The sequence below is a fragment of the Bosea beijingensis genome, from assembly GCF_030758975.1.
In the GTDB taxonomy this organism is placed as follows: domain Bacteria; phylum Pseudomonadota; class Alphaproteobacteria; order Rhizobiales; family Beijerinckiaceae; genus Allobosea; species Allobosea beijingensis.
This window is the reverse complement of record NZ_CP132359.1, coordinates 1008842-1063055: the sequence shown is the minus strand read 5'-3', so window position 1 is coordinate 1063055 and position 54214 is coordinate 1008842. Positions and strand designations below refer to the sequence as shown.

The 54214-nt window shown below is 65.3% G+C and carries 57 protein-coding genes, 1 tRNA gene and 1 riboswitch (1 of these 59 only partly in view); of the genes, 38 read left to right on the top strand and 20 right to left on the bottom strand.

The window, feature by feature from the left end; translation table 11 throughout:
- The first annotated feature begins 171 nt into the window (after positions 1 to 171).
- The 22 genes from Q9235_RS05215 (at position 172) to Q9235_RS05110 (ending at position 16835) form a co-directional block, all read left to right on the top strand.
- A complete protein-coding gene (locus tag Q9235_RS05215) occupies positions 172 to 1857 on the top strand; it encodes a site-specific integrase (protein WP_306225758.1) in 1686 nt (561 codons plus the stop codon).
- Positions 1858 to 2039: 182 nt separating this feature from the next.
- Positions 2040 to 2840, top strand: a complete 801-nt coding sequence (locus Q9235_RS05210; RefSeq protein ID WP_306225757.1) for a PilZ domain-containing protein — start codon at positions 2040 to 2042, stop codon at positions 2838 to 2840.
- Positions 2841 to 3257: 417 nt separating this feature from the next.
- Entirely contained in the window at positions 3258 to 4322 is a 1065-nt protein-coding gene (locus Q9235_RS05205; protein WP_422678270.1) for a phage portal protein, read from the top strand.
- Positions 4319 to 4723: a gene transfer agent family protein gene (locus Q9235_RS05200; protein WP_306225754.1), complete on the top strand. Its 405-nt coding sequence runs from the start codon at positions 4319 to 4321 to the stop codon at positions 4721 to 4723. Before Q9235_RS05205 ends, Q9235_RS05200 begins: the two co-directional genes overlap by 4 nt.
- A complete protein-coding gene (locus Q9235_RS05195) occupies positions 4716 to 4994 on the top strand; it encodes a hypothetical protein (protein ID WP_306225752.1) in 279 nt (92 codons plus the stop codon). Before Q9235_RS05200 ends, Q9235_RS05195 begins: the two co-directional genes overlap by 8 nt.
- A complete protein-coding gene (locus tag Q9235_RS05190) occupies positions 4991 to 6538 on the top strand; it encodes a phage major capsid protein (protein ID WP_306225751.1) in 1548 nt (515 codons plus the stop codon). The genes Q9235_RS05195 and Q9235_RS05190 overlap by 4 nt, the downstream gene beginning before the upstream one ends.
- 3 nt (positions 6539 to 6541) lie before the next feature.
- Positions 6542 to 7132 carry a hypothetical protein gene (locus Q9235_RS05185; protein ID WP_306225750.1) on the top strand — a complete coding sequence of 197 codons (591 nt, stop codon included), beginning with the start codon at positions 6542 to 6544 and terminating at the stop codon, positions 7130 to 7132.
- Positions 7129 to 7476 carry an endonuclease gene (locus Q9235_RS05180; RefSeq protein WP_306225748.1) on the top strand — a complete coding sequence of 116 codons (348 nt, stop codon included), beginning with the start codon at positions 7129 to 7131 and terminating at the stop codon, positions 7474 to 7476. The genes Q9235_RS05185 and Q9235_RS05180 overlap by 4 nt, the downstream gene beginning before the upstream one ends.
- The gene (locus tag Q9235_RS05175; protein WP_306225746.1) at positions 7473 to 7928 is read left to right on the top strand and encodes a hypothetical protein; all 456 of its coding nucleotides are present in this window, start codon (positions 7473 to 7475) and stop codon (positions 7926 to 7928) included. The genes Q9235_RS05180 and Q9235_RS05175 overlap by 4 nt, the downstream gene beginning before the upstream one ends.
- Positions 7928 to 8254 (top strand): head-tail connector protein, encoded by a 327-nt coding sequence (locus Q9235_RS05170; RefSeq protein ID WP_306225745.1) that lies wholly within the window; start codon positions 7928 to 7930, stop codon positions 8252 to 8254. The genes Q9235_RS05175 and Q9235_RS05170 overlap by 1 nt, the downstream gene beginning before the upstream one ends.
- A complete protein-coding gene (locus tag Q9235_RS05165) occupies positions 8244 to 8657 on the top strand; it encodes an HK97-gp10 family putative phage morphogenesis protein (protein ID WP_306225744.1) in 414 nt (137 codons plus the stop codon). The genes Q9235_RS05170 and Q9235_RS05165 overlap by 11 nt, the downstream gene beginning before the upstream one ends.
- Positions 8654 to 9067 (top strand): DUF3168 domain-containing protein, encoded by a 414-nt coding sequence (locus Q9235_RS05160; RefSeq protein WP_306225743.1) that lies wholly within the window; start codon positions 8654 to 8656, stop codon positions 9065 to 9067. The genes Q9235_RS05165 and Q9235_RS05160 overlap by 4 nt, the downstream gene beginning before the upstream one ends.
- Positions 9067 to 9387 carry a phage head closure protein gene (locus tag Q9235_RS05155; RefSeq protein WP_306225742.1) on the top strand — a complete coding sequence of 107 codons (321 nt, stop codon included), beginning with the start codon at positions 9067 to 9069 and terminating at the stop codon, positions 9385 to 9387. Before Q9235_RS05160 ends, Q9235_RS05155 begins: the two co-directional genes overlap by 1 nt.
- On the top strand, positions 9384 to 9785 hold the full coding sequence (locus tag Q9235_RS05150; RefSeq protein WP_306225740.1) for a phage terminase small subunit P27 family: 402 nt from the start codon (positions 9384 to 9386) through the stop codon (positions 9783 to 9785). Before Q9235_RS05155 ends, Q9235_RS05150 begins: the two co-directional genes overlap by 4 nt.
- Positions 9782 to 11416, top strand: coding sequence for a terminase large subunit (locus Q9235_RS05145; protein ID WP_306225739.1), 1635 nt, complete (start codon positions 9782 to 9784; stop codon positions 11414 to 11416). Before Q9235_RS05150 ends, Q9235_RS05145 begins: the two co-directional genes overlap by 4 nt.
- 8 nt (positions 11417 to 11424) lie before the next feature.
- Entirely contained in the window at positions 11425 to 13638 is a 2214-nt protein-coding gene (locus Q9235_RS05140; RefSeq protein WP_306225738.1) for a tape measure protein, read from the top strand.
- A complete protein-coding gene (locus Q9235_RS05135) occupies positions 13638 to 13994 on the top strand; it encodes a phage tail protein (protein WP_306225736.1) in 357 nt (118 codons plus the stop codon). The genes Q9235_RS05140 and Q9235_RS05135 overlap by 1 nt, the downstream gene beginning before the upstream one ends.
- Before the next feature lie 535 nt (positions 13995 to 14529).
- The gene (locus tag Q9235_RS05130) at positions 14530 to 14964 is read left to right on the top strand and encodes a hypothetical protein (protein ID WP_306225735.1); all 435 of its coding nucleotides are present in this window, start codon (positions 14530 to 14532) and stop codon (positions 14962 to 14964) included.
- A 65-nt stretch (positions 14965 to 15029) separates the two neighbouring features.
- A complete protein-coding gene (locus Q9235_RS05125) occupies positions 15030 to 15494 on the top strand; it encodes a hypothetical protein (RefSeq protein ID WP_306225734.1) in 465 nt (154 codons plus the stop codon).
- A 282-nt stretch (positions 15495 to 15776) separates the two neighbouring features.
- Positions 15777 to 15986 (top strand): hypothetical protein, encoded by a 210-nt coding sequence (locus Q9235_RS05120; RefSeq protein WP_257732123.1) that lies wholly within the window; start codon positions 15777 to 15779, stop codon positions 15984 to 15986.
- A gap of 178 nt (positions 15987 to 16164) precedes the next feature.
- Positions 16165 to 16575, top strand: a complete 411-nt coding sequence (locus Q9235_RS05115) for a hypothetical protein (RefSeq protein ID WP_306225730.1) — start codon at positions 16165 to 16167, stop codon at positions 16573 to 16575.
- Between the two features lie 65 nt (positions 16576 to 16640).
- Positions 16641 to 16835 carry a hypothetical protein gene (locus Q9235_RS05110; protein WP_306225729.1) on the top strand — a complete coding sequence of 65 codons (195 nt, stop codon included), beginning with the start codon at positions 16641 to 16643 and terminating at the stop codon, positions 16833 to 16835.
- A gap of 59 nt (positions 16836 to 16894) precedes the next feature.
- Here Q9235_RS05110 and Q9235_RS05105 read toward each other — a convergent pair whose 3' ends face one another.
- The 3 genes from Q9235_RS05105 to Q9235_RS05095 form a co-directional block, all read right to left on the bottom strand.
- Positions 16895 to 17185: a hypothetical protein gene (locus tag Q9235_RS05105; protein WP_306225728.1), complete on the bottom strand. Its 291-nt coding sequence runs from the start codon at positions 17183 to 17185 to the stop codon at positions 16895 to 16897.
- Positions 17186 to 17983: 798 nt separating this feature from the next.
- Positions 17984 to 18199 carry a hypothetical protein gene (locus tag Q9235_RS05100; RefSeq protein ID WP_306225726.1) on the bottom strand — a complete coding sequence of 72 codons (216 nt, stop codon included), beginning with the start codon at positions 18197 to 18199 and terminating at the stop codon, positions 17984 to 17986.
- Between the two features lie 147 nt (positions 18200 to 18346).
- Positions 18347 to 18437: transfer RNA gene (locus tag Q9235_RS05095), tRNA-Ser, on the bottom strand.
- 216 nt (positions 18438 to 18653) lie between these two features.
- Positions 18654 to 18754, top strand: a riboswitch (TPP riboswitch).
- A 74-nt stretch (positions 18755 to 18828) separates the two neighbouring features.
- Here Q9235_RS05095 and thiO point away from each other — a divergent pair.
- The 4 genes from thiO to Q9235_RS05075 are packed head-to-tail and all read left to right on the top strand — an operon-like array spanning position 18829 to position 21400.
- Positions 18829 to 19824 carry a glycine oxidase ThiO gene (thiO, locus tag Q9235_RS05090; RefSeq protein WP_306228119.1) on the top strand — a complete coding sequence of 332 codons (996 nt, stop codon included), beginning with the start codon at positions 18829 to 18831 and terminating at the stop codon, positions 19822 to 19824.
- On the top strand, positions 19808 to 20005 hold the full coding sequence (gene thiS, locus Q9235_RS05085) for a sulfur carrier protein ThiS (protein ID WP_306225724.1): 198 nt from the start codon (positions 19808 to 19810) through the stop codon (positions 20003 to 20005). Before thiO ends, thiS begins: the two co-directional genes overlap by 17 nt.
- A gap of 1 nt (position 20006) precedes the next feature.
- Positions 20007 to 20777, top strand: coding sequence for a thiazole synthase (locus tag Q9235_RS05080; RefSeq protein ID WP_306225722.1), 771 nt, complete (start codon positions 20007 to 20009; stop codon positions 20775 to 20777).
- A 14-nt stretch (positions 20778 to 20791) separates the two neighbouring features.
- Positions 20792 to 21400, top strand: a complete 609-nt coding sequence (locus Q9235_RS05075) for a thiamine phosphate synthase (RefSeq protein WP_306225721.1) — start codon at positions 20792 to 20794, stop codon at positions 21398 to 21400.
- Between the two features lie 33 nt (positions 21401 to 21433).
- Here the strand turns inward: Q9235_RS05075 and Q9235_RS05070 are convergent, their stop codons facing one another.
- From Q9235_RS05070 to Q9235_RS05060, 3 genes are all read right to left on the bottom strand, one after another.
- Positions 21434 to 21748, bottom strand: coding sequence for an Rdx family protein (locus Q9235_RS05070; protein WP_306225719.1), 315 nt, complete (start codon positions 21746 to 21748; stop codon positions 21434 to 21436).
- 135 nt (positions 21749 to 21883) lie between these two features.
- The gene (locus tag Q9235_RS05065; protein WP_306225718.1) at positions 21884 to 23377 is read right to left on the bottom strand and encodes a carboxypeptidase M32; all 1494 of its coding nucleotides are present in this window, start codon (positions 23375 to 23377) and stop codon (positions 21884 to 21886) included.
- Positions 23378 to 23479: 102 nt separating this feature from the next.
- Positions 23480 to 24571: an NADH:flavin oxidoreductase/NADH oxidase gene (locus tag Q9235_RS05060; protein WP_306225717.1), complete on the bottom strand. Its 1092-nt coding sequence runs from the start codon at positions 24569 to 24571 to the stop codon at positions 23480 to 23482.
- 172 nt (positions 24572 to 24743) lie between these two features.
- Between Q9235_RS05060 and Q9235_RS05055 the strand changes: the two genes are divergently transcribed.
- From Q9235_RS05055 to Q9235_RS05040, 4 genes are all read left to right on the top strand, one after another.
- Complete coding sequence (locus tag Q9235_RS05055) at positions 24744 to 25535, top strand: enoyl-CoA hydratase/isomerase family protein (protein WP_306225716.1); 792 nt, start codon at positions 24744 to 24746, stop codon at positions 25533 to 25535.
- Between the two features lie 109 nt (positions 25536 to 25644).
- Positions 25645 to 26115 carry a MarR family winged helix-turn-helix transcriptional regulator gene (locus Q9235_RS05050; protein ID WP_306225715.1) on the top strand — a complete coding sequence of 157 codons (471 nt, stop codon included), beginning with the start codon at positions 25645 to 25647 and terminating at the stop codon, positions 26113 to 26115.
- Positions 26116 to 26130: 15 nt separating this feature from the next.
- Entirely contained in the window at positions 26131 to 27324 is a 1194-nt protein-coding gene (locus tag Q9235_RS05045; protein ID WP_306225714.1) for an efflux RND transporter periplasmic adaptor subunit, read from the top strand.
- A complete protein-coding gene (locus Q9235_RS05040) occupies positions 27321 to 30452 on the top strand; it encodes an efflux RND transporter permease subunit (protein ID WP_306225713.1) in 3132 nt (1043 codons plus the stop codon). The genes Q9235_RS05045 and Q9235_RS05040 overlap by 4 nt, the downstream gene beginning before the upstream one ends.
- 143 nt (positions 30453 to 30595) lie before the next feature.
- Here Q9235_RS05040 and Q9235_RS05035 read toward each other — a convergent pair whose 3' ends face one another.
- Entirely contained in the window at positions 30596 to 31834 is a 1239-nt protein-coding gene (locus tag Q9235_RS05035) for an aspartate kinase (protein WP_306225712.1), read from the bottom strand.
- 134 nt (positions 31835 to 31968) lie between these two features.
- On the opposite strand from Q9235_RS05035, the gene ubiG reads away from it, so the two are divergent.
- Positions 31969 to 32730, top strand: coding sequence for a bifunctional 2-polyprenyl-6-hydroxyphenol methylase/3-demethylubiquinol 3-O-methyltransferase UbiG (gene ubiG, locus Q9235_RS05030; protein ID WP_306225711.1), 762 nt, complete (start codon positions 31969 to 31971; stop codon positions 32728 to 32730).
- Here the strand turns inward: ubiG and Q9235_RS05025 are convergent.
- On the bottom strand, positions 32727 to 33170 hold the full coding sequence (locus Q9235_RS05025) for a MarR family winged helix-turn-helix transcriptional regulator (RefSeq protein WP_306225710.1): 444 nt from the start codon (positions 33168 to 33170) through the stop codon (positions 32727 to 32729). The genes ubiG and Q9235_RS05025 overlap by 4 nt on opposite strands.
- Before the next feature lie 86 nt (positions 33171 to 33256).
- Between Q9235_RS05025 and Q9235_RS05020 the strand changes: the two genes are divergently transcribed.
- Complete coding sequence (locus tag Q9235_RS05020; protein WP_306225709.1) at positions 33257 to 34189, top strand: PLP-dependent cysteine synthase family protein; 933 nt, start codon at positions 33257 to 33259, stop codon at positions 34187 to 34189.
- Positions 34190 to 34295: 106 nt separating this feature from the next.
- On the opposite strand, the gene Q9235_RS05015 is transcribed toward Q9235_RS05020, so the two are convergent.
- On the bottom strand, positions 34296 to 34598 hold the full coding sequence (locus Q9235_RS05015) for a hypothetical protein (RefSeq protein WP_306225708.1): 303 nt from the start codon (positions 34596 to 34598) through the stop codon (positions 34296 to 34298).
- A gap of 197 nt (positions 34599 to 34795) precedes the next feature.
- On the opposite strand from Q9235_RS05015, the gene ccrA reads away from it, so the two are divergent.
- A complete protein-coding gene (gene ccrA / locus Q9235_RS05010) occupies positions 34796 to 36067 on the top strand; it encodes a crotonyl-CoA carboxylase/reductase (protein ID WP_306225707.1) in 1272 nt (423 codons plus the stop codon).
- Here ccrA and Q9235_RS05005 read toward each other — a convergent pair.
- Entirely contained in the window at positions 36064 to 37611 is a 1548-nt protein-coding gene (locus Q9235_RS05005) for a methyl-accepting chemotaxis protein (RefSeq protein WP_306225706.1), read from the bottom strand. The genes ccrA and Q9235_RS05005 overlap by 4 nt on opposite strands.
- A 211-nt stretch (positions 37612 to 37822) precedes the next feature.
- Here Q9235_RS05005 and Q9235_RS05000 point away from each other — a divergent pair, with 211 nt between their 5' ends.
- From Q9235_RS05000 to Q9235_RS04990, 3 genes are all read left to right on the top strand, one after another.
- Complete coding sequence (locus Q9235_RS05000; RefSeq protein ID WP_306225705.1) at positions 37823 to 38482, top strand: glutathione S-transferase family protein; 660 nt, start codon at positions 37823 to 37825, stop codon at positions 38480 to 38482.
- Positions 38483 to 38686: 204 nt separating this feature from the next.
- On the top strand, positions 38687 to 39568 hold the full coding sequence (locus Q9235_RS04995; RefSeq protein ID WP_306225704.1) for a DMT family transporter: 882 nt from the start codon (positions 38687 to 38689) through the stop codon (positions 39566 to 39568).
- An 80-nt stretch (positions 39569 to 39648) separates the two neighbouring features.
- A complete protein-coding gene (locus Q9235_RS04990; protein ID WP_306225702.1) occupies positions 39649 to 41325 on the top strand; it encodes an acyl-CoA dehydrogenase family protein in 1677 nt (558 codons plus the stop codon).
- 7 nt (positions 41326 to 41332) lie between these two features.
- Here Q9235_RS04990 and Q9235_RS04985 read toward each other — a convergent pair whose 3' ends face one another.
- The gene (locus Q9235_RS04985) at positions 41333 to 41965 is read right to left on the bottom strand and encodes a hypothetical protein (RefSeq protein ID WP_306225701.1); all 633 of its coding nucleotides are present in this window, start codon (positions 41963 to 41965) and stop codon (positions 41333 to 41335) included.
- 149 nt (positions 41966 to 42114) lie between these two features.
- Between Q9235_RS04985 and Q9235_RS04980 the strand changes: the two genes are divergently transcribed.
- Positions 42115 to 42852 carry an SIMPL domain-containing protein gene (locus tag Q9235_RS04980; RefSeq protein WP_422678349.1) on the top strand — a complete coding sequence of 246 codons (738 nt, stop codon included), beginning with the start codon at positions 42115 to 42117 and terminating at the stop codon, positions 42850 to 42852.
- 9 nt (positions 42853 to 42861) lie between these two features.
- Here Q9235_RS04980 and Q9235_RS04975 read toward each other — a convergent pair whose 3' ends face one another.
- The 4 genes from Q9235_RS04975 to Q9235_RS04960 form a co-directional block, all read right to left on the bottom strand.
- Entirely contained in the window at positions 42862 to 43767 is a 906-nt protein-coding gene (locus Q9235_RS04975) for a hypothetical protein (RefSeq protein WP_306225699.1), read from the bottom strand.
- On the bottom strand, positions 43764 to 44804 hold the full coding sequence (locus tag Q9235_RS04970) for an aspartate carbamoyltransferase (protein ID WP_306225698.1): 1041 nt from the start codon (positions 44802 to 44804) through the stop codon (positions 43764 to 43766). The genes Q9235_RS04975 and Q9235_RS04970 overlap by 4 nt, the downstream gene beginning before the upstream one ends.
- A 50-nt stretch (positions 44805 to 44854) precedes the next feature.
- On the bottom strand, positions 44855 to 46798 hold the full coding sequence (locus Q9235_RS04965; RefSeq protein ID WP_306225696.1) for a putative bifunctional diguanylate cyclase/phosphodiesterase: 1944 nt from the start codon (positions 46796 to 46798) through the stop codon (positions 44855 to 44857).
- A 130-nt stretch (positions 46799 to 46928) separates the two neighbouring features.
- The gene (locus tag Q9235_RS04960) at positions 46929 to 48884 is read right to left on the bottom strand and encodes a bifunctional 2',3'-cyclic-nucleotide 2'-phosphodiesterase/3'-nucleotidase (RefSeq protein ID WP_306225694.1); all 1956 of its coding nucleotides are present in this window, start codon (positions 48882 to 48884) and stop codon (positions 46929 to 46931) included.
- 113 nt (positions 48885 to 48997) lie between these two features.
- On the opposite strand from Q9235_RS04960, the gene Q9235_RS04955 reads away from it, so the two are divergent.
- Entirely contained in the window at positions 48998 to 49624 is a 627-nt protein-coding gene (locus tag Q9235_RS04955; RefSeq protein ID WP_306225693.1) for a glutathione S-transferase family protein, read from the top strand.
- Positions 49625 to 49631: 7 nt separating this feature from the next.
- Here the strand turns inward: Q9235_RS04955 and Q9235_RS04950 are convergent, their stop codons facing one another.
- The 5 genes from Q9235_RS04950 to Q9235_RS04930 form a co-directional block, all read right to left on the bottom strand.
- Positions 49632 to 50486, bottom strand: coding sequence for an HTD2 family dehydratase (locus tag Q9235_RS04950; RefSeq protein WP_306225692.1), 855 nt, complete (start codon positions 50484 to 50486; stop codon positions 49632 to 49634).
- Positions 50483 to 51628, bottom strand: a complete 1146-nt coding sequence (locus Q9235_RS04945) for a CaiB/BaiF CoA transferase family protein (RefSeq protein WP_306225691.1) — start codon at positions 51626 to 51628, stop codon at positions 50483 to 50485. The genes Q9235_RS04950 and Q9235_RS04945 overlap by 4 nt, the downstream gene beginning before the upstream one ends.
- A gap of 209 nt (positions 51629 to 51837) precedes the next feature.
- Positions 51838 to 52962, bottom strand: a complete 1125-nt coding sequence (locus Q9235_RS04940; RefSeq protein ID WP_306225690.1) for a zinc-dependent alcohol dehydrogenase family protein — start codon at positions 52960 to 52962, stop codon at positions 51838 to 51840.
- Positions 52963 to 53039: 77 nt separating this feature from the next.
- Positions 53040 to 53777, bottom strand: a complete 738-nt coding sequence (locus tag Q9235_RS04935) for an ABC transporter ATP-binding protein (protein ID WP_306225689.1) — start codon at positions 53775 to 53777, stop codon at positions 53040 to 53042.
- 11 nt (positions 53778 to 53788) lie between these two features.
- Positions 53789 to 54214: the 3' portion of an ABC transporter ATP-binding protein gene (locus Q9235_RS04930; protein WP_306225688.1), read on the bottom strand. It continues 318 nt past the right edge of the window; only the last 426 of its 744 coding nucleotides appear in the window; its start codon lies off the right edge, out of view; the stop codon is at positions 53789 to 53791.

Here is a 54214-nt window from a genome sequence, read left to right as displayed (position 1 = left end):
TTAGGGGAAAAGTGGCGGAGACGGAGGGAGTGCATTCCAATTGCCGCTAAGTGATTGAATGTTCAAAATAACCCTTGAATTTCAAAGGCTCGACACATATTTCTGCTACACAATTTGCTACACAATTCGAGTTTAGAGCTTCCCGCCATGGCCTCCAAAGTCCGTCATCTCTTGCACCGCAACGGCCGCTATTACGCCCGGCTTCGTGTCCCTGATTTGTTGCGTGAGATCGTGGGTAAGCGGGAGCTTACCAAGGCGCTGGACGCCGACCGGACCATCGCCTTGCGGCTCCTGCCTTCCGCCGTCCACACCATGCAGATTCAGCTAGACGAAGCTCGCGACCGGGCCGTGGCGCTGAGCGTGCCGGTGCCTTCCAAGCGCCGTCCCTTGAGCGTCCACCAGATGGCCGTGGCGCATTACGGCCGGGAGCTTGAGCGCGATGAGATGGCGCGCGGTCGGAATCTGAGCGATCCGGTTATGGAGGCGGCTATCCGGCCGACCTACTATTACGCGCTGAAGAGGGCGGCGCGGGGAGGGGCCGAGGATTGCGAGCTTGCCGCTCTGATCCAGTGGGCCGTTGATGAGTTCGCGAGCGAGGGCAATCCCGTCCCGGCAAATGGCAGCGATGATTGGCGGGCGCTGGCCCGCATGCTCGCTGGCGTGAAGGCCGAGACGATCGAGAACCAGAACCGGCGCGATCGTGGTGAGCCGGACGCCCCGCCAAAGCACCCCATGCTAGTCCCGGCGAGTCAACTGCCGTCCGCGAGCGCTGATCCGCTGCGCGCCCGCATCGTCGGTGCCGATAGCTCCAAGCCCCTGTCGGGAATCCTCCCAGCCATGCTGAAGGAGAAGCAGGCGAAGGACGCGACCGAATACGAGTATGGCGTCGCCGTCCGCATGTTCGAAGAGTTCATGGGCGAGGGGCGGCCGGTCTATCGGATCACCCGCGCGGACGTGCTGGCCTACAAGAACGCGCTGCTCGATACGCCTTCCAACTACAGCAAACGCTTCCCCGAGAAGCCGCTCCCCGAGGCGATCAAGCTCAACGGCGCCCGGAAGACCCCGTTCCCGACGCTGAGCGCCACGACCATCAATGACAAGTGGCTGCCGCGCCTGTCCGCGCTCATGTCGTGGTGCGTCGATAACGAGATCATCCCCGACAACCCGGCGCGGGGCGTGAAGGTCGATACGAAGAAGGGCGCGACCAAGGCGCCGCGCGTGCCGTTCACGTCCGTTGACCTGAAGGCCATCGTCGCCCCGCCGCTCTTCAAGGGCCAGGACTTCGGCGAGAAGCATTGGACGCTGATGATCGCGCTTTACAGCGGCATGCGCGCGTCGGAGATCGCCCAGCTTCGCCTTAAGAGCATCCGCAAGGAACGCGGCGTGCTGGTGTTCGCTATCGAGGAAGAGACGAAGAACCAGCAGTCGGTTCGCCTCACGCCGGTTCATAGCAAGTTGCTGGACCTTGGCCTTGATGCCCGCATCGCGAAGCTGAAGGCCGCCGGCGAAACCCATCTGTTCCCCGAATGGTATGGGGACGGGCAGGCCCGTATCGCCGCGAGCGCTGGCGGTAAGCGCATTCTCAACCAGCCCTATAGCCAGTTCATCCCGCGATGGTTCAACCGGACCTATCTGCCGAAGGTCGGTATCACCGACCCGGCGAAGGTGTTCCATTCCTTCCGGCACACCTTCAAGACGGCGATGTCGGTGGCTGGTGTGCCGCGTGCTGTTAGCGACCAGATCACCGGGCATGACGATGCGTCGTCCGGCGCCGGCTACATCCATGACGCCTCGCTTGACGTGCTGAAGGAAGCCGTGGACCGGGTAGCCTATGAACTGCCGGCTTTGCGTGGGTGATCCTTCGCCGGGAGCGTCGCAAGAATCTGTTAGAGATCGAATGCCGGCATTTGAGCTTCAGCGGGCTCACCGAGTTTGGTAGGACACGGGCTCGCGGCGGCCCTGTTTTGATTCATATCAATAGACTTTGCTTATGTCCTAAGGTAATAGGCCGGCCGGCTTGCCTCGATGAGATTGCTTGTATGCACCCGCCCCAGAGCCAATCGCGGCTACTTTCTCCTCATGAGTTGTTGCAAACAATTGATGAGAATATATCGCAGTCAAGGGGCGGTATCGGTGTCATTTCAATACAAATAGTTGATGTCGAATATTTTTTGCGAAAATTCGGCGCTGTCTGTGTTGAAGAGCTTACGCGTGAGTTCGCAAAGAGACTTATCTTAACGATCTCACAGTCGGGTTATTTTTGTAGAAGACCAGATTCAACTTTCGTAGTTATGTTGAGCGCTCTCACGTCGACAGCCATGCTCGAAATGAAGATCAATCAGATTGCTAATGAAGTAAGTTTTTTGGCGACGGTGAGCGACTTAGAATTCAGGATCGAATGTGTTACTGGTGCCTGCGACCCCAGTATTGTAGAGGACGCTCTATCTGCGGTCGAACGTGCGGATTCATCCTTAAAGCGCGCAATCGCTAGGCAGGTCAGTTACCACATTGATGGCCCCGGCATCGACGGCCTGCCGTTGCGATATTCTTTGGCTCGTCGCCGAAGGCGCCAAAATGAACGCCGGGGTGGTGATCGGAAGCCAGTCCAAACGCGTGCCAAGTGTTTTCTTGAGCACCTAAACGCATCAGTTGAATGCCTAGTCCTTGATGTTTCACGCGGCGGCGCAAGGTTGCGAGTTTCCGATAGCTTGGTGCTCCCCGATGAGTTTGATTTGCTAATGTCCTACGAAGGTGAACGTAAGCGCGTGCGCTTGCGGTGGCGGAGGCAAATGGACATCGGCGTCGAATTTATAAAGCCTAGTGGGATTGCTACAGCTTAGGCTGCCGCGCCGGAATTGAATCTTACTTTCTTCTTCCCGAGTTCCCGAGGCGGCGTTTCTTTGCCTTGGTGCGCAAGATCGGTCGACTTTCCAACTTCCTTCAATGGCCGGTAGGCGAATATTAATCGCAAGCCGGAATATAAGATCATAATCCTATTATCCCTTGACAGTAGGATTTTCAGCTTGCCTCGCGATTCCGCGTGTGGGAGAATCTTCACCGTTGCGTAAGGTGAAGGTTGAGTTGTGTTCCGCGAGTTAGTCGGCAGCGTAAGGAAGTCACTCGGATTTCAGCTCGATCAAAAGGCGATCCCCCTTTCTGATCCTTCGATCTCTGAGCTATTCGGCGCGCTGCCGACTGCCTCCGGTGTCACCGTTACTGCAAACACCGCGCTTCGCGTTCCTGCCGTTCTTCAGGCTGTGCGCTTGATTGCCGAAACGGTCGGCTCTCTTCCTTGCAAGCTCTATCGCGACGCTGACGGCAGCAAGGAGGCTGCGAAGGATCACGCCGGCAACCGGCTGGCCCATAACCGCGTCAACGGCTGGACCAGCGCCGGCCATCTCCGCACCCTGCTTACGACCGACGCCCTGCTTCATGGCGCCGGCTATGCCCATGTCGTCCGCACCAGCGACGGGCGCGCCTACGAGATCAACCGCCTACAGCCCGGCACGGTCCAGCGCCGTTTCGAGGATGACGGCGAGCCCTATTACATCGTCACCGACAAGAACCGCGTGCAGCGCCGCTTGTCTTATCAGGACGTGCTCTATGTCCCGGCCTTCGGCGACACGTCCCCGGTGCAGCTCGGCAAGGAAGCCATCGGCGTTTCCATGCTGTTGGAGCGCCATGCCGCGCAGTTCTTCGGCTCCGGCGCCCGCCCGGCCGCCGTCATCACGAACGACGCGAAGATGGGCGGCGAACAGGGCGCCACGACTCTCGCCAGTATCCGCAGGTCGTTCCGGGAATGGCTCAGCGGCAGCAGCAGCGATCCCCTCATTCTGGATTCCGGTTGGAAGTTCGACCAGCCCGCAATGACCTCGACCGATGCCCAGTTCCTTGAGCATCGCCTTGAGCAGGTTCGCGAGATCGCCCGCATCTTCGGCGTCCCGCCTTCCATGCTGTTCGAACTGAGCCGGGCGACGTGGAGCAACGCGGAGCAGATGGCCGCCAGCTTCCTTCAGCTTTGCCTACGGCCGTGGCTGGACCGCTGGCAGGACGCTTACGCGACCGTGCTGCTCACCGAGGACGAGCAGGACAACCTCTATTTCGAGTTCGTCATTGACGACCTTCAGCGCGCCGATGCGGCGGGCCGGGCGGAAATCTTCGGCAAGCTGGTCGCGATGCGCGCCATGACGCCGAACGAGGTTCGCGGCGCGATGAACCTCCCGGCCATCGAAGGCGGCGACGAGCTTGCCAATCCTTACACGACGACCGGCCCCGCTGCCGGCGCGAACGACAACCCCAACACCGACAAGGAAGCCGCGTGAAGCACGTCGCCTATTTCGGTGACGGCGAAAAGACCTTCGCCCTCACTGACCCCATGACCATTGAACTTGAGCGCATCCTTGGCTTCGGCATCGGCGCCATCATGCAGCGTTTTACGACCCGCGTGTTCAATCTTCGCGACATCGCAGAGACCATCCGGCTCGGCCTGATCGGTGGCGGTGAGGCTCCGCAGGTCGCGAGCGCTTTCATCTCGGCCTATGTCGATAACCGTCCGATCGCCGAGACCCTGCCGATTGCTATCGGCATCCTGACCGCCCGCTACTTCGGCGACGAACCCGAGGACCAGGACGACGCCGAGCCTGACGAGATCGACCACGCAGCCGCGACGGGCAACCTCGCCGCCGCAATTAAGGCCGCTTATGCGGACGTGTCCGATGTCTGAGCGCCTGAATATCACGGCCGCCGAGCACATCGGCTCGGCATGGGCGCCGGCTGCTGAAACCATCCTTCAGCTCGATTCCGCCGATGCGAATGCGAAGGTTCTGGTGCAGGCGCGCGTCAGCGCCGCCGCACCGTGGACCACTATTGGCGCGCTCGCGCAGTTTCCTTCCGACCTCGATAGGTTCGTGCGTCTTCCGCGCTTCCCTGAGCTTCGCCTTGTCGTCGTCCGAAACACCGCTGGCTCAGCCGTAAAGGTCTGGGACAACGAATGAGCGAGCGGCTTGAGATCAAGGCCGCGCTCGCGGTTGATGACGCTGGCACCATCACCGGCACGGCTTGGCCATTCGGCTCCCCGGATCGCGTCGGCGACGTGATCGAAAAGGGCGCCTTTGGCGCGCCCGCCAAGCTCCCCATGCTGTTCGCGCACGATCAGGCGCAGGCAATCGGCGTTTGGGAATCCATCACCGAAACCGACGCCGGCCTTACCGTGAAGGGCCGTCTCCTGATCGATGACGTTGCCCGCGCCCGCGAAGTTCGCGCGCTGGTGCAGGCTGGTGCCGTGTCTGGCCTGTCCATCGGCTTCGTCAGTCAAAAGGCAGTCGCCCGCGCTCGCGGCGGCCGGACCATCAGCAAGCTCGACCTGCACGAAATCAGCATCGTCTCCGTTCCCTGCCATCCGGGAGCGCAAATCCAGTCAATCAAGGCCGTGTCGGATGGCTCGGCACCCCATCAGGAAAGTGAAATGAGCACCGCAGAGAATACCGAGATCAAGGACGCCCCGAGCATTGATCAGAAGGCGTTCGATACCCTTCAGGCCCGCCTCGACAAGCTGGAAGCCAAGGCCAATCGCCTCCCGGCTTCGAACGACAATCAGGCGAACGATAATATCGAGGCCAAGGCTTTCGATGCCATGCTTCGACGTGGCGAGCGCCGTATGCAGGCCGACGAACTGAAGGCTTTGACCGTCGCGAGCGACGCTTCGGCCGGCTATCTCGCGCCGACCGAGTTCGGCAGCGAGATCATCAAGAAGCTGGTCGAGTGGTCCCCGGTTCGCCAGTATGCCCGTGTCGTCACCGTCGGCGGCAAGGAGATCAAGTATCCCCGCAAGGTGTCGGGCGCGACGGCTGTCTGGGTCGGCGAGACCGAAGACCGCACCGCCTCGACCATGGCTTTCGAGCAGGTCACGCTCACGCCGCACGAGATTGCGACTTTCACCGATATCTCGAATGCGCTGCTGGAGGACAACTCCTACGACCTGCGCGGCGAGCTGATCGCCGATTATTCGGAAGCCTTCGGCAAGGCGGAAGCCTCTGCCTTCGTGTCCGGTGATGGCGTCGGCAAGCCGAAGGGCATCATGGCGGCGACCGGCCTGAAGGAGATCAAGACCGGCGCCGCTGCCAATCTCGGCACCGACCCGGCCTCGACCATCATCGGCCTGTATCACGAGCTGCCGGGCGTCTACGCGCAGAGCGGCGTGTGGATGATGAACCGCAAGACGCTCGCCACGCTCCGCATGCTGAAGGATGGCAACGGCCGGTTCATTCTGGTCGATCCGATCTCGGCCGGCATGCCGACCACGCTGCTCGGCCGCCCGATCGTGGAAGCGATCGACATGGACGATGTCGGCGCGAACAAGTTCCCGATCCTGTTCGGCGACCTTCAGGGCTACCGCATCGTGAACCGGCTCGACCTGAGCGTGATGCCCGATCCTTACACCCTCGCGACGAAGGGCCAGGTCCGTTTCCATGCCCGCGCCCGCGTCGGTGCTGACGTGACGCACCCGGACCGCTTCGTGAAGCTGAAGGTCGCGGCGTAAGCCATGACCTTGCGGCCCGCATACGATGAGATCGTTCTGGAGCACGGCAACCATGCCGTGATCCTTCGGCCGTCCTTGCGGGCCGCGAGCACCCTTGAGCGCCGCGTCGGCTTTGGGCAGCTTCCCCGCCGCATCGCCGAGTTCCACACCGGCACCGTGCGCGAGATCATCCTGACGGCCGCAACCGACCGTAAGGACGCCGCTGCCTTCCTCAACGCTATGTCGCGCCTGCCGATCAGCCGTTTTGTCGAGATCGCGCAGAAACCCGTCCGCGACCTATGCGACCTGTTCTTGCCCATCGACGAAGCTAGCGCTCGGCCGGCGACCAGCGCGCCCGCCATAACGCTGCCCCGGTTGTTTCAGGGACTGTTCCGCACTGCGACCGGCCTGCTTGGCTGGACCCCGGAACAGGCTTGGAACGCCACCCCTACCGAAATCAGTGAAGCCTTCATTGGCCGTGCTGGCGAGCCCGAAAAGCAGGATCAAACCGATCCCGAACAGGCCGCGCGCAATGAAGCCGCTGGCCTCGACCCCGAGTTTGACCGCGCCGGCCTGCACGCCCTCAAGGCGAAGTATGGACGGAAGCCCCGATGAGCCGCCGTCCGCCCCGCCTTTGCTCTTGCGGCAGCATCGTCTCCCATGGCGCCCGTTGCCAGTGCCAGCGCGAACAGGATCGCGTTCGCGGCGCCCGCCATGATCGCGCCCGCCCGAACGCCCGCCAGCGCGGCTATGATCGCCAGTGGGAAGAGGTTGCCCGCACCTATCTGCGCCAGCCCGGCAATCAGCGCTGCGAATGCGGCGCACCCGCCACCCTTGTCCGGCACCGCATCAGCATCCGGCAGCATCCCGAGCTTCGCATGTCGCCCGCCAACTGGCGCCCCGGCTGCCGTCGCTGCAACGCCCTCGACTACATCCGAGAGAGAACACCCCGCCGATGAGGGAGCTTACGCACGAAGGTATCACCCAGCCGATCCGCGAATGGGCGTTGGACTACGGCATTCCGACACGCCTTATCAGCGATCGCCTTCGCCGTGGTTGGACTGTCGATAAGGCGATCACCACGCCGATGAACGTCGCTCCCGGTGAACGGCTGAAGGATCGAGCACGACGCCCCAGCGCAGCAAGCGGCCATCGTCGCCGGCTTGAGCATGCAGGCAGGAGCCTGAGTGTCGCTCAATGGGCTGAGCACACGGGCATCAGCTACCACACGCTTGCCAACCGCCTTCGCGCCGGTTGGCCTGTCGGCAAGGCGCTCACGAAGGCAGTGCGGCCTTATCCCAACCGGCACCGGGGGGTGGTCTGCAATTTTCCGCCTGTTTCGGGGACCGGCGCGGGGAGCACCGCGCAAGAGACGCCCGAAATAACTTTTTCTGAAGAGGCCAATTCCTGATGAGTAGCGTAACGCTTTCGCTCGCGAAGGCGCATCTGAATATCGACCATTCGAGCGACGATGAGCTTATTCAGCTCTATCTCGATGCTGCCGACGAATGGTTTCAGGCCCAGACCGGCCGCAAGCTCGCCGATCTCTCTCCGGTTCCGGCTGACATCAAGCTCGCGATGCTGAAGCTCGCGGCGTTCTATTACATGCACCGCGAGGCCGTTTCTTACGGCGATGCGGTGCGTTTGGCGCCCTATGGCGTGCAGGCCGTGGCCAATTCCTACCGGGAACGGTGGTTCGGCGAGCCGGCTGCTGAGGATTCCGACGATGAGTTCTGACCTCGACCGGCTCAATCGCCGGTTTGACGCGGTGCTCAAGAACGTTCGCGAGGTAGTTCAGCCGGCCCTTGTGCAGGGCGCGAACGAGATCGCCGACATGCAGCGCCAACTTGCGGTCGAAGACACAGGCGCCCTGAAGGATTCCATTACCGTGACGCCGCCCGGTGGCACGACGCCGCCTTATTCGCAGCCCGGCGGGAGCCGCGTGGTCGGCGAGAATGAGGCTGTCGTGACGGTGGGCGGCACCGATGTCCGCTATCCGCATCTTGTCGAATACGGGACCAGCACGACGCCAGCGCAGCCCTTTTTCTGGCCCGGCTTCCGGCTCACGCGCAAGCGCGCGCTCAATCGCATCAAGCGTTCAATCCGAAAGGCCGTCCGCACCGGATGGGATACGCCGTGATCGAGCCGACTATCGCCTTCCGCGAGGCCCTTGGCGCCCATCTGGCCAGCGACTTGGCCGTCGCCGCGCTTGTAGACCCCGAGAACATCCGGGCCGGTGATTTCGCTCCGGATGAGCTTCCGGCCATCCTGTTCGGCGCCGGGAATGTCATGATGCACGGCCGGGCATCGGGCGCCCAGTTCGTCGCGACCGTGTTCATGGACCTGCATATCTGGGCCTTGGAACCGGGCCTCGACACTGCCCAGACCATCGGCGCGACCGTTGCGCGCCGCCTTATGGACTGGCCTTCCTGCGACGGCTTCAGCCTCGATCAGTTCAAGCACACCCGCACCGTTTGGCCCCGCGATCCGAATCCCGATTACGGGCACGGCGTTCTGTCGGTGGAAGCTGTCGTCCGGTGGAGCATCTGATGCTCGCGGCCGGCACTCTCTTCCACACCGTCACCATTGAGCGCGAGACGAAGACGCGCACGCCCAGCCGTGGCACCGTTTCCGCCTGGACGGAAATCGCCACGACGCGCGCCGAGGTGGTGAAGTCGTCCGCAGCCGACTTCCTCACCGGCTTCGGCACGGCCCAGCAGGGCACCGTTATCTTCCGCATTCGCTGGCGCGACGGCCTGACGACTGCCGATCGCATCGTGTTCAACGGCCAAGCGTATCAGATCAAGGAAATCGCCGACATCGGGCGCCGCGTTGGCCTCGAAATCAGGGCGGTTGCGTCGGCGTCGTGACCCATCTTCGCGGCGTCAAGCCAGCCTTGTCTCCTGATCGCGAGCCCCTGACGAAGACCCCGCCCGCCCCGAAGTGGTTGAGCGAGGACGCGCGCGGCGAGTGGAAGCGGATTATGCCGCGCCTGATCGCCGACCGCATCGTCACGCGGGCCGATCTCACAGGCATCGAGAACTATTGCGTCGCAGTTGGGCACATCCGCGCCATCGAGCGGACTTTCGCCACGACCGGCACGCTCGATAAGACGCTTTTCGGCATGCAGAACCGCGCCATGCAGACAGCGCGGCAGCTCGCGGCCGAATACGGCCTGTCGCCTGTCTCGCGTGCCCGTGTCGTCAGCAACGCGGCTGATAACGATGACGACGACAACCCGCTCACCATCGGCAGGAACCGCCGATGAGCAAGAGCGCGTTCCCTCATTGGATTTATGACAGCAGCCCCATCCCGGACCCGCTCGGCTATGGGCAAGAGGCCGTGGACTTCATCCGGGCGCTTAAGCACCCGTCGAGCACCGCGCCGCGCCACGCTTTCCAGCTATACGAGTGGCAAGAGCGGATTGTTCGCCGCATCTATGGCCCGCGCGACGCGGACGGCGAACGCCTCGTTCGCGAGGTTTTCCTGTATCTGCCGCGCGGCAACCGGAAGACGGCTCTTTCCGCCGCGCTGGCGACCCTGCATCTGCTCGGCCCCGAGGCCGTCCCGGCTGGCCAGATCATTTTCGGCGCGTCGGATCGCGAGCAGGCCGGTATCGGCTTCCGCGAGGCTGCCGGCATCGTCGGCATGGACAAGCGTTTGACGGCCGCGACCAAGATTTACGACCCGCATGCTGGCATCCGCACGATCAAGAGCCGGCTGGACGGCTCGACCCTGAAGGCGGTTTCGTCGGACGGGAAGGCCCAGCACGGCACAACGCCGACCTTCGTCCTCGCCGACGAGATCCACATTTGGAAGAACCGCGACCTATGGGAAGCGCTTCAGTCCGGCATGGCGAAGCGCAAGGGCGGCTTAACCGTCGTCGCGACGACTGCCGGCCGTGGCAATGAGGGGCTGGCCGCCGAACGCTACCAGTATGCACGCAAGGTCGCGCTCGGCTTGGAGCACAACCCCTCTTTCTTGCCGATCATGTTCGAGATCGAGCCCGACGAGGATTGGCAGGACGAGGCCGTATGGCATCGCGTCAATCCCGGCCTCGCGCTCGGCTTCCATGACATCAAGAAGCTGCGCGTTGACGCGAACGAGGCCCGCGCCAATCCGTCGAAGGCATACGAGTTCCAGCAGTTCCATTTGAACAGGTGGTTCGGCAACAGCCGCGACCCGCTGTTCGACATGGCGACCTATGACGCTGGCAGCTTCCCGCTGGACCTTGCCGACCTTGAGGTGCTGCCGTGCTTCGTCGGTGTAGACATGGCGATCAACGGCGACCTGACGGCCATCGTCGCGGCGTGGCGTCACGATGACGGCCGGATCACGATTGCCCCTTGGTTCTTCGTCCCCGGCGATGACCTGATCGGCCGCGCCCAGCGCGACGGCGTGCCTTACGAGCGCTGGCGCGACGAAGGCCATGTGATCGTCACCGATGGCCCGATCATCGATCCCGGCACGGTGGAGGATCATATCCGCGAGCTGTGCGCCCGTTTCGATGTGCGTCAAATCGCCTTTGACCCGCACCTTGCCCGCACGACAATGCAGCGCCTCTACGACGATGGCCTGCCGACTGTCGAAATGCGCCAGAACATCACGACCATGGGGCCGGCGATTGGCACCCTTGAGCGCTTCGTGAACGGCCGGCTGCTCCGTCATGGCGGGCACCCGGTTCTTCGCCATCACTTCGATAGCGTAGTCGCCAGCCGGAACGACACCGGCCTTGTCCGCATGCACAAGGGCCGGAAGACCGACCGCATTGACGGTGCTGTCGCTGCCGCGATGGCCGTTGCCCGCGCTGCCGAGAACGACAACCGCCGCAGCATTCACGACATGGACCCTGAAGAGGAAGCCGAGTTCTGGACCAAGGTCCACGACCTCGCCGCGTAGGAGTAGATATGGCCGAATCCGCCGAACAGCTTGTCGTCGCCCTTGAGGCCCGGATGCGGGAGTTCGAGAAGAATTTCCAGCGCGCGAACCGCGTAGCGAACGACAACTGGCGCAATATCGAGAAGCGCAGCCGAACCGGCGCTCGCAACCTCGAAAACACCATGGCTACCAGCGCGAACGCCATGACGCGCAGCTTGGAGGGCTTCGGCCGGGCTGCTGCCGGCAAGGTCGGCGCGGCGTTCGCCGCGATCACGGCTGGCGTCGGCTTGAACGAGCTTCGGAAGACGGCCGACGAATACACCAAGATCATGAACACGCTGCGCGTGGCTGGCGTGAAGGACGCCGATCTCGGCAGCACCTTCGACAAGCTGTTCGCCAGTGCCCAGCGCAACTATGCGCCGCTCGACGCGCTCGCGACCCTTTACGGCCGCGTTTCGGCTGCCCAGACCACGCTGAAGGCTTCCTCGCAGGAGGTTATGCAGGTCACGGACATCGTGGCGCAGTCGCTTCGCGTCGGCGGAACGTCCGCTTCGGCGGCTTCCGGCGCCCTGCTTCAGCTTGGCCAGGCATTGGCCGGTGGGAAGATTCAGGCCGAGGAATACAACTCCCTGCTCGACGGCATGCGCCCGCTTTTGGAAGCCGCTGCCGCCGGCTTGGTCGAAGCGGGCGGCGACGTGGCGAAGCTCACCGCCCTTGTGAAGGATGGAAAGGTATCGAGCGAGGCATTCTTCCGGGCGATTCAGGCCGGCGCCCCGCTGCTCGAGGAAAAGCTGGCCGGCGCTGCCGTCACGACCGAGCAGGCCATGCAGCGCCTTCAGAACGAGTTCGTGAAGGCCGTTGGCGAGTTCGACAAGGCGACCGGCGCCAGTGCCGCCCTTGCCGGTGCGATTGATAGCCTCGCCGGGAGCATCGGCGGCATTGGCACCGCTGCCACGAATGCCGTGGTCGGCGTGCAAAACCTTATCAACAAGGTCGGCGAGCTTGCGAAGGCCCATGCCGGCGCCCAGCGCGCCGCCGCGCTGACTTATCAGGACGAGCGCGCCGCCCGCGTGGCGCAGGCCCGCGAAATGGGGCTGGCGAACGCTGGCGGCCGTGAAAAGCTGGCTTCCGAGCGCGCTGCCGTCGATGACGTCGCAAAGGCCGCCGCCCGGCAGGCCGTCGCCGGCTTCCGCCAGTCCGAAATCGACTATTCGAACCGCCTCACCACGACGACGCTGCCGCCCGCGCGGCCGAAGGGCGCCGGCAGTGAGATCAAGCCGGTTTCCCTCAAGAACTACGCCGTTCCCGGGGAGGAAGGTAAGGGCGGCGGAGGTGGTGGCGGCTCCGGTGCGGAGAAGCAGAGCCGCTTTGACCGCGACCTTGAATCGATCCAGCGCCGCACCGAAGCCCTGCGCCTTGAGGCCCAGATGGTCGGCAAGGGCCGCGAGGAAGTCGAGCGGTCGAAGATCGCCCTTCAGCTTGAACAGGCTGCGAAGCGCGATGGGCTCACCGTTACCGACGAGATGCGGTCGAAGATCGAGCAGGCCGCGCAGGGCTATGCGGCGGCGAAGATGAAGGTCGAAGACCTGAAGGAGGCGATGGACGGCGTTCGCGACGCGCAGAAGTTCTTCGCACAGGAAGTGACTGACGGCTTCGTGGATATGATCGTGGAGGGCAAGAGCGCGACCGAGGTTGTGCAGCAGCTTGGCAAGGCCCTGTTGAAGGCTGCCCTTCAGGCCATGCTCATGGGCAGCGGCCCGCTCGCCGGGCTGTTCGGAACCAAGGGCGCTGACGGTGCGGTCGGCGGCTTGTTCGGCTTCCTGCCGAAGCTCTTCGGCTTCGCAGATGGCGGTTACACCGGCAACGGTGGGAAGTATCAGCCGGCCGGCATTGTCCACCGTGGCGAGTTCGTCATGTCCAAGGCCGCCACCAACCGCATCGGCGTCCAGAACCTTGAGGCCATGCACCGGGGAGCCCTGCGCGGCTTCGCGGATGGCGGATATGTCGGGAGTGCGCCGGCCATTCGCCAGCCGGAACTTGCCGGCGGCAGTGCCGCGCCAGTGCAGGCCATCAGCATCTCGGCGCCGATCACCGTGAACGGCTCTTCCGGCACCCCGGAACAGAACGACGATTTGGCTAAGCGTATGCAGCGACAGCTTGAGGTGACGATGCGGTCGGTGGTTGCGGACGAATTTCGTAGGCAGCAGAAGCCCGGAAATTACGGGAACACGAGGAACCGCTGATGCCGCTGCCGACCTTCACTCCACCCATCGGCCCGACGCCGGGAACCGCGCATAAGCCGAAGGTGAACCTGCTCAAGGCCGAGTTCGGCGACGGCTATTCGCAGTCAACGCCGAAGGGGATCAACCACATTCGCCGGACGTGCAGCCTGAAGTGGGACGCGCTCACGCTCGACCAGATGCAGGAGCTTGCCGAGTTCTTCGTGCGCATGGCCGGAAGCCAGCCGTTCTATTACCAGCCCCATGGCGCACGCTCGCCGGTGAAGTGGACTTGCGAGGACTGGTCCCATCCGCAGGCGCAGGATGGTGTTTGGACCTTCACTGCGGAACTGGTGCAGAGCTTCAGCAACGCCGCGTAGCTGATTGCCTTATGCTGCCTCAGGGGAGGCCCAGGACTCGCCTTCGTGCGCGAGCTGATGGCAGAGGGGCAGCCGGAAGCTGGCGCCCGCTGGTGACTCTCTAAACGCTTCCGGGCGGAACGGTCCCGTTCGGCCATGAGATATGTGACGGCCGGGAGCGGAGCGACCGGGCCGGAGCCCTCTCTATCCGAGGCGGGATAGCTGGCGCCGGGCACCCTACGCCTTCGGCTACCGGAGGAGTTCCTGCGGATAGAAGAGGGATGGGCCTTCCGGACGCGCCAGCGTCCGGGCAAGGCCGAAGGCCGCGCAGGCGAGCGCCGTAGGCGCGAGTAGTCGGGGCAAGAGCGAGAAATGTCCTCCCCCATTTTTCGTAGATTATCTCTTCTTCAAATACAGACATACATATACATAAGGGAAAATGGGGGAGGACATTTCGTGGGCGGATCGCCGTGGAAAACAGGGGAGGACACAGGAACGCAGTCCTTGACATTAAGCGTATACGCGTATACCATTAATCAACGTCACAGGAGTTCCAATGTCACCCGCTTCCGTTATGCTGCGCCTTCCGCCTCGCCGGCTCGACCAGTTGAAGGCCCTCTCGGCTGTGCTCAATCTGAGCCTCGCCGACACCATCGGCCACATGCTCCGCAAGGAGATCGCCGCAGGTGTGATCCCTGCCACCATTCCCGGCATCGTCGTCCAGCGCGTAGGGGACAAGGTATCCGTTACGTTCGACGACCATCCGGCCCTTTTGTTCAGTCTCGACATCGCGCGCCTGTTCGCCAGCACGATCCGGGACGTTGTGGGCGGTGTCAGCGGCCCCCACACCGTCCAGGCGGGCGCGTGGTTCAGCATTCAGCGCGTCGGCAATGGCTTCAAGATCAACCTGCGAATGGGTGGGCCGGAAGTCACCCTTTCCGGCGATCTCTCGCGTGATCTCGCCGACCTGATCGAGAAGGCAGCGATGTAAAAAGAAACGGCCCAGACGTTGGCGCGTCTGGACCGTCAAGAACTCTTTGATAGCGAGAAAATTTTATGGATACCGACGACGAAAGTCAATCGAACGGTGCATCCACGCGCCCACTTACTTCGCTTGAGTTGGAGGCGCTGGCCGCGCTCGACGCGTTAGACCTTCCTGTTCCGGCGCCAGAGGACACAACGCCGGCTGTCCCCAACCCCGCCCCGGCAGCGCCAGTTCTGGGGCGGTTTCGCGAGGCGATAAGCCAAGCGAAGGCCAAGCTCGCGAACGACCGAGATGCGAAGCTGGAGGTAAAGCGCAAGGCTGATAGAGACGCCTACGCCGCGCTCATTATGGAGACAGAGAAGCGCACCGTTCGCAGCCATCAACCGCTGACCCCTGAACGGCAGAAGGAGAAGGAGCTGGCGAAGTATTACGCCCAGCCGACGAGCGTGCAGAGCCAGAAGAGGAAGGAGCGACGCCAGCGCGCCAAGGAGCGCAAGGAGGATAATTCGCTCCCCGAGGGCTACGGAAAGTTTTGACGATCACCAGCAGTCGCACCGGCGACTGCGCTATAACGTAATCGCCAGCCTCTTAGCGGCGGCTGGTGCTCCGCCTAGACAGATTGCCGGCCCTCACCGGCAATGGCGGATTGAACCCCTCGCGATCGGCAAGCCGCGAGGGGTTTTTCGCGGCAAGAAAAGTAAGTAAGAACTTACTTAAGCTGTTGTTTTTATTTGCTAATTTATCTACGCGGCTATTGCGGCGTGGTTCCGGCCGTGCGAGTCTTCGGCTGCCAAATCACTGGCGCCAGAGACAAGCCTATGAGCCCGATCAATCACGCTTCCTACCTCGCCGACCAAACGCACCGCACGCTGGTTGACCGCCTCGCAATGGCGCACGTCGATCCCGGCTACGACCTCCGCAGCACCATCATCGAGATTCTGGGCGACGCCGACATCTGGCCGATCATGTGCCTTGAGGACCGGCTGGAAGAGCGCCAACGGCGCCGGGCTCGCGGGTTGGAAGTGTAGAAGCGGATGTATGCAAAAGGCGCAGGCCAGCTACCCGCTCCTTGTATGACATTCGCACTGACCCCCTGACTATAACTCCGTTCGTAAGCAATGAACTGAAGTTGAAGCAGGAGTCAGGATGGTAACTGATAGCGCCGGACATAGTCCGGTTAGCAGGTGCATTGAGTTTATGCGCTCAATGATTGCCGATCATGAGATGGCTATACAGAGGCATCTTCGCGAAATCGAAGAGCTGGAGAGTAACGGCGCGGCTGAGTTTGCCGACCGCACCGCGCCGTTCTCTGCATCCCGCACCCCCAATGTGACCAATGGAGATACGAGCATGAACGAGAATACCACGCCCATGGCGAATGCGTCGAGCGAATGGGCGCAGCAGAACTTCGACCTCTCCCCGCGCGAGAATGTGTTGGACTACATCGGACATCGCCTCTGCGAGGCGCGTGACCACAGCGGAACCGGGATCTTCGATGTTCCGCAGGTCGCGATGGAGATCCTTGAATTCATCGAAGCGCGCGCGAAGGCCATCCACCCGGACGGCTGGCTCGCTTTCGTGAACCCCGACTTCCCCGTCCAGATGTTGGAGTCGTGAGGGTGGCGCTCAATCCTGCCCTTCGCGAGATGGTCGCGCGCGCTGCCGCTAGGAGTAAGCGCATTATGGTGCGGCGCGATGTGGCTCGCGAGGTGATGACCGATGCGATCGCGGCGGAGATCTACTCCGCCGCACCGGACGACGCGGACCTCGACGTGCTCGCGCTGGCCGACGCCATCGTGGAGCGCTTGGAGGCCATGCGCGTCGAGCTTCCGAAGCCTCGCCTCAGTGTTCGGGCGGCTACGCAGCCCGCCGCTTAGCCTCAGGGCGATTTGCAACAGGAGGCCCGTCAATCTTCATCGGCGGGCCTCCTTCATATTCAACGCAACAGTTTGAAAAGCGAGCCGACGGCCAATGGGCCGAAATGCATGGGAATAGCCAATACGGTAAGCATCACCACACAGAGGGCGATGATGCCAAGCCAGCCACGCCCCCTGAGATAACGCCCGGCTCCGAAGCCGAAGTCGAAAGTGAAGGCCGGATTATCGACGGTGTTAGAACTTTGCCCCACACTTTCGAAAGCAGCGTGAGCCGCCGTTTGTTCTGCAAGGGGAGTTCTGCGCTTCCTGACTGCCGGAAGCCCATCAGACGATGATGATGTCCTATTCATTTGGATGCCACTTGATCTGCCCCGAACGCGAGCGTCGGTGGCCGGTTGATCACCGGCTCCTGAAGTCAGCCCAACTCAGTTCGATGCCCTGTTGAGACCTCGGCGTTGTGACCCCGCCGATGATCCCGGACACGCGCATTCTCCGTGCGCGAATCCATCCCGCCGAGAATTACCTCTCTGACGCAATAAACGGAAATTAAGGCATGCTGGATGCTGTCGTCAAGGAGTAGTGCCCCACTATCGCTGTGGACACGATATGGAGTGTGTAAGCGTTCGCACCCGCACCGCCTACAGCCCAGGGCGATTTACGACATGAAGGCCGCCGGTGCAGATCGGCGTGCTTTTGATTTGAGTCCTCTAGACGGCTGCCGGCACCCGCAATTATGTCTTCATAAAAAATGGGGGACACCATGGCTGATGACACTGTTGCTGCTCACAGAGTGCTAGGATTCCAAGTCGGACAAGGACCGAATGAGGTTGTGGTCAAGCTTGAGTTGGCAGTCCGATCAGGCCCGGCCTCGCGGATCGCAATTGCCCTTGGTCCGAAGGCTGCCGCCGAACTAGCCAAGCAGTTGGGAGAGGCGAGCGCTGCCGCCGCGATTGCAAAGACGCCGACCAGCTTCAGACAATAGGTAGAGCGCCATGGAGTTCATCGCGGGAACGATTGTGGGCGCCTTCGTCGTATGGGCGATCATGCGTCCGGCAGCGCGAGCGCACCTTTCACCGAGAGGTCAGAACGGCCTGCCAAAGACGGACGGCTGGAAAGCCACCTACATCCGCCGACGCTAGAAGCAACGTCTAGGGTCGCTCGCGATAGCGCTCCAATGCCGCGCGCTTCAAGTTCTCTTGATCGAGCGCCGCATGGGCGAGGCCAGCGATGATGTGGGCGAGGCGGGTTCGCTCGCGCTCCACATTGAGCGGCGGCACGTCCGGCTTGATCTCGGCCCACACCGCTTCCAATGCGGCCTGAGCAAGCGCCAGATCGCGAGAATCAGTCAGCGATGAGAACGGCACACCTTCCCCCTATGTGTCCGCATGATTTTAGGGATGCTGGGAGAGGGCGCAAGCCGGCGCAGCGCTACACAAAAGCACTCACACTTTTGCTACATAATCGCTCACAACTTCCAAGCTAAGCGACTGAAAAATAAAAGGAAAAAAGAGTGGCGGAGACGGAGGGATTCGAACCCTCGATACCCTTGTGGGGTATGCTCATTTAGCAAACGAGTGCCTTCAGCCTCTCGGCCACGTCTCCGGCGAGAGGCTCTATGCCCGATTGCAGAGCCGTTTGACAAGCCTTGTCGGCAACTTCCTTTGCCTCTCTTGTGCATGCGTCCGAAGGGCTCGCCGAGCACTCCGTTGGTAAGGGAGAGCTTGAGAACGCCGGAGCTGCCATCGCAGGGCTGGAATTGCCGCAAGAGAGCCTTGCGCCGGCTCGCCTTGCTCCGCTGCCGGGCAACCACTAGATTGAAGCCGTCCGTTGGGGTGCCGAGAGGCTGAGAGGCGTGTTCGCGCCAACCCATCGTACCTGATCCGGGTAATGCCGGCGAAGGGAACGGTCTTCGGCAGACACCGTGCTCGTGCCCCAGGCCGCTGCCTTCCCGGGAGCAGGGAAGACTATGACAGCGGAACGCCCTCAGTCGGGCTTGAACATCGCAGTGGTCGGAGCCGGCGTCGTCGGCCTGGCCTGCGCGGCGGAGTTGCTGGCGCGCGGTGCGCAAGTCACCATCCATGAGCGTGGCCCGCGCGTCGGCGCCGAGGCCTGCTCCTGGTTCGCCGGCGGCATGCTCGCGCCCTGGTGCGAGGGCGAGAGCGCCGAGGAGCCGGTGATCCGGCTCGGGCAGCAGGCCGCCGACTGGTGGGAGCGCCATGCCGGCGGCGTCGTACGCAGTGGCACGCTCGTCGTGGCGCCGAGCCGGGATCGCTCCGAGCTGCGTCGTTTCGGCCAGCGCACCAGCCATTTCGAGGAGATCGATGGCGAGGCCATCGCCGGGCTCGAACCCGATCTCGCAGGACGTTTCTCGCGCGGGCTGTTCTTCGTGGGCGAAGGCCATCTCGATCCGCGCCAGGCGATCGCCGCTTTGGCCGAGCGGCTGGTCGCGAACGGGGCCGCGATCCATTTCGACCGTGCCGTGGAACCCGCCGATCTCGATGCCGATATCGTCCTCGACTGCCGGGGGCTGGCGGCGCGTGATGTCCTGCCCGATCTGCGCGGTGTCAAGGGTGAGATGCTGCTGCTGCGCAGCGACGAGATCCGCCTGTCGCGGCCGGTTCGGCTGCTGCATCCGCGCATCCCGCTCTATATCGTGCCTCGTGCCGACGGGCTGTTCATGGTCGGCGCGACCATGATCGAGAGCGGCGAGCGCCGCCGTGTCTCCGCCCGCGCCATGCTGGAATTGCTCGGCGCGGCCTATGCGCTGCATCCGGCCTTCGCCGAGGCGGAGGTCGTCGAGATCGGCACCGATGCCCGCCCGGCCTTTCCGGACAACCTGCCGCGGCTGACGCGCCGCGGCCGGGTGATCCATGTCAACGGGCTCTATCGTCACGGTTTCCTGCTGAGCCCCGCCATGGCGCGGATGGCGGCGGAGGCCGTGCTTAACCCGCAAGCCAGACCGGAGATGCTGCATGACCTTGCTGCTTAACGGCGCGCCCCAAACCGTCGCGGCCAAGACGCTGGCCGAGGCGCTGGCCGAACTGGGCTTTGGCGGCCGCATCGTCGCGACCGCGGTGAACGGCGATTTCGTGCCGGCCCGGAAGCGCGCCGAGACGGCTCTGAGCGAGGGCGACCGTATCGAGATCGTAGCCCCGATGCAGGGAGGCTGAGATGGCGTCCTTCTATGGCTTCGAACCGCAGAACCCGCTTTTCCTGGGTACGGCGCAATATCCGTCGCCGGCCATTCTTGCCGAGGCGGTGAAGCGCTCCGGCACTGAGGTCGTCACCGTCTCGCTGCGCCGGGAATCGGCGGGTGGGTCCGGTCAGGGTTTCTGGGCGCTGATCCGCGAGCTCGGCGTCAAGGTTCTCCCCAACACGGCCGGCTGCCACACCGTCAAGGAGGCGGTGACCACCGCGCAGATGGCGCGCGAGGTCTTCGGCACGGACTGGATCAAGCTCGAGGTGATCGGCGAGGACGACACGCTCCAGCCGGACGTGATCGCGCTGGTCGAGGCCGCACGCATCCTGAGCCGTGACGGCTTCAAGGTCTTTCCCTACACCACCGAGGATCTCGTGATTGGCGGGCGCCTGCTCGATGCCGGCTGCGAGGTGCTGATGCCCTGGGGAGCGCCGATCGGCTCGGGCAGGGGGCTCAACAACCCCTATGGCCTGCGCAGCATGCGCCAGCATTTCCCGGATATCCCGCTCGTGGTCGATGCCGGAATCGGCCTGCCCTCCCATGCCGCGCAGGCGATGGAGATGGGCTATGACGGCATCCTGCTCAACACCGCCGTCGCCAAGGCCGGCGATCCCGCTGCGATGGCGGAAGCTTTCGCGCTCGCCATCCGCGCCGGCCGCCAGGCTTTCGCCGCGCAGCCGATCGAGGCGCGCGACATGGCCGCTCCCTCCACGCCCGTCATGGGCAAAGCCTTCCTGGCCTGAAAGACCCGTCTCCCATGAAGCTCGATCCGTTCTACCCCATCTTCGACAGCGCCGACTGGCTGGAGCGGATGCTGCCGCTCGGCGTCAAACTGGTGCAGTTGCGCGTCAAGGATCGCCCCGAGACCGAGGTCGCGCGCGAGATCGCCCGCGCGAAGACGCTCTGCGCCGCGTCCGGCTGCGTGCTCGTGGTCAACGACTACTGGAAGCTCGCCATCGCCGAGGGCTGCGAGTGGCTGCATCTCGGCCAGGAGGATCTCGACGCCGCCGATCTCGGCGCGATCCGCAAGGCCGGCTTGAAACTCGGCATCAGCAGCCATGACGAGCCTGAGCTGGAACGTGCGCTGGCGGCGAAGCCGGACTATGTTGCGCTCGGCCCGGTCTACCCGACGATCCTGAAGCAGATGCGTTTCGGTCCGCAGGGATTGGAGCGGCTCGGCGACTGGAAGCGCCGTATCGGAGACCTGCCGCTGGTCGGCATCGGCGGCATTTCGCTGGAGCGGGCGCCGGGCGTCTTCGAGGCAGGCGCCGACATCGTCGCGGCGGTGACGGATATCACGCTGAACGCCGATCCCGAGGGTCGGCTGAAGGCCTGGATCGCGGCGACGCGGAAGCACGCGGCCTGAGAGGGCCGCGTTCTCGGGTGAAGCGAGGGGCTCTCAGCTCTCCGCCTCGGCCGACATCGTGTGACCGTCGACATGGCCGAGGCTGCGATCGGGGTCGAGCCGGTCGCGCACACGCTGCTTCAGCACCTTGGAATCCGGGAAGCCGCCATCGGCTTTGCGGTCCCAGATCAGCTCGCCGTCGTAATGGATCTGGAAGATGCCGCCGGTGCGCGGGATCAGGGCGATCTCGCCGAGATCCTGCCCGAAGGTCGAGAGCAGTTCCTGCCCGAGCCAGGCCGAGCGCAGCATCCAGTTGCACATCGAGCAATAGGTGATGGCGATGCGGGGGGCGGGCTTGGTCTGGGTCATGATCGGTCACCGAAGCAGGAGGTCGTCTCCGACATCCTGCTTCGTGAGCCCCGATGCAAGCCCGAAAGCTGCATGGCCGACCGGCGATCGGCCATAGCTTAAGTTTTTGTTTCAACTAAATAAAATGAATAGCGCTCAAACCTCGTCGATATAGCGGCGGCGCAGATGCGCCTTGAATACCGAGGCGTCGAGCGGCCGGCCGGTGGCTTCGGTCAGCAGGTCGTCGGTCGAAAGCAGCGAGCCCTTGCCGTGGATATTGGCGCGCAGCCAGCCGACCAGCGGGCTGAAATCGCCCTTGCCGATGCCGGGTAGGATCGCGGCTTCGGCCTTGCAGGCGGCGTCGAATATCTGGGCCGCGGTCATCGCGCCCAGCGTATAGGTCGGGAAATAGCCCCAGCCGCCGGACGGCCAGTGGATATCCTGCAGGCAGCCGAGCCGGTCATTGGGCACGGTGACGCCGAGCATGGACTTCATTGCGGCATTCCAGGCGGCCGGCAATTCGGCGAGCGGCATCTCGTCGGCGATGAGCGCCTTCTCCAGCCGGTAACGCAGGATGACATGGGCGGGATAGCTCACCTCGTCGGCATCGACGCGGATGAAGCCAGGCTCGACGCGGGTATAGCGATGCCATAGCGCCTCGCTTTCCCAGGCCGCGCCGCTGCCGCCGAAGCTCTCGCGCATCAATGGCGCGGCATAGGTCAGGAACTGGCGCGAGCGGCAGGCCTGCATCTCCATCAGCAGCGACTGGCTCTCGTGCAGGCTCATGCCGCGCGCGGCGCCGACCGGCTGGTGGAGATGGCCCTGCGGCCGGCCTTGCTCGTAAAGCGCATGGCCGGTCTCGTGCAGCACGCCCATCAGCGCCTTGGTGAAGTCGGCCTCGTCATAGCGCGTGGTGATGCGGACATCGTTATCGGCGCCGCCGCAGAACGGATGGGTCGAGATATCGAGCCGGCCGCGCTCGAAATCATAGCCGAGCGCCGCCATGAACTTGAGACCGAGCGCGCGCTGCGTCTCGGTGGCGAAGGGCCCCTCCAGCGCGGGCTGTGTCGGCCGGCGCGCCTGTACGGCAAGCGCCTCCTGCGTGAAGCCGGGCAGGAAGGCGGCGAGATCGTCGAACAGCGCGTCGATCTTGGCGGAGCGCCCGCCGGGCTCGTAATCGTTGAGCAGGGCGTCGTAAGGCGAGAGGCCGAGCTTCTCGCCCTTGGCCCGGCCGATCTGGCGCTGCAGGTTCAGCACCTCCGCGAGATAGGGCAGGAGTCCGGCGAAATCGGCATCGGCCCGGGCCTGGCGCCAGCGCATTTCGCACGCGGAGACTGCCTTGCTCGACGCTTCCACCAGCTCGGAGGGCAGGGCGGTATCGACCGTCCAGACGCGCCGGATCTCGCGCAGATTGGCCTTCTCCCAAGCGCCGAGGCTGCCGTCGTTCTCGGCGTCGCCGAGCCAGTCACCGATGCGGGCATCGGTCGAGAGGCCGTGGCGCATGACCTGAAGCAGGGCCATGCTCTCGGCTCGCGTCTCTGCCGCGCCCTTCGGCATCATCACGTCGTTGTCCCATTGCAGGATGCCGATGGCGTTCGACAGGGCGGCGATGCGGCCGAAATGGGCGGAGAGGTCGGAATAGGCGGTCATGCGGCTCTCGAGTTTGGGAGTGGGCGGCGCGATTGAAGTGTTTTCGCCGCTCCGGACAAGCCACGTCAGCAGCGCGATCCGGAGCGGCGAGGGTGATGCGGTTCAGGCGAACAGCTTGGAATATTGCCGCGGTTGCGAGCGCAGATACTGGTTCGGCGCCTTGACGGTGGCGCCGAGCTGGGCCGCCGCGTGCCAGGGCCAGCGCGGATTGTAGAGGATGCCGCGCGCCAGGGCGACGAGATCGGCCTCGCCGGTGCCGATGATCGCCTCCGCCTGCTCGGCCTCGGTGATCAGGCCCACCGCCATCGTCGTGATACCGGTCGCCTGCTTCACGGCCCGCGCCAGCGGCACCTGATAGTTCGGGCCGAGCGGGACCTTTTGCGTCGCCGAGAGCCCACCACCGGACATGTCGATGAAATCGGCGCCGCGTGCTTTCGCTGCCGTTGAGAAGGCGATGCTTTGCTCGATATCCCAGCCGCCCTCGACCCAGTCCGTGCCGGAGATGCGGAAGCCGACCGGATAGCTGGCCGGCACCACGGCTCGCACCGCATCGAGAACCGCGAGGGGGAAGCGCATCCGGTTTTCCAGCGAGCCGCCATATTCGTCCTCGCGCTTGTTCGAGAACGGCGAGAGGAACTGGTGCATCAGATAGCCATGCGCGCCATGAAGCTCGATCGCGGCGAAGCCGAGCCGCACGGCGCGGCGGGCTGAATCCGCGAAGGCTTCGATCAGCCGCGCTATTTCATCTCCGGTGAGCGCGCGCGGCGGCCGCGGATAGTTCTCGAATCCGATCTCCGATGGGGCTTCCACGGTCCAGCCGCCCTGATCGAGGCCGAGCTGGCCGCCACCCTTCCAGGGCTGTGCAAGCGAGGCTTTGCGTCCGGCATGGGCGAGCTGGATCGCGATCGGCATGTCCGACCAGCGGCGGGCGGAATCGAGCGCCTTGCCGAGCGCCGCTTCGGTTTCGTCGGACCAGAGTCCGAGATCGAACGGGCTGATCCGGCCATCTGGCTCGACGGCTGTCGCCTCGATGATCAGGAGGCCGGCGCCTGAGAGCGCGAGGTGGCCGAGATGGATGGTGTGCCAGTCGCTGGCGCAGCCATCCTGCGCCGAATACTGGCACATCGGAGCGATGACGATGCGATTGGCAAGCGTGAGGCTGCCAAGCTGATAGGGGCTGAAGAGCTGGCTCATGGCGGGATAGGATCTCGGAAAGGGCAGGTTTCGCGCGCAGTCTAGAAGCCGCCGCCCGGCCAAGACCAGTGGCGCTCGCGCAAACGCGATGCCCGATGCGTGCAGATGCACCTCGCGAGCGCTGCGACACTGGTGCTAGCCTTCGGTGACGAGCCGCCCACCGGAGACCGCCATGTCCGACGCATCCGCTTCCGTTCAGCTTACGTGTGACGGCGGCGTCGCCATCCTCACGCTCAACCGCCCGGCCGTGCTGAACGCCATCGACGCGCCGATGGCCGAACGTTTCCTCGCGCAGGTCAAGGCGATCGCGGCCAGCGGCGACGTGCGCGCCATCCTGCTGCAGGGCAATGGCCGGGCCTTCTGCGCCGGTGGCGATGTCTCGCAATTCCTTGCGAGCAGCGACATCGCGGCCGGCATCGAGGCGATCATGGCGCCGCTGCACGAGGCGCTGCGTCTCCTCGATGCCCTGCCGCAGCCCTCGGTCGCCTGCCTGCAGGGCGCGATCGCCGGCGGCGGCTTCAGCCTCGCGCTCGCCTGCGATCTCGCCGTCGCGTCCGACGATGCCCGCTTCACCATGGCCTATGCCCGGATCGGGGCCACGCCCGATCTCGGCGGCACCTACCGGCTCGCCCGGCTCGTCGGCCAGCGCAAGGCCCGCGAGATCGCGTTGCTGGCGGAGACCTTCGGGGCAGCCGAGGCGCTGGGCTTCGGCCTCGTCAATCGCGTCGTGCCGGCCGCTGAGGCGCGCGATGAAGCCCTGGCCCTTGCTCGCAAGCTCGCGGCCGGGCCGACCGGCGCCTATGGCCGCATCCGCACCTTGCTGACGGAGGCTCCGGATGCCGGTCTCGCCGATCATCTCGATGCGGAGCGCGATGCCTTCCGCGAGACGACGGCGACCGCCGATTTCCGAGAGGGCGTGAGGGCGTTTCTTGAAAAGCGACCGGCTGCTTTCGTCGGCCGATAATCGGAACTGGCGCCGAGCGTCTTCACCTTTGCGTGCGCCGCACAATCCGTTCCTGAAAATGCCGTAATCGGACATATGATAAGCAGGCTTACGATTTGGAGGCCTGCGGATGAAGCGACCCTTGCGGCGGGAACTGGTTTTCCAACTGGTTGAAACCTCGCGGCTGCTGCGAACCTATGTCGAGCAGCGCGCCCGCCAGCACGGCACGACACGGGCCCAATGGGGCGTGATGTCCCGGTTGCGGCGTCAGGAGGGGCTGAACCAGGCTGCGCTCGCCGATCAGATGGATCTTCAGCCGATCTCGCTCGCCCGCTTGCTCGACCGCTTGCAGAGCCAGAACCTGATCGAGCGCCGCGAAGATCCGGCCGACCGCCGCGCCTACCGCCTCTTCCTCACCCCCGATGGCCGGGCGCTGGTCGATGACCTCGATTCCGTCCGGACCGAGATCGCGCAGGAGATTCTCGGCGAGGCCGAAGAGGAGGCCATCCTGTCCGCGCTCGGCACGCTTTCGGTGATCCGCGAGCAGATCCGTGCCCGATCCGAAGACAAGGCGCCGGCCACTGCCGGCAACGCAGCCTGAGCGAGTGGACAGACAATGAAGCGTTCAGGATTGATCATCGGCGTCGTTGCCGTCGGCCTCGCGGCCGGCGGGGCCTGGTATCTGTACTCGCGCAGCCCCGAAGCGACGCACACGGCCCGTGGCGGGCGCGGCGAGGGCGCTCCGGTCGCCGTGGTCTCCGCTGCCGCGATCCAGGCCGATTTCCCGGTGCGCAAGCACGCCATCGGCTTCGTCGAGACGCCGGCGAGCGTGCTCGTGCGGTCCCGCATCGACAGCCAGATCATGGCCCAGCACGTCACCGACGGGCAGTTCGTCAAGGCCGGCGACCTGCTCTTCACGCTCGACGATCGCGACATCAAGGCCCAGATCGCCAAGGACGAAGCGATGCTGGCGCGCGACGAAGCGACCCATACCCGCAACCTCGCCGATCTCGACCGCTACAAGCAGCTTTTCGCCCGCAATGCCGGCACGCAGGCGCAGGTCGATCAGGCCACGGCCGACGAGCGCAGCTCTGCTGCCAGCATCCAGGGCGACCACGCGACGCTCGACGCCGACCGGCTGAAGCTGAGCTACACCCGCATCACCGCGCCGATCGACGGCCGCATCGGTACCGTGCAGGTCACACCGGGTAATCTCGTCAACGCCAGCGCCAACAGCAGCGGCACCGGCCTGCTGACCATCACACAGATGAAGCCCTTGCGTGTCTCCTTCGCCATGCCCGAGAGCGAATTGCCGACCTTGCAGGGAGCGCTCGCAGCCGCGAAGCCCGTACCGGTGACAGCCCGCGTGCCGAATGCCGCCCGCACAGCGACTGAGGGCAAGCTCAACTTCGTCGATTCGACCGTCGATATCACCTCCGGCACGATTACGGCCAAGGCCGCCTTCGCCAATGAGGACCTGAGCCTCTGGCCGGGGCAATATGTCGATGTCGAGATCATCCCTGAGACGCTCAACGGCGTCACGGTGATCCCGACCGTCGCTGTGCAGACCGGTCAGAAGGGGCCTTATGCCTTTGTCGTGAAGCCGGATTCCACCGTGGATCTCCGCCAGATCAAGGTCGCGCTCTCCGATGGCGAGCGCACTGCCGTCACCGAGGGCATCGCGCCGGGCGAGCGCGTCGTCACAGACGGTCAGATGCGCCTGAAGCAGGGTAGCAGGGTGCGCGAGCGCGCGGCGACCGGCGAGAAGCCGGCGCAGGCAACGCCGGTTGCGGAAGGCGCACGCTCATGAACGTCTCCTCCTTCTGCATCCGCCACCCCGTCGCGACCATCCTGATGTCGGTCTCGCTGGTGCTGGCGGGGCTGTTCGCATATCGCTTCCTTCCGGTCGCGGCGCTTCCGCGAGCCGAGTTCCCGGTCGTCAACGTTTCCGCGCAACTGCCCGGCGCCTCGCCGGACACCATGGCGACATCGGTCGCAACGCCCCTCATCAAGCAGTTCGGTACCATCGCCGGCATCGACTCGATCTCGACCACCAACTCGCAGGGCTCGACCTCGATAGCGATCCAGTTCGTACTGAACCGCGACATCGACGCCGCCGCCGCCGACGTGCAGGCCGCGATCGCCCGTACCCAGCGGCAATTGCCGATCGAGATGACGACCCAGCCGAGCTATCGCAAGGTGAACCCGGCCGATGCGCCGATCATCCTGATGGCACTGAAGAGCGACGTGGTGCCGCTCTCGCAGCTCGACGCCTTCGCCCAGCAGGTGATTTCCCCGGCGCTCTCGACCGTCGATGGCGTCGCGCAGGTGCTGATCTGGGGCAGCCAGAAATACGCGGTACGCATCCAGATCGACCCGACCGCTCTTGCCGCGCGCGGCATCGGCCTCGACGAATTGCAGCAGGCGATCACCGCGACCAACGCCAATACGCCGGTCGGAACGATCCAGAACACGGCCCAGCAGTTGACCATTCAGGCGAAGACGCAGCTCGCCAACGCGGCCCAGTTCGCCAATGTCATCATCACCACGCGCTCGGGCAAGCCGATCCGGCTCGGCGACGTCGCCAAGGTGATCGACTCCGTCGAGAACACCCAGACCCGCAGCACCTATGACGGCACGCCGGCGATCGTGCTTGCCGTCCAGCGCCAGCCTGACGCCAACACCGTCGAGGTGGTCGATCGCGTCAAGGCGATGATCCCGGCCTTCGAGGACCAGTTGCCGGCGGCGGCCTCGCTCTCGCTGCTCAATGACCGCTCGACTTCGATCCGCCAGGCGGTAGAGGACGTGCAGTTCACGCTGCTGCTCACCATCGCGCTCGTCGTCATGGTGATCTTCGTCTTCCTGCGCCGCGTCGCCGCGACCTTCATCCCGGCCGTTGCCGTGCCGATCTCGATCATCGCCACGCTTGCCGCGATGTACATGCTCAATTTCTCGATCGACAACATCTCTTTGCTGGGACTGACGCTTTCGGTTGGCCTCGTCGTCGACGACGCCATCGTCATGCTCGAGAACATCGTCCGGCACATGGAGGAGGACGGGCTCTCCGCCTTCGAGGCCTCGCTGAAGGGCGCCGGCGAGATCGGCTTCACCATCATCTCGATCTCGCTCTCGCTGGTGGCGGTCTTCATCCCCGTGCTGCTGATGGGTGGCGTCATCGGCCGCATCTTCAACGAGTTCGCAGTGGTGGTGACGGTTTCGATCCTGGCTTCCGCATTCGTCTCGCTGACGCTGACGCCGATGCTGTGCTCGCGCCTGCTCTCGGGCTATTCCGCGCATCATCGGGAGAACGCGCTCGGCCGTTGGCTGGAGAAGGGCTTCGACAAGCTGCTCGCCGGCTATGACGCCGGCCTCAAGTTCTGCCTGCGCTTCCAGCCGCTGATGCTGCTCGCCTTCTTCCTGACCATGGCCGGCAGCGTCTGGCTGCTCCAGAGCGCGCCGAAGGGTTTCTTCCCGCAGGAGGATATCGGCCAGCTCCAGGTCTCGACCGAGGCCCGGCAGGATATCTCGTTCGAGGCGATGCAGAAGCTCCAGGCCGAGGTGGCCGAGGTCTTCCGCAAGTCGCCCTATGTCGCGCATGTCGCCTCGACCGTGGGCGGCAATGGCGGCGGCGGCAGCGCGCTCAACGCCGGGCGGCTCTTCGTCGAATTGAAGCCGCTCGACGAGCGGCCCCATATCCAGGCCGTGCTGGCCTCGCTCAGGCGCGATCTCGCCCAGGTGGCGGGTATCAGCACCTATATGACGCCCGTCCAGAACCTGCGCATCGGGGCGCGTTCCTCGAAGAGCCAGTACCAGCTCGTCGTGCAGGGGCTCGACCAGCAGCAGATGAACGGCTGGGCCGTGCGCCTCGCCGACGCGATGAGCCGCGACCGCTCGGCCTTCGTCGACGTCACCACCGACCTGCAGGACAATGCCCTGCAGGCCACCGTCATGGTCGACCGCGACAAGGCCAACGCGCTCGGTATCGGCTCCGACATCCTGCGCTCGACGCTCTATTCCGGCTTCGGCGTCCGGCAGGTCTCGACCATCTATACCGCCGGCGACAGCTACAATGTCGTCGTCGAATTCAATCCCAACGAGCACTGGACGCCCGAGCGCCTGAACGCGATCCGCGTGCGCACCAAGTCCGGCACGCTGGTGCCGCTCGGCGCCATCGCCCGGATCGAGCGCACGGCAGGGCAGCTCACGGTCAACCAGCTCGGCCAGCTACCGGCGGTGACGATCTCCTACAACCTGCCGGCCGGCGTCGCGCTCGGCGACAGCGTCGAGCGCATCGAGGCGATCAAGGAACAGCTCGGCCTGCCCAAGTCGATCTCGACCACGCTCGCCGGCACCGCCAAGACCTTCCAGGATTCACTCGCCAACCAGGGCTTGCTGATTGCCGGCGCGATCCTGACGATCTACATCGTGCTCGGCATCCTCTACGAGAGTTTCATCCATCCGCTGACGATTTTGACCGGCTTGCCATCGGCAGCGGTCGGCGCGCTGGGGGCATTGAGGCTGTTCGATCTCGAGCTCTCGGTCATCGCCATCATCGGACTCCTGATGCTGATCGGCATCGTCAAGAAGAACGCGATCATGATGATCGACGTGGCGCTGGTGCTGAGACGCGAGGGCAAGAGCGCGCAGGAGGCGATCCACCAGGCCTGCGTGATGCGGTTCCGGCCGATCCTGATGACGACGTTGGCGGCGCTGATGGGCACCTTGCCGATTGCGCTCGGCGCGGGTGCGAGCGCGGAGCTGCGTCAGCCGCTCGGCATCGCCGTGGTCGGCGGTCTGATGATCAGCCAAGTGCTGACACTGTTCATCACGCCCGTCCTGTTCCTTTACATGGACAGGCTGTCGGAAGGGCTGGTGAAGCTCGGCGGCTATATGCGCGGGGCCAAGCACACGCCCGAGATTGCGCACCCGGCGGAGTGAAGAGACGAGGGCGCGACGCAGCCGTCATGGTCGGGCTTGTCCCGACCATCCACCTCTTCCGCCATCGAGCCCAGTGTTCAAGGCATGGATGCTCGCCACAAGGGCGAGCATGACGCTTCCGGTTGAACGCCGAGGCGCTTGCCTCAGGCCGCGTCGAGCCCGTAGAGCGAGTGCAGCGTGCGCACCGCGAGCTCGGTATAGGCCGAGTCGATCAGCACCGAGAACTTGATCTCGGAGGTGGTGATCGCGCGGATGTTGATGCCCTTCTCGGCCAGCGCCCGGAAGGCGCGCGCCGCGACGCCGGCATGCGAGCGCATGCCGACGCCGATCGCCGAGATCTTCACCACGTCGGTCGCGCCCTGGATCTCCTGGTAGGAGATCACGTCGTGCTTGCTTTCCAGCAGCGTGCGGGCGCGCTCGTAATCGGCGGTCGGCACGGTGAAGGTGATGTCGGTCGTCGCCTGGTCGTCGGAGACGACCTGGATGATCATGTCGACATTGATGTTGGCATCGGCGAGCGGGCCGAAGATCGCCGCGGCGACGCCGGGCTGGTCAGCCACGCGGCGGAGCGTGATCTGGGCTTCGTCCCGGGAGAAGGCGATGCCGGTGACGATGGGCTGTTCCACGATGTCGTCCTCGTCGCAGATGAGGGTGCCAGGATTGGGGTTTTCGGGGTCGTCGAAGGAGGAGCGCACATAGGTCGGCACGCGCTGCGTCATGGCGATCTCGACCGAGCGCACCTGCAGCACCTTGGAGCCGAGCGAGGCCATCTCGAGCATTTCCTCGAACGAGACCTTGTCCATGCGCCTGGCCTTGGGCACGATGCGCGGATCGGTGGTGTAGACGCCGTCGACATCGGTATAGATGTCGCAGCGATCGGCCTTGAGCCCGGCGGCGAGCGCGACCGCGCTGGTGTCGGAGCCGCCGCGGCCGAGCGTGACGATGCGGTGCGTGCGCGGGTTCATACCCTGGAAGCCGGAGCAGACCGCGATCTCGCGATTGCGGTCGAAGCCGGCGAGGATGCCGGCGCCATCGACGCTCTCGATCCGGGCCGAGCCATGCGCGTCGGAGCCATAGAGCGGAATCTGCCAGCCCTGCCAGGAGCGGGCGGGCATGCCCATCTCCTGAAGCACGATGGCCATCAGCCCGGAGGTGACCTGCTCGCCCGAGGCGACGACGGTGTCGTACTCGGCCTGGTCGAACATCGGCGCGGCTTCCTTGCACCAGCCGACCAGCTCGTTGGTCTTGCCCGACATCGCGGAAACCACGACCGCGACCTCGTGGCCGGCGTCGAACTCGCGTTTGACGTGGCGCGCCGCGTTCTTGATCCGCTCGACAGTGGCGACAGAGGTGCCGCCGAATTTCATCACCAGACGGGCCATGACGGTCTTTTCGATAGCTGCCCCGGCGTGGCACCGGGTCGAAAGGTCGCCCTCGCACTTGCAGCGGGGCGGGTGTAGATGACGGGCGACAGGCGCGGTGTCAATGCGGCATCGCATAAGCGAAGGACCGGTTCATGGCGGCTGCGACCCAGCGCACAGGCTCGACGATCGACCCGGCCGAGGTCGCCCGCTTCGATGCGATCGCCCGCGACTGGTGGGATCCGAAGGGGCCCATGGCCGTCCTGCACAAGTTCAATCCGGTCCGGCTTGCCTATGTCCGCGACGAGGCCTGCGCCCGTTTCGGCCGCGATCCGAAGACTCTGCGGGCTCTCGATGGCCTGAGCCTCGTCGATATCGGCTGCGGCGGTGGCGTGCTTTCCGAGCCGCTCTCAAGGCTGGGCGCAGAGGTCACCGGCCTCGATCCGGCTCCGACCAATATCGCGGTCGCGCGGGCCCATGCCGAGAAGAGCGGGCTTGCGATCGACTATCGCGAGGAGACGATCGAGGCGGTGGTGGCATCCGGCAAGCGCTTCGATATCGTGCTGGCGATGGAGGTCGTCGAGCATGTCGCCGATGTCGAGGCCTTCGTCGCCGCCTGCTGCGCGGCGGTGAAGCCTGACGGGCTTCTGGTGATGGCGACGCTCAACCGCACGCTGAAATCCTATGCGATGGCGATCGTCGGCGCCGAATATGTCCTGCGCTGGCTGCCGAAAGGCACGCATGACTGGGAGAAGTTCGTGACGCCGGCCGAGCTCGGCGCCGCCATCGAAGGCAACGGCTTCACGCTGGGCACGCAGACCGGCGTGATCTTCAACCCGCTGACCGGCCGCTGGAGCGCGTCACGCGACATGGACGTGAACTACATGCTCGCGGCGAGCCGCAGCGGTGCAGCTTAGCTCCCGCTCTTCTGCGCGTTAAGCGACGAGCTCGCCGCAAGAAGCTGTTGCAGAAGGTCGGCGGGCAAGACCTTCGCGACCCGATCTTGCGCCTCCTTCCAGGAGGGCAGGGCCGCCTGCAAGCACCTGGCTCCACTCTCGGTGAGCCAGACGGCGCGGCGGCGCAGATCCTTTTCCACCGTGGCGATCTCGATCAGCCCGTCGCGTTCGAGCGCCCGCACGTTCCGCGAAAGCGTTGAGGGGTCGAGCCCGGCCTGCTCGGCGATCGCGGCCATCCGGTCGTCCTCGTTCGTCGCGATCACCGCCAGGAGGCCGAGCTGCGCGACGCTCAGGCCGCTTTCCTGCAAGGCCTCGTCATAGATCTGCGTCACCCGCCGTGCCGCCTGCCGAACGGTCAAGCCCACGCAACTGGCCGCCAGCCTGCGCACCTCTTCCCGCAATTCGCCTGTCTCCGTCATGACGAATCGCAATTTACATGTATATACAATAATTGCATATACATCTAAATTTCCTCAGAGGAGCCGCTATGCCCGTCGACATCCTGAGCCGCATCGGCGGCACCGCGCTCCTGCCGCTGCGCCGGATAGTGCCGGCGAACGGCGCGCGTATCCTCGTGAAGATCGAAAGCGAAAATCCGACAGGCAGCATCAAGGACCGGATGGCGCTCGCGATGATCGAGGCGGCCGAGCGCGACGGGCGGCTGAAGCCGGGCGGCAGCGTCGTCGAATATACCGGCGGCAGCACCGGCGTTTCGTTGGCGCAGGTCTGCGCGGTGAAGGGCTATCGCCTGCATATCGTCACCTCCGATGCCTTCGCCCGCGAGAAGCTCACCCATATGCGCCTGCTCGGCGCCGAGTTGACGATCGTCCCCAGCGAAGCCGGCCGCATGACCGAGAAGCTGACCAAGGACATGATCGAGACCGCCCGCGTCATCGCGGCCGAGACGGGCGCATTCTGGACCGACCAGATGCGCAACACCGATCAGCTTGCGGCTTATGACCGGCTGGCCGACGAGATCTGGGAACAGACCGGCGGCCATGTCGACGCCTTCGTGCAGAGCGTCGGCACGGCGGCATCCCTGCGCGGAACCGGCGAGGCGCTGCTCCGGCGCGACCCGAAGATCGCATTGATGGCGGTCGAGCCGTCTGAATCCGCCGTGCTCTCGGGCGGCCCAACCGGAGCCCACAAGATAGACGGCGTCGGTGCCGGTTATATCGTGCCGCTCTGGCGCGCTGATCTCGTCGATGCGATCGAGCCGGTCTCGACGGCTGAGGCGACGGCAATGGCGCTGCGGCTTGCGCGGGAGGAGGGGCTGTTCGCGGGCACCTCGACCGGCGGCAATGTCACGGCCGCCTTGCGCTTGGCCGAGCGCCTCGGCACCGGCGCGACGATCGTCACCATGATGTGCGATACCGGGATGAAATACCTGAATAGCTTCGGCGCGAAGCTCGAAAGCTGACGCCTATGGCATCGGAGCGAAAAGTGGAATCCATTTTTCGGAAAAATCCGACGCGATAACAATGTGATAGATCATCGTTATCGCGTCCGGTAGGACGCGCGGTGATCTAGGGCCGGACCACGGCCAGGCTGATCAGCAGCAGCAGGCCGGAGCCCGTCGCGATGGCGGCACGCACGGCTTCTGCCGGAAAGCGCGTGGGAATGCCGTAGCGCTGCCACAGCCAGGCGCCGGTGAATGCGCCCACGAGCGTGATGCCGGTGTTGAGCATCACGCCGAAGCCGGCTTCGTCGAGCAACAGGTCGGCGAGCCAGCCGATCAGCATGGCGCTGAGCAGGATCATCGCGATCACGATCACCACGGACAGCATGGGCAAGTCGGGCAGGCCGATCATCTTCAGCAGACCGGGCATCGTTTCTCCTCGGTGCCGCGTAGAATGCCAGAATTCCAGCAAACGATGAACAAAGCGCAAGCGCTCGAAAAGGGTATTGCGCTGCGGTGTGATTCCTTAGGTTAATGGCGCAGCGCAGCATATGGTGCATGATCGGCGTCCCACACCGCCGACGCGTTCCGGGCTGGGCAACGACGGAAGAGAGCAGGGAGACGACCATGTCGAAGTCGCAGGCCGCCGTGAAGCCGCTCAAGGATCTCTACGAACTCGACGAATTGCCGCCGCTCGGTCATGTCCCCGAGAAGATGTATGCTTGGGCGATCCGGCGCGAGCGCCACGGGGCGCCGCAGGACTCGTTCCAGGTCGAGGTCGTGCCGACCTGGTCGATCGGCGAAGAGGAAGTTCTCCTTCTCGTGATGGCGGGCGGCGTCAACTACAACGGCATCTGGGCCGGCCTCGGCCAGCCGATCTCGCCGTTCGACGTTCATAAGGCGCCGTTCCATGTCGCAGGCTCCGATTGCGCCGGCATCGTCTGGGCCGTCGGCTCCAAGGTGAAGCGCTGGAAGGTCGGCGACGAGGTGATCGTCCATTGCAACCAGGATGACGGCGACGACGAAGAGTGCAATGGCGGCGACCCGATGTTCTCGTCGACCCAGCGCATCTGGGGCTATGAGACGCCGGACGGCTCCTTCGCGCAGTTCTGCCGGGTCCAGTCGCGCCAGCTCATGCTGAAGCCGAAGCACCTCGCCTGGGAGGAGGCCGCCTGTTACACGCTGACGCTGGCCACCGCCTATCGCATGCTGTTCGGCCACGCGCCTCATACCATCAAGCCCGGCGACAATGTCCTCGTCTGGGGCGCTTCCGGCGGTCTCGGCGTCTTCGGCGTGCAGCTTTGCGCGGCGTCGGGCGCCAACGCGATCGGCGTGATCTCGGACGAGACCAAGCGCGACTACGTGCTCGGCCTCGGCGCCAAGGGCGTGATCAACCGCAAGGATTTCAACTGCTGGGGCCAGATGCCCACGGTCAATTCGCCTGAGTACAACGAGTGGACCAAGGAGGCCCGCAAGTTCGGCAAGGCGATCTGGGACATCACCGGCAAGAAGGATGTCGACATCGTCTTCGAGCATCCGGGCGAGGCGACCTTCCCGGTCTCCTGCCTCGTCGCCAAGCGCGGCGGCATGGTGGTGTTCTGCGCGGGAACCTCGGGCTTCAACATCACCTTCGACGCCCGCTATGTCTGGATGCGGCAGAAGCGCGTCCAGGGCTCGCATTTCGCCCACCTCAAGCAGGCGAGCGCGGCCAACCAGTTCGTGATCGACCGGCGCATCGACCCTTGCATGTCCGAGGTCTTCCCCTGGGACAAGATTCCGCTGGCTCACCACAAGATGTGGAAGAACGAGCACGCGCCGGGCAACATGTCCGTGCTGGTCTATGCCCCGCGCACGGGCCTGCGGACCTATGAGGACGTCGCCGAAGCTCTGGCAGGCTAGGCGGCGCGCTTGCCGGCGTTCACCGCTTCCATGCGGTGCAGGAAGGCGTCGACCGAGGTGGCCAGTGATCCCGCCACCTCGGCCATGATCTCGGCTGCGTGCCGGGCCTTCTCGATCTCGGTCTTGGTTTCGCCCACGGCGCCGTAGGCTTGCTCGACACGTTCGGTCGCCTGCCGGCTGTGGTCGGCGGCCGAATCGATATTGCTCGACATGGCGGCGGTCGCGGCCCGCTGCTCCTCGACGGCCGAGACGATGGCATGCGTGACGTCGTGGACGTCGAGCACGGCCTGGCGGATCGCCTCGATCGACCGCGTCACATTGGCGGCAGAGGCGCCGATCGCCCCGATCCTGTTGATGATCTCGTTGCTGGCCTCGGTCGTCTGTGCGGCCAGCCCTTTGACCTCGGCTGCGACGACCGAGAAGCCGCGCCCGGCCTCGCCGGCACGCGCCGCCTCGATCGTCGCGTTGAGCGCGAGCAGATTGGTGCGTCCGGCGATCGCCTGGATCATCTCGACGATGCCGGTGATGCCCTGCATCAGCGCGGAAAGCTGGGCGATGTCGGTCATCGCCGCCGCGCTGACGGAGACGGTGTCGCTGATCACCGCGCCGGCGCGATAGGTCCGCTCGCCGATCCGGGCGATGGCGTCGTTGAGATGGCCGGTGCTGGCGGCGATGGCGTCGATCTCGCCGGTCGCGCTCGCAGCGGCGCTGCGGGCCGCGCCGGCCTGGCTCGCGGTCGTCTCGGCTGTGCCGGAGAGCGAGGCGGCGCTCGCGGCGATGCCTTGCGTCTCGCGCCGGACGACATCCTGGAAGCCGGCCATCGACTGGCGGAAGGCTGCGACCACCTCCATCAGTTCGTCGTGCCGGCGGCTCGTCTCGTCGCGCTCGGCGAGCGCGCTGTGCTGGAGCAGGGTGCGTTCGCGGCTGCTTTCGATCGCGGCATTGCGGCCGCGAACGGCTTCCGCCAGCGTCGCGCCATAGGCCGAGACGTGGCGCGTCATGAATACGAGATAGAGGGTCAGCAGCACCGCCACCGTGATGGCCGTGCTCGTGGAAAACTGGGCGAAGGCCAGGACCGAAGTCGCGCCGAGTGTGACGCCGTAGATCAGTGCCGCGCGCGGGACCACGACGAAGCGCGTCATGCCGCTGGCGATCATGCCGGCGATGACGAAGCCGATCGCGATGTTCTCCCGGGGATCGGTGGTCGCGCCGGCGACCCAGGGCAGGGCGCCCCAGATCAGTCCGAGCACGGGTGCGCGCAGATGCACGACCCGCATCGGCCAGGGCGAACGCTCGTACAGGCGGCTGCGCCATGCGACGATGTCGAGCCCCATCGACAGCGAATAGGCCAGCGTGGCCGCAACCCAGGCGATCAGCACCGGCGCGCGATCGGGCCGCCACAGCATGGCGGCCACGGCGATCACCGCGGCGAAGTTCAGGATCGCGGAAGCCAGCGCGTTCTGCGCGAAGGTGACGAAGCCTTCGTGCTCGCTGTTCAGCAGCTCTGCGTCCGGGGTGAGGGAAGGATGAGAATCGTTCGGCATCGTGAGGTTTTTCGATCGCCAGCGACATTGCGCGCGCTGCGTTGAGGATTGGTTGACGATGCGGAAGGTGTGGCGTCGTTTTTTGTTAACGATTGCGGCAGCCCCACCTCGGTCCCCATTCCAGCCGTGGGTCGACTCGACGATAACCGATTGCAATATGCAATCGGTTATCGTATGCAGGGAATAGCTCAGGCTTGTGCAGGAGGCGCCCGTGTCGCTCACGCTCTACGCCCATCCGTTCTCGTCATATTGTCAAAAAGTGCTGGTGGCGCTCTACGAGAACGCGACGCCTTTCACCTATCGCCTGCTTGGTCCGGAAGACCCGCCCGCCGGCGCCGAATGGGTAAAGCTCTGGCCGTTGAAGAAGATGCCGGTGCTCGTCGATGGCGAGACGCCCGTCTTCGAATCGAGTGTCATCATCGAGCATCTCGACCTTTTTCATCCGGGAATGGCCCGGCTGGTACCGGCCGATGCGAAACAGGCGCTTGAGGTGCGGATGATGGACCGCGTCTTCGACAACTATGTGATGACGCCGATGCAGGCGATCGTCTTCGACCATCTGCGACCGGCCGACGATCGCGATCCCTTCAGCGTGGCCCGGGCCCACGAGAAGCTCGACGACGCCTATCGCTGGCTCGATGGCGCGCTTGCCGGGCGGCAATGGGCGTGCGGTGCTGCTTTCGGCCTGGCCGATTGCGCGGCGGCGCCCTCGCTATTCTATGCCGATTGGGTCCACGAGATCGATCCCGCCTTCGGGAATCTGCGCGCCTACCGGGCTCGGCTGCTGGCGCGGCCCTCCTTCGCGCGCGCCGTCGAGGAGGCGAGACCCTTCCGCAAGCTGTTCCCGCCGGGCGCGCCCGATCGCGATTAAAGCGCGTATCGACGATGGGAGCATGGGGTAGGGGCGCTTGCGCTCTGTCGGTTGCGGCCGATTGGCGCTAGAGACGGCTGGAGCATTTTCGAGCGAAGTGGACGCCGGTTCGCGTGAAGACAATGCGATAAAACAGAGACCTCGAGCCATGCCGCGATTCCAAAAATTGCGGAATGGCCCGAGGTCCAGCGGTGCCGGGTTCCGATGTCCTCGCCTCTCATTTTGCGCGCGATCCCGCTGCTCTTCACCTTCCTCTGGTCCACGGGCTGGGTGGTCGCCGGTTATTCCGCGCGCCATGCCGATGCGTTGACCTTTCTTGTCGTGCGCTTCGCCTGTGCCGCGTCGCTCCTGATCCTGATCGCGCTTGCGACCGGCGCGCCCTGGCCGCGCAGCCGCAGGGCCGTCATCGACGTCGCGATCACCGGCATCCTGCTGCACGGCATTTATCTCGCGGGCGTCTGGTGGGCGGTGCGCCATGGCCTGCCGGCCGGCATTTCCGGCCTGATCGCGGGCCTGCAGCCGATCCTGACCGCGCTCTTCGCGCCGGCTCTGGTCGGCGAGCGCATCTCGGGCGTGCGCTGGCTCGGCATCGCCTGCGGCTTCCTCGGCATCGCGCTGGTACTGGAACCGCAACTCGCCAATGTCGAGCCGGCGGCGCTCTGGGGCATCGCCGTGCCGATGCTGATCAATATCGGCGGCATGTTCGCGGTGACGGCCGGCTCGTTCTACCAGAAGGCGCGCGTCGTCTCCGGCGACCTGCGTACGATCACCGCGATCCAGTATGTCGCGGCAGGCCTCGTCGTGCTGCCCTTCGCCGTCGCCTTCGAGCCGATGCGGATCGACTGGAACCTGACCATGCTGCTCGTGCTGGCATGGTCGGTGATCGTGCTCTCGATCGGCAGCATCTGGCTCTATCTCTTCATGCTCAGGCGCGGCGAGGTCTCGCGCATCGTCACCTTCCTCTATCTCGTCCCGGCGCTCGTCGCGGTCGAGGCCTGGCTGCTCTTCGGGGAGACGCTGACCCCGCTCCAGATCGGCGGCATGGCCGTGACGATCCTTGGCGTCGTGCTCGCCAGCCGCAAATAGGCTTCTCCCCAAAAAGGAGGGTTTCGGTTTCCCTCGATCTCCCCTTATGCTGCGTCGCAACAAAGGGAGGGTCGAAGACCATGAACGCCAATACGGCCGCAAAGGCTGAGAATCGCGCGAACGCGATCGAACTGATCGCGGCGGCGCTCCCCGGCTTCGAGACCCTGTTTAAGGACGCTGTTGCCGCAGTGCGGCAGAAAGTGCTGGTCGACGGTCGCATATCGTCGGCCCGGCTGGAGGCCGAGCAGCACGCTGCCCACGGCCTTTCCTGGCTCGCGACCTATGTCACGGCCCTGCGCGAGCTGAAGGCCTATGGCGAGCGCCTCGAGGCGGAAGGCCGCTACGGCGCCGTCGAGGATTACGCCCTGCGCATCGGCGCCGGCGAATATGCCGCCCAGATCTTCGGCGGCATTCCGATGAGCCAGGGCGAGATCCTCCGGCTGCCGGCGCTGGGCCTGTCGCAGAAGGCTATCGCCGCCGCCTGCTCGGACGCTGCCGACACCCTGATCGCCGAGGGCAACACGCCGGAGAACCGCACCCGCTTCGTCGCGCTCTTCAGCCAGGACCAGGGCGCCGCCAGCATCGGCGATACCGGCCTCGACGAGACGCTGGAAGCAATCCGGTCGGAGATGCGCCGCTTCTGCGCCGCGGAGGTGACGCCGCATGCCCATGAATGGCATCTGGAGAACGAATACATCCCGATGCCGGTCGTCGAGAAGATGGCCGAGCTCGGCGTCTTCGGCCTGACCATCCCCGAGGAATTCGGCGGCATGGGCCTGTCGAAGGTCTCGATGTGCGTGGTCTCCGAGGAATTGTCGCGCGGCTATATCGGCGTCGGCTCGCTCGGCACACGCTCCGAGATCGCAGCCGAGCTCATCCTCTGCGGCGGCACGCCCGAGCAGAAGGAGAAGTGGCTGCCGAAGATCGCTGCCGGCGAGGTCCTGCCCACCGCCGTCTTCACCGAGCCCAATACCGGCTCCGATCTCGCCTCGCTGCGCACCAAGGCGGTGAAGGATGGCGACGTCTGGAAGGTCCATGGCAACAAGACCTGGATCACCCATCCCGTCCGCGCCGACATCATGACGCTGCTGGTGCGCACCGACCCGGCGGAGCCCGGCTACAAGGGCCTCTCGATGCTGATCGCCGAGAAGCCGCGCGGCAGCGACGCCGATCCGTTCCCGGTAGCAGGCCTGACCGGCGGCGAGATCGAGGTTCTCGGCTATCGCGGCATGAAGGAATACGAGCTCGCCTTCGACGGTTTCGAGGTCAAGGGCGAAAACCTGCTCGGCGGTGTTCCGGGCCAGGGCTTCAAGCAGCTCATGCAGACCTTCGAGGCGGCGCGCATCCAGACGGCGGCGCGCGCCATCGGCGTGGCGCAGTCGGCCTTCGATCTCGGCTTGCGCTATGCGCAGGATCGCATCCAGTTCGGCAAGCCGCTGATCGCCTTCCCGCGTGTCGCCGACAAGCTCGCGATGATGGCGGCCGAGATCCTGATCGCCCGCCAGCTTACCTATTTCGCCGCGCGCGAGAAGGATGCCGAGCGGCGCTGCGACCTCGAGGCCGGCATGGCCAAGCTGCTTGGCGCCCGCGTCGCCTGGGCCGCTGCCGACAACGCCCTGCAGATCCATGGCGGCAATGGTTTCGCGCTGGAATATCCGGTGAGCCGCGTGCTCTGCGACGCCCGCATCCTCAACATCTTCGAGGGCGCGGCCGAGATCCAGGCGCAGGTCATCGCGCGGCGGCTGGTCGAGGAATAGCTTTCGGCTATTGCGGCCAGCCGAGCGATATCTGCTCGATGCGCGGCTTTACCGCCCGCATACTCGCCGCGTTCGAGGCGAAGGGCTTGTCGCCGGAGACCTTGGACACGGCGGCGGGCTTGGCTTGCGGGGAAGGGCCGAAGCGCAGCGACAGGCTGCATCCGCCCGCCAGCTTCGCCAGCCGGCCGTCGTTCCACTCGCCGACATAGCCTGCCCCATCCCAGCCGAAGCCGTTGAGCGTGAATGGCTTGCGGTTGGCGGCCTCGACGGTCGCCAATTCCGTGCCGTTCCCCAGTGTCATCGCGCTGTCGCCAGGCACGGCGATCCGCCAGCGCGAAGGCTCTCGCACGATGATGCTGCTCGGCCGCCGGCGTTTTTCGCTGTCATGCCAGAGCACCTCGATGCGCCGCTTGTCGTCGGTCTTGAAGATCACCGTGCCCGGTTCGGTGAAACCTTCGCCGACATCGAGAGCCTCGTTCGCGACATTGGCAGCCCCGAAGGCCGCGATGAGCGTTGCCTCGCTCGCGTCCTTCGCGAAGGAACCATGGCAGCCGAGCAAATCCGGGCCGGCTGCCGATACGGATGCTTGCCCGGCAAACCCGATGAAAAGCGCCGCGACGGCAGATGCGATCCTCGACATGGCTCTCTCTTTGGCAGCGATGATGGTCCGCCGGCATGCGGGGAGCAAGCCATGCGCCGCCCTGTCGCTGCGCAGTCGTGATAATTTCGACATCATCGGACGCTTTGGCAACGCGACGGCCGTTTGCCGCAGAATCTGCAGGAGTCATGATGCCCAAGCTTTTCGCCCCCGCCCTGGCCGGCGCCGCCCTGATCGCCGCCGCGATGCTGCCGGTCGCCTCCGCCACGGCCCAGGAGGATGCCGCCCGGCGTGCCAGCCCGCGCATCAGCGTGACCGGGGAGGGCGAGGTCAGCGTGGCGCCGGACATGGCGATCCTGAACCTGACCGTGCTGCGCGAGGCCGAGACGGCGCGTGCGGCGCTCAGCGCCAACAATGATGCGATGAAGCAGGTGCTGGCCGCGCTGAAGGAAGCCGGTGTCGCCGAACGCGATCTGCAGACATCGGGCCTCAGCATCCAGCCGCGCTATACCCAGCCGGGCAAGGATCGCAGCGGCGAGCCGAAGATCGCGGGCTACAGCGTCAGCAACGCGCTGACCGTCCGGGTCCGCAACCTCACCGACGCCGGCGGCATCCTCGACAAGGCGGTCGGGCTCGGCGTCAATCAGGGCGGTGGCATCGCCTTCGTCAAGGACGACATGAAGCCGACGCTCACCGAGGCGCGCAAGCGCGCGGTCGCCGATGCGGTGGCGCGGGCCAAGACCCTGGCCGAGGCGGCCGACATCAAGCTCGGCAAGATCATCCTGATCGAGGAGCAGTCGATCATGCCGCGTCCGATGCCCTATGGCGGCGGGGTGCGCATGGCCGCGAGCGATGCCGCCGTGCCGCTGGCCAGCGGTGAGAACGCCTACCGGACGCAGGTCAACGTGATCTTCGAGATCGCGCCGTAATATCCGCCATCAAGCGCGCCCGGCTTGCTCCGGGCGCAGCTTTCCGCCTGCCGCGACCGGCAGGCTGGTGATGACGACGCCGCACAGCACCCAGAGCCCCGGCAGCAGCAGCTCCGCCGGCGGCAATTCCGCCAGCAGCAGATAGGCTGCGAGCGTGATCAAGGGCACGCGCAACGTGTCTGCGCTGCAAAGCTGCAAGGGCGTAGCGTGTCGCGAGGCATTGGCGAGCGCCGCCTGCGAGACGAAGCCACCGACGATCAGCGCGAGCACGGCGCCGCCGATCACGGCCAGTTCGGGAATGTCGAAGGCCAGCCGGTAGGGCTGCGGCGGCGGCGACCATTGTTCCGGCACGAAGAACCAGAGCAGCAGGTAGAGCGGTAGCTGGATCGCATGCATCAGCAGCACGATGGACAAGGTGCTGCGTTGGGCCGCGAGCCGCGCCAGCATGAGATTGGTCGTTGTCAGGATCGCGACGGCGCCGATGGCGATCGCAAGATCGTGGTCGGGGACGGCGTCCAGCCTGAATACGAGCAGCCCGATCCCGGTCGCAAGAACGGCGAGCCCGAGCGCGGCCCCGATGCCGGGACGGCGGCGCAGGACCAGGAAGAGCAGTATGGCTGCGAAGAGCGGGCCTGAAAACTCGATGGTGGTGACGAGCGCGAGTGGCAGATGCGCCAGGCTCCAGATCAGCGCGAGCGAGCCGGCGAGATGCAGGACGCTGCGGACGACATCCTCGCGCAACTTCGGTGGCAGGACGTTGCGGCGCTGTTCGGCTTCGCCTGCCCAGACCGCAGCACCGGCGATGGCGAGGCTGCCGACCGAGCGCAAGAGCCCGATCTCGATGATGGTGAGATAGCCGGAGAGCAGGCGGATCGAGAGGGCGATCGCGAGATAGGACGCGAGATAGGCGCTCATCCACCCGAAGAAGATCGGAAAGCCTCGGCCTGTCCCGTCCAGGGTATGCCCAGCAGCATGCGCTCCAGGATGGCCATCCGCATCGGCACGGAAAGCTGGACCTGGCGGAAATAGCCTGCGTTCGGGAGGCTGTCGCATGAGGTGTCGAGCTCCGAGAAGCGCGGAAGAGGGTTGAGGATCAGCGTATCCGAACGGGCGTCGAGAACCTTGCGGGCAGTCAGGGTGAAGGGTTCGCTCTCTTTTTCCTTGTCGACGGCTTCGTTGCCAAGGGAGGCGTGGGCGAATTTGCTCATGTCCTGCATCTGGATGCTGAGCACGTCATGGTCGAGCGTATGGCGGATGTCGTGGACGAGCCCGACCTGCGTGCCGAGATCGGCGAGCACGGTCATCGCCTCGCGCATTGCCGGGTTGATCGGCGTATCCGGCAGGCAGCACAGGGTGAAGCGCTTCGGCGGGGAGAGGCGCAGCATCTTCACGAAGGAGATCGCGAAACGCGCCCGCGAATCGCTCGACAGGGCAATGCTGAGATTCTCGATCGCGCCGCGCATCTGCCGGATTGCGAAGATGTCGACCAGGGCCTGGGTCGGATGCTCGTCGGCGCCGTTGCCGGCATTGATGACGGGGAGATAGCTCAGGCGCCCGACGCGATAGGGCATGTCCTCCAGATGCGAGCGCACGATCAGAAGGTCGCTGTAGAGCTCGACCGTATGGATATGGTCCTCGATCGATTCGCCCGTCGCCGTGCCCATGCGGCTGCGGTCGGTGTCATAGGCGTCGATCGACTGGTGGCCGAGCCGCGCGGCCGCCGTCTGGAAGCCGAGCCGGGTGCGGGTGCTGCGCTGGTCGAACAGCGTGGCGATGACTTTAGGGCGGCGGCGCGGGGCCGGCGGCTGTTCGGGCAGAGGCAGGCCGGCCTTTTCCAGCTCCTCCTCATGCAGATGCCGCGCGGCACGCTCCATGATGTCGTCGAGATCGAAGCGCGAGACGGCATCGGCGCTCAGCAGATCCTTCCCGCTCGGATAGTTCGGGCGTTGCATCAGCAGCCTCTGGGCCTCCGGCTCGCGCGGTCGTCTGCGTCCGGGGCGTATCAGGCAACCTGACTGAAGCGGCCCGGCTTGCGCGAGCCGGAGCGCGAGCGCGCCGACCCCATCCGCCCCGTGCGAACACGGTTGCCGATCATGGGCAGCAAATCGTCCGCTGTCATCGGCCGGGCGAAGATATAGCCCTGAATACCGTGGACGGCGTGCTTTTCGATGACGGTGAGCTGCTCCTGCGTCTCCACACCCTCGACGATCAGGCGCAGCTTCAGGTCATGCGCGAGCTGGGCGATCGCGTTCATCAGCGAATCCGCCTTGCGCGAGGTGCCGATCTCCTGGGTGAAGGCCTGGTCGATCTTGATCGTGTCGATCGGCAGATGCGCGAGATAGCTGAGCGAGGAATAGCCCGTGCCGAAATCGTCGAGCGCGATCCGCACGCCGAGCGCGCGCAGTGCCACGAGCCGGGAGACGACATGGTCGGGATCGTCGATCAGCGAGCTCTCGGTGATCTCGATCGTCAGGCGCTGGGGTTCGATGCCGCTCATCCTGAGCAGCGCCTCGACCACGCCGACGATGTCGTGGCCATGCTCGAACTGGCGGGCCGAGACGTTGACGCTGACGCCGACGCTGCGCGGCCAGGACAGCGCTGCCCGGATCGCCTCGCCGAGCACCCAGGAACCCAGCACGGTGATGAGCCCGGTCCGTTCAGCGAGGGGGATGAAGACCGCGGGACTGACCATGCCGCGCCGGGGATGCCGCCAGCGCAGCAGCGCCTCCGCCATCGTCGCCGTGCCGGAGCGCGGGTTGTAGATCGGCTGGAAATGCAGCTCGAACTCGCCGCGACGGATGGCGTCGCGCAGCTCCGTTTCGAGCGCCACGCCGTCTTCATGCTCGTTGCGGATGGCATCGGTGTACATGACGAAGCGGTTCCTTCCGTCGAGCTTGGCGCGATAGAGCGCGATATCGACGCATTTCAGGGCCTCGTCGATCGAGGCGGCGCAGCCGGCCGGCGCAATGCCCATGCTGGCCGTGGCGGTGATGTGTCTGCCGCCGATGACGCGCTGGCTGGCCAGCATCATGACGAGGCGGGCGGCGAGCGCGCTGGCACCCTCCGCATCGCGCGAGGTCGCGACCATGAACTCGTCGCCGCCGGTGCGCGCCGCGATGTCGCCGACGCCGAGCTCCGCGATCAGCGTCTCGCTGAAGCCCTGCAGCAGCGCGTCGCCGATATCGTGGCCGAGGCTGTCATTGATGCTCTTGAAGCGGTCGATATCGATCGAGATGAGGGTCACCGCGCGGCCGGAAGCCGCCATCTGCCGGATCTCGCGCATGAAGCCGCGGCGGTTATAGAGGCTGGTGATCGTGTCGTTGACGGCCAGATGCTCCAGCTCGCGCATCGTGCGCAGGCGGGCCAGGAAGATCTGGTGGATCACCTGGGCACTCGAGAAGGTCAGGACGGTGGTGAGCAGGACCGAAAGCCCGATCACCAGATAGGCCGGGTCGCGCGTCCAGAGCAGGGCGAGCGTGAACGGGGTCGCTGCCGCCAGCACCTGCACGCGGGTGATCACCGGCCGCGAGCTGTTGCGCCCGGAAATCCCGGCGAGATAGCCGATCGTCTGGGCGATCGCGAGCGCCGCGACAGGCTCGTAGGTGTAGCGCAGGATGGCGTAGCAGCCGAAGCCCGAGATCAGAGCGGCGGTCGACCAGGCGCCGGCCATCGCGAGGTTTTCCAGCGTGCCGATCTGGCCTTCCGTGGCCGTGGCGAGGTGGATGCCCTTGTAGTAGCGATGCGATAGGTACCGGAACACGCCGATCGCGACCATGGCCGCTGCCATGGCGTGGAAGACGATGTCGCCGCCCGTCAGCAGCGCACTCGCGACCATGACGGCCGCGACCGTGACGGTGCCGATGAAGATCGTTCCCGGGGTGGCATAGAGTGCCGCCACCAACTCCGACTTCATCGCGATGTTGTTCTCATGAACGTCGACGATCATCAGGCGTCCCGTCGCTCTATCTGCTTTTCGTTCGGCGTACCCGCTATTCTCGCTAAAAATCTATTAAAGAACTGTATGTCGCTTCGGCGGTTTCGCCGACAAATTATAATCCGCGACGGATATAGCGCGGTCAGCCCTGCAGCCGGTACTTGGCGAAACCTTCCGGGCCGTCTCCGGCCGGCTCCGCCTTCAGCTCTTCGGGCAGCTTGCCCGCCGCTGCGGGCGAGGTCAGGAAAGTCGCGTTGACGCCGGCCGGCAGCGGCGCGAGCGACCAGTTGCCGTCGGCTTTCGGGTCGATGGTCTTCTTGCCCAGGATATGGCGCACGATGACGTCGCGGTTGAGGTCGGGCGCTTCGAGCACCACCGTCGTCTTCGTGCCCGGGAAATTGCCACCGCCCCCGGCGCGGTAGTTGTTGGTGACGATCAGGAATTCGGTTTTCGCATCGATCGGCTCGCCGGCGAAGGCGAGGTCGAGGATGCGGTGCGAATCAGCCGCGGCGAGCTTGCCGTCATTGTCGTAGCGTGAGGCTTGGGTGACATCGATCCGGTAGGTCACCCCGTCGATCACGTCGAAATTGAAGGCGGGGAAAGCCGGGTTGATCAGCGGCTGCTCGCTGCTCTTCGCGGGGTCGATGCGGTTGAAGATGCCGGCGGCGCGCTCGAGCCACTCCTTTACGTCAGCGCCGCTGACTTTCACGATCTGCACCGTATTCGGATAGAGATAGATGTCGGCGATGTTCTTCAGCGCCAGCGGGCCGGCGGGAATGTCGGTATAGAACGAGGGGCCGGCACGCCCGCCCGATTTGAACGGCGCGGCGGCAGAGAGGATCGGCAGGTTCTTCCAGCGCGTCTGCGCCATCAGCGGCTTGGCATAGGCGATCTGTGCCTCGGCCACGATCTGGATGGAAGGATCGTCGGCGACCAGCGCGAAATAGGAATTGATCGGCGCGGCCGTGCTGCCGACCGGCTCGCGCATATAGGTCAGCGTTGCCTCGTGATCGGCCTTGACCGCGGCCATGACCGCCGGCTCGGCGGCAGCTTTCGGCACGATCTTGCGATCCGGCGTGCGCTCGTAGATCGGCTTCGCCTCGACCTTGAAATCGGCGATGGTCCAGCGCTCGCCTCGCTTTTCCAGCTCCAGGTCGACGATGCCGAGATGCGAACCCCAGAAGCCGGGCTGGCAGGCGGGCTTGCCGTTCAGCGAGCCCTTGACGTTGTCGACGCCGGCGATGCCGTCGAAGGATTTTCCACCCGGAAAAACCAGGTGCTGATGGCCCGTCAGGATGACGTCGATGCCTTCGATCTTCGAGAGATGCAGCGCCGCGTTCTCCTCCATGCCGCGCCGCGTGCCGCCAGCGATTCCTGAATGGCAGAGCGCGATGACGAGGTCCGGCTGGGCGTCGCGCAGGTCCGGCATATGCTTCTCGGCGGCGTCGACGATATCGGTCGCGACGATCTTGCCGTCGAGATGGCCCTTGTCCCATTGCATGATCTGTGGCGGCACGAAGCCGATCACGCCGATCTGCAGCACGTGCCGGTTGCCGGCCTCGTCCTCGAAGCTCTGCTCGAACAGCCGCCAGGCATCGACGAGAGGGCCGCCGCCGACGCGCTCGACATTGGCGCAGACCATCGGGAACTCGGCCTTGGCGAGGCCGTGGTCGAGGAATTCCAGCCCGTAATTGAATTCGTGATTGCCGAGCGTACCGCAGAGATAGGGCAGGGCGTTCATCGCCGCGAGCATCGGATGGGTCTCGCCGGCCTTCAGCCCCTTCTTGTAGGCGATGTAGTCGCCCAGCGAGGAGCCTTGCAGGAAATCGCCATTGTCGAAGAGCAGGCTGTTCTTCACGTCGCCCTGCGCCGCCTTGATCAGGCTCGCGGTCTTGGCGAGGCCGACCGTCTCGTCCGGGCCGTCGCGGAAATAGTCGTAAGGCACGATATTGACGTGGAGATCGGTGGTCTCCAGCACGCGCAGCTTGAGCTTCGCGGGAGCCTGCGCGGCGGCTGTGCCCGGCAGGGCGGCGCAGGCGGCGATCGCGGCTCCGGCCTTGAGCGTCTCGCGGCGGTTGAGACGATGATCCCTTGCCATGCCCGGCTCCCACTATGCTTGCCGGGACAGGACGTTAGCATTGCGGCGCGGCCGTGACACCGAGAACATGCCGGGCGCGCTGCCTATTCGGAAGATGGTGAACGGAGAGAGCGATGATCCTGATCGGCCAGTATGATTCGCCCTTCGTCCGCCGCGTCGGCATCACGCTCGCGCTCTATCGCCTGCCGTTCGAGCATCGGCCCTGGTCCGTCTTCGCCGATGGCGAGAAGGTGCGTGCCTTCAATCCACTGATGCGCGTGCCGACCCTGGTGCTCGACGATGGCGAGGTACTCATCGACAGTGCCGGTATGATCGACGCGCTCGACGATCTCGCCGGGCCGGAGCGGGCGCTCTGCCCGCGCAGCGGCCCGTTGCGGCGCCAGACACTCTCCGTCGTGGCGCTCGCCATGGGCGCGGCCGAGAAGGCGGTCAGCCTGTTCTATGAACTGCGCCTGCACGAGCAGGTCTCGGCAGTCTGGGCAGAACGTTGCAGCGGCCAGATCCTGTCGGCGCTTGCCGCGCTCGAACGCGACCGTGCCGGCCGCAACACGCCCTATTGGTTCGGCGAGACACTGGGCCATGCCGACATCGCGGCGGCGGTGGCGCTGCGCTTCATCACCGAGGCGCATCCGGGCTTGGTTGATCCTGCTGCGATACCGACGCTTGCAGCCCATGCCGCCGGGCTGGAAGCGCTTCCTGTCTTCGCCGAGATATCCCAGCCCTTCGTCGCGCCCGCTTGAGGCGCCGTTACGCTGGGCGATGGACGCCTTCCATGCGCACCCGCCCGTCGACGCCCTCGGTCCAGCCCCGGACGCTGCCATCGGCCTGCCGTTTCGCCTTTACCCGGAAGACGCCGCCGGCGATGAGCGGGCTCAGGCCTCGATAGTCGAGCCGGATCGGCGCGCCCTCGGTCAGCGTCGCGATGATGTTGGCGATCAGTGTCGCCTGGATCGGCCCATGCACCACGAGCCCGGCATAGCCCTCCGTTCCCGTCGCATAGGGGAAGTCGTAATGGATGCGGTGGCCGTTGAAGGTCAGCGCCGAATAGCGGAACAGCAAGAGCGGGCTGCCCTCTATCTCCCAGACGAGATCGGCCGCTTCTCCATCGGCAGCCGGGCCGGGAGCGCCGGCTGCGGAGGCGCCCGGCTGCGCCGCCTCGCGATAGACGATGTCGTGCCGCTCGCGCAGGGCCACGCCGCGCTCGGTCACGTAGTCATGGTGGACGGCGACGAAGCAGAGAGGGCCGCTGCGCCCCTCCTTGTAGGTGATATCGCCGATGCGCGAATGCCGGGTGACACGGTCGCCTTCGCGCAGCGGTGCCAGCGTCTCGATCCGCCCGCCGGCCCACATCCGCCGCGGCAGCGGCACGGGCGGCAGGAACTCGCCCTTGGCGGCATGGCCGTCGGGGCCGGAGGCCTCGATATCCGAGATCGGCGGCGCCAGGCACCAATGCAGCGCGAGCGGCGCCTCGCCCGAATCATGGGGCGCGAGATGGCGGCCGAACGTGGCGGTGAAGCTCTGCACGAGGCGCGGCGTGACGACGTCCTGCGCCTCTTCGGTTTTGCCGGTCCAGTTGGCGAGCTTGGCGATGTCGATGCTCATGACGGGCTTCCCTCGACCTGGTGGGCGAATTCGGCACGCAGCGCGGCGTCATGCTGGCCGAGCGCCGGCACGGGCCGCATCGCGACGCGCTTGCCATCGACGACCGCCGAAGGCGCCAGCACCTCGACCGGGCCGTTCGGAGTCGGAACGGGCAGGGCGGTTGCGGCCGGATGATCGATCAATCCGCCGACCGTGGAGACCGTGCCATAGGCGATGGCGTGGCGATCGAGCGCGGCGGCGACATCGGCGAAGTGCCGTCGTCCGAGCCGCTTCTGCACCTCACCATCCAGCAGCGCGCGCTCCTTCACCCTCAGCACATTGGAGGCGAAGCGCGGATCATCGGCCAGCTCCGGGCTTTCCAGCACGTTGCGGGTGAAGATCTGCCACTCCCGCTCGCTCTGGATCGAGACCAGCACCTCCCCGTCGATGAGCGAGAACACGCCGTAGGGCGCGATCGAGGGATGGGCGAGCCCGACCCGCGCTGGCTCCATGCCGCCATAGCGCCGGGTCAGATAGGGCACGTTCATCAGCTCGGCGAGGGTGTCGAACAGAGAAAGCGCGATCGCCGAGCCAACGCCGGTGCGCGCCCGCTTCAGCAGCGCTTCGAGGATCGCGGCATAGGCGGCCTGTCCGGTGGCGATATCGGCGATGGAGACGCCGATGCGCGAGGGCCCGGATTCGGCCGTGCCGGTGATGGCGGAGAGGCCCGATTCCGCCTGGATCAGCAGGTCATAGGCCTTGCGCCGCTCATGTGGGGTGCCCGGTGCGTAGCCGGAGATATCGCAGGTGATGAGACGAGGATGACGCTGCCGGAGCGTCGCGCTGCCGAGCCCGAGCCGCTCAGTGGCGCCGGGAGCGAGATTCTGGATGAAGATATCGACCGACGCGATCATCGCCTCGACCAGCGCGAGGTCCCCCGGCTGCCGCAGGTCGACCCGGCAGGATTCCTTGCCCCTGTTGATCCAGACGAAATAGGAGGACTGGCCCTTGGCGAAGCCGTCATAGCCGCGCGCGAAATCGCCCTCCGGCCGCTCCAGCTTGATGACGCGCGCGCCGGCATCGGCGAGCTTGCAGCTCGCGACCGGCGCGGCCACCGCCTGCTCCAGCGCGACCACGACGATTCCTTCCAACGCATTCGACATCGGCATTCCCTCAATAGGCGGGAGAGGAAGAGCGTCCCGGCGTGGCCGAGTCAAATGGGGCGGCCGGTTGGTGCGGATTACGGCGCCTCGACAGCTGGGAGTGCCGCGCCGGCGAGGCGGTCGCAGCTTGAATCAACATCTCACGAGCGGGCGCTATGTCTTTGATACCGTGCTGAAAGATCGGTTGTCCGAGCCGGGCGCTGCCCGCCTCACATCCTGACGATGTGGCGGATCGTGCGGCCTTCGTGCAGCGCATCGAAACCTTCGTTGATCTCGTCGAGGCTGCCCGAGCTGGTCCAGAGCTTGTCTACGGCCAGCCGGCCGCGCTGGTAGAGCTCGATGAAGCGCGGGATGTCGCGCGAGGGCACGCAGGAGCCGACATAGGACCCCTTCAGCGTTCGCTCCTCGGCGACAAGCCTGACCGGCGAGAGCGAGAGCGTATGGGCGGGGTTGGCGAGCCCGGCCGTCGTCGTGGTGCCGCCGCGCCGCGTGATCTGGTAGGCGAGGTCGAGCGCTTTCACCGACCCCGCCATCTCCAGGCCGTGATCGACGCCGCCCTTGGTCGCTTGCCGGATCGCCTCAATCACGTCCGGCATATCGGCTTTGAAGGCATCGGTGGCGCCCAGCGCCAACGCGAGGTCGAGCTTGTCCTGTGCGAGATCCACGGCGACGACCCGCGAGGCCCCGCAGGCGATGGCACCGAGCAGCGCCGAGAGCCCGACACCGCCGAGCCCGACGACTGCCACCGTCTCGCCGGCCTTGATCCGCGCCGTGTTCACGGCGGCGCCGACGCCGGTCAGCACGGCGCAGCCGAACAGGGCCGCGATCTCATGCGGGATATCGGCCTCGATCTTGACCAGCGAGCGGCGCGAGATCACCGCATGATCGGCGAAGGCCGAGACGCCGATATGGTGATGCACCGGCTGGCCATCGACCGAGAGCCGCCGTCCGCCGCCGAGCATCTCGCCGCGCCCGTTGGCCGCGTTGCCGGGTTTGCACAGGGCAGGGCGCCCCTCGGCACAGGGCGCGCAATGTCCGCAGGATGGCACGAACACCATCACGACGCGGTCGCCGGTCTTCAGATCATCGACCCCTTCGCCGGTCTCGACGACCTCGCCGGCCGCCTCATGGCCGAGCACCATCGGCACCGGGCGCGGGCGATTACCGTCGATAACCGAGAGATCGGAATGGCACAGGCCCGCAGCACGAATCCGAACCAGAACCTCGTCGCGCCCAGGCGGGGCGAGGTCGAGTTCCTCGATCCGCAGCGGGCGGCTCTGCGCATAGGGCGCGGCAACCGGGCTCGCGTTCAGGACGGCGGCGCGAATCTTCATGGTCGGGCTCCGGTCTCGGTATCCGGAGCCATCCCGACAGGAGAGGACGCCGCTGTCAAAGCCTGACGCATAGGTCGTCAGGCAACGTCGCTCAGCGTGCCGCCGAGGAAGAGCTGGCCGATGCGGGGATCGGCGAGGATCTCTGCCGCCGGCCCCTGCATGCGGGTGCGGCCGAGTTCGAGCACCAGACCCTCGTCGGAAATCTCCAGCGCCGAGCGGGCGTTCTGCTCGACCATCAGGATCGAGACGCCCCTGGCACGAAGATCTTTCAGGATGCCGAAGGTCTCCTGCACCATCAGCGGCGAGAGGCCGATCGAGGGCTCGTCGATCAGCACGAGCTTGGGATCAAGCAGCAGGCCGCGCACGATTTCGAGCTGCTTCTGCTCGCCGCCGGAGAGTGTCGAAGCCTGTTGATCTGCTTTGCGCCTGAGTGCCGGGAAGCGGTCGAGCGCCGCTTCGAGCCGCTGCGGCATGTCGGTGATTCCCGAACCGGCGGCGACCGTGCCGAGTTCGATATTGTGGCGTACCGAGAGCTCCGGGAAGATGTTGCGCCCCTGCGGCACGTAGCAGATGCCGGCTTCAAGGAGCTTCCGCTGGTTCCAGCCGGTGATGTCGCGTCCGTCGAAGCGGATGCGACCCTCGCGCAGCTTGAGCAGGCCGAAAATCGCCTTGAACACGGTCGATTTGCCGGCGCCGTTCGGCCCAATCACGGTGGTGATGGCGCCGCGCTTAACCGCGAAGGAGGTGCCGTTCAGGATGGTCATGGCGCCGTAGCCGCCGACCACGCCGTCGAGTTCGAGGATCGGTGTGCTCATCGCCGCGCTCCTCAATGCCCGAGATAGGCTTCGATCACGGCCGGGTTGGCACGGACCGCGGCCGGCGTGCCCTCGGCCAGAACCTTGCCCTCGGCCAGCACGATCACGCGGGTGCAGAGCGACATCACGAAGTCCATGTTGTGCTCGATCACGACGAAGGTCGCGCCCTGCTCGGCATTGATCGCGCGCAGCCGCTCCTTGAGATCGCCGAGCATGGTCAGGTTGACGCCGCCGGCGGGCTCGTCGAGCAGCACGAGGCGCGGGCCCGCCATGAAGGCCATCGCGGCGTCGAGCAGCTTCTGCTGGCCATAGGACAAGCCCCCCGCCTTGGCCTCCGCGAGATGGCCGAGCTTGAAGAAGCCGATCATCTGCTCGGCCTTGTCGGAGAGGCCGGCATCGCGCGCGCCGAGCAGGCGGCCGAGCATCGAACCCTGGTG

What these genes read in the sequence shown, in the direction of transcription:
- Q9235_RS05210 (WP_306225757.1), top strand. Translation starts at nt 2,040, where the DNA reads ATGCACCCGCCCCAGAGCCAATCGCGGCTACTTTCTCCTCATGAGTTG.
- Q9235_RS05195 (WP_306225752.1), top strand. Translation starts at nt 4,716, where the DNA reads ATGTCTGAGCGCCTGAATATCACGGCCGCCGAGCACATCGGCTCGGCA.
- Q9235_RS05190 (WP_306225751.1), top strand. Translation starts at nt 4,991, where the DNA reads ATGAGCGAGCGGCTTGAGATCAAGGCCGCGCTCGCGGTTGATGACGCT.
- Q9235_RS05185 (WP_306225750.1), top strand. Translation starts at nt 6,542, where the DNA reads ATGACCTTGCGGCCCGCATACGATGAGATCGTTCTGGAGCACGGCAAC.
- Q9235_RS05180 (WP_306225748.1), top strand. Translation starts at nt 7,129, where the DNA reads ATGAGCCGCCGTCCGCCCCGCCTTTGCTCTTGCGGCAGCATCGTCTCC.
- Q9235_RS05175 (WP_306225746.1), top strand. Translation starts at nt 7,473, where the DNA reads ATGAGGGAGCTTACGCACGAAGGTATCACCCAGCCGATCCGCGAATGG.
- Q9235_RS05170 (WP_306225745.1), top strand. Translation starts at nt 7,928, where the DNA reads ATGAGTAGCGTAACGCTTTCGCTCGCGAAGGCGCATCTGAATATCGAC.
- Q9235_RS05165 (WP_306225744.1), top strand. Translation starts at nt 8,244, where the DNA reads ATGAGTTCTGACCTCGACCGGCTCAATCGCCGGTTTGACGCGGTGCTC.
- Q9235_RS05155 (WP_306225742.1), top strand. Translation starts at nt 9,067, where the DNA reads ATGCTCGCGGCCGGCACTCTCTTCCACACCGTCACCATTGAGCGCGAG.
- Q9235_RS05145 (WP_306225739.1), top strand. Translation starts at nt 9,782, where the DNA reads ATGAGCAAGAGCGCGTTCCCTCATTGGATTTATGACAGCAGCCCCATC.
- Q9235_RS05140 (WP_306225738.1), top strand. Translation starts at nt 11,425, where the DNA reads ATGGCCGAATCCGCCGAACAGCTTGTCGTCGCCCTTGAGGCCCGGATG.
- Q9235_RS05135 (WP_306225736.1), top strand. Translation starts at nt 13,638, where the DNA reads ATGCCGCTGCCGACCTTCACTCCACCCATCGGCCCGACGCCGGGAACC.
- Q9235_RS05130 (WP_306225735.1), top strand. Translation starts at nt 14,530, where the DNA reads ATGTCACCCGCTTCCGTTATGCTGCGCCTTCCGCCTCGCCGGCTCGAC.
- Q9235_RS05125 (WP_306225734.1), top strand. Translation starts at nt 15,030, where the DNA reads ATGGATACCGACGACGAAAGTCAATCGAACGGTGCATCCACGCGCCCA.
- Q9235_RS05120 (WP_257732123.1), top strand. Translation starts at nt 15,777, where the DNA reads ATGAGCCCGATCAATCACGCTTCCTACCTCGCCGACCAAACGCACCGC.
- Q9235_RS05115 (WP_306225730.1), top strand. Translation starts at nt 16,165, where the DNA reads ATGATTGCCGATCATGAGATGGCTATACAGAGGCATCTTCGCGAAATC.
- Q9235_RS05110 (WP_306225729.1), top strand. Translation starts at nt 16,641, where the DNA reads ATGGTGCGGCGCGATGTGGCTCGCGAGGTGATGACCGATGCGATCGCG.
- Q9235_RS05105 (WP_306225728.1), bottom strand. Translation starts at nt 17,185, where the DNA reads ATGAATAGGACATCATCATCGTCTGATGGGCTTCCGGCAGTCAGGAAG.
- thiS (WP_306225724.1), top strand. Translation starts at nt 19,808, where the DNA reads ATGACCTTGCTGCTTAACGGCGCGCCCCAAACCGTCGCGGCCAAGACG.
- Q9235_RS05080 (WP_306225722.1), top strand. Translation starts at nt 20,007, where the DNA reads ATGGCGTCCTTCTATGGCTTCGAACCGCAGAACCCGCTTTTCCTGGGT.
- Q9235_RS05075 (WP_306225721.1), top strand. Translation starts at nt 20,792, where the DNA reads ATGAAGCTCGATCCGTTCTACCCCATCTTCGACAGCGCCGACTGGCTG.
- Q9235_RS05070 (WP_306225719.1), bottom strand. Translation starts at nt 21,748, where the DNA reads ATGACCCAGACCAAGCCCGCCCCCCGCATCGCCATCACCTATTGCTCG.
- Q9235_RS05065 (WP_306225718.1), bottom strand. Translation starts at nt 23,377, where the DNA reads ATGACCGCCTATTCCGACCTCTCCGCCCATTTCGGCCGCATCGCCGCC.
- Q9235_RS05060 (WP_306225717.1), bottom strand. Translation starts at nt 24,571, where the DNA reads ATGAGCCAGCTCTTCAGCCCCTATCAGCTTGGCAGCCTCACGCTTGCC.
- Q9235_RS05055 (WP_306225716.1), top strand. Translation starts at nt 24,744, where the DNA reads ATGTCCGACGCATCCGCTTCCGTTCAGCTTACGTGTGACGGCGGCGTC.
- Q9235_RS05050 (WP_306225715.1), top strand. Translation starts at nt 25,645, where the DNA reads ATGAAGCGACCCTTGCGGCGGGAACTGGTTTTCCAACTGGTTGAAACC.
- Q9235_RS05045 (WP_306225714.1), top strand. Translation starts at nt 26,131, where the DNA reads ATGAAGCGTTCAGGATTGATCATCGGCGTCGTTGCCGTCGGCCTCGCG.
- Q9235_RS05040 (WP_306225713.1), top strand. Translation starts at nt 27,321, where the DNA reads ATGAACGTCTCCTCCTTCTGCATCCGCCACCCCGTCGCGACCATCCTG.
- Q9235_RS05035 (WP_306225712.1), bottom strand. Translation starts at nt 31,834, where the DNA reads ATGGCCCGTCTGGTGATGAAATTCGGCGGCACCTCTGTCGCCACTGTC.
- ubiG (WP_306225711.1), top strand. Translation starts at nt 31,969, where the DNA reads ATGGCGGCTGCGACCCAGCGCACAGGCTCGACGATCGACCCGGCCGAG.
- Q9235_RS05020 (WP_306225709.1), top strand. Translation starts at nt 33,257, where the DNA reads ATGCCCGTCGACATCCTGAGCCGCATCGGCGGCACCGCGCTCCTGCCG.
- Q9235_RS05015 (WP_306225708.1), bottom strand. Translation starts at nt 34,598, where the DNA reads ATGCCCGGTCTGCTGAAGATGATCGGCCTGCCCGACTTGCCCATGCTG.
- ccrA (WP_306225707.1), top strand. Translation starts at nt 34,796, where the DNA reads ATGTCGAAGTCGCAGGCCGCCGTGAAGCCGCTCAAGGATCTCTACGAA.
- Q9235_RS05005 (WP_306225706.1), bottom strand. Translation starts at nt 37,611, where the DNA reads ATGCCGAACGATTCTCATCCTTCCCTCACCCCGGACGCAGAGCTGCTG.
- Q9235_RS04995 (WP_306225704.1), top strand. Translation starts at nt 38,687, where the DNA reads ATGTCCTCGCCTCTCATTTTGCGCGCGATCCCGCTGCTCTTCACCTTC.
- Q9235_RS04990 (WP_306225702.1), top strand. Translation starts at nt 39,649, where the DNA reads ATGAACGCCAATACGGCCGCAAAGGCTGAGAATCGCGCGAACGCGATC.
- Q9235_RS04985 (WP_306225701.1), bottom strand. Translation starts at nt 41,965, where the DNA reads ATGTCGAGGATCGCATCTGCCGTCGCGGCGCTTTTCATCGGGTTTGCC.
- Q9235_RS04980 (WP_422678349.1), top strand. Translation starts at nt 42,115, where the DNA reads ATGCCCAAGCTTTTCGCCCCCGCCCTGGCCGGCGCCGCCCTGATCGCC.
- Q9235_RS04975 (WP_306225699.1), bottom strand. Translation starts at nt 43,767, where the DNA reads ATGAGCGCCTATCTCGCGTCCTATCTCGCGATCGCCCTCTCGATCCGC.
- Q9235_RS04970 (WP_306225698.1), bottom strand. Translation starts at nt 44,804, where the DNA reads ATGCAACGCCCGAACTATCCGAGCGGGAAGGATCTGCTGAGCGCCGAT.
- Q9235_RS04965 (WP_306225696.1), bottom strand. Translation starts at nt 46,798, where the DNA reads ATGATCGTCGACGTTCATGAGAACAACATCGCGATGAAGTCGGAGTTG.
- Q9235_RS04960 (WP_306225694.1), bottom strand. Translation starts at nt 48,884, where the DNA reads ATGGCAAGGGATCATCGTCTCAACCGCCGCGAGACGCTCAAGGCCGGA.
- Q9235_RS04955 (WP_306225693.1), top strand. Translation starts at nt 48,998, where the DNA reads ATGATCCTGATCGGCCAGTATGATTCGCCCTTCGTCCGCCGCGTCGGC.
- Q9235_RS04950 (WP_306225692.1), bottom strand. Translation starts at nt 50,486, where the DNA reads ATGAGCATCGACATCGCCAAGCTCGCCAACTGGACCGGCAAAACCGAA.
- Q9235_RS04945 (WP_306225691.1), bottom strand. Translation starts at nt 51,628, where the DNA reads ATGTCGAATGCGTTGGAAGGAATCGTCGTGGTCGCGCTGGAGCAGGCG.
- Q9235_RS04940 (WP_306225690.1), bottom strand. Translation starts at nt 52,962, where the DNA reads ATGAAGATTCGCGCCGCCGTCCTGAACGCGAGCCCGGTTGCCGCGCCC.
- Q9235_RS04935 (WP_306225689.1), bottom strand. Translation starts at nt 53,777, where the DNA reads ATGAGCACACCGATCCTCGAACTCGACGGCGTGGTCGGCGGCTACGGC.